Origin of the sequence: Rhizobium sp. WYCCWR 11146, from assembly GCF_013591995.1 — a bacterium.
Lineage (GTDB): Bacteria > Pseudomonadota > Alphaproteobacteria > Rhizobiales > Rhizobiaceae > Rhizobium > Rhizobium indicum.
In genome coordinates this window covers 277,828-333,357 of record NZ_JACCEY010000024.1, presented here as the reverse complement: position 1 = coordinate 333,357, position 55,530 = coordinate 277,828, and the positions used below count along the sequence as shown (strand labels likewise).

Here is a 55,530-nt window from a genome sequence, read left to right as displayed (position 1 = left end):
AACGGCGGCCGGCTTGAACGGCGCCGCCGTAGCCGGGGAGAACAGCCGCAGCCGTCGCCTGATCACGGCGCTCTGCGAGCATCTGATCGCACAGGAAAGCGAACTCAACCGGCTGGACGGCCGCGTCGGCGACGGCGATACCGGCTCGACGGTGGCGACGGGCGCCCGTAGCGTGCTGGCCCGTCTCGACACGCTGCCGCTCGACCGGCCGGCGGCAACGCTTGCCTCGCTCGGCGATATCCTCGGCACCAGCATGGGCGGATCGAGCGGCGTACTGCTGTCGATCTTCTTCACCGCCGCAGCAAAGGCGATGGCTGACAAGGCCGAAATCGCCGCCGCCCTTCTTGCCGGGCTCGACAGGATGACGTTCTATGGCGGAGCCGCAGTCGGCGACCGGACGATGGTCGATGCGCTGTCGCCTGCCCTGCAGGCGCTCGCATCCGGCGATGTCGTCGCAGCGGCAAAGGCAGCGGCAGCGGGTGCCGAGTCGACGAAGACGATGATGAAGGCGAGAGCCGGACGCGCCTCCTATGTCGGCGAAAGGGATCTGGCGGGCATTGCCGATCCCGGCGCCGTCGCGGTTGCCGGCGCGTTTAGCGTGGTGGCAAGCCTCGCCTGACCGGCGTGAAATTCAAAAGCCCGCGGGAGGCGCGGCGACAGGGAGGATGGCAGTGCAGGCGGAACCGGTGCTTGTGGCAGGATTGATCGAGGTGTGCCGCGCGACGATCGCGGCAAACACAGATCATCTCTGCGCGCTCGATCGCGCCATCGGCGATGGCGATCACGGAACCAACATGCGGCGCGGCTGCGAGGCGGTGAGCGCCGAGGGCGAGAGCCTGTCCAGCCTGCCCTTCCCCGACGCCGTGGAAAAGATCGGCCTGACGCTGGTGATGAATGTCGGGGGTGCGGCCGGCCCGCTCTACGGCACGCTGCTGATGGAGATCGGCCGCGAGCTTCGCAAAAGTAACGAAAGGGCCGATTTTCCACAGGTGCTGAAACAGGCGATCGATGCCGTCGCAAGACGCGGTCGGGCGCATGCCGGCGACAAGACCCTGCTCGACGTGCTCTATCCCGTGCATGCGGCACTCGCCAGCCGCTCGCCGCTCGGCGCAATCGCCCGCAGGGCCGAGCGTTCCGCCAACCGCACCGCTGACATGAAAGCGATGCGCGGACGCGCCGCCTATCTCGGCGATCGTTCAATCGGCCATGTCGATCCCGGCGCGTCGAGTTGCGCGCTGCTGACCACGGCGATCTGCCGCTATCTCGGGGAGCATCGTCCGCAATGAATGGAAAGACCGCAAATGTGGGTATCGTGATCGTCTCTCACTCGCCGCTGGTGGCAAGGGGAATCGCCGATATGGTGCGACAGATGGTGGGCGACTGCGTGCCGCTCGCCTGGTCGGGCGGCAACGTCCATGGCGAACTCGGCACCGATGCCGGCGGCATCCTGAAAGCGATCGAGGCCGCCTGGTCCGATGCCGGCGTCGCCGTCTTCGTCGATCTCGGCGGCGCCGAAACCAATAGCGAGATGGCGATCGAAATGCTGGGGCTTCCCCGCTCGGGCCTCGTCTCCATCTGCAACGCGCCGCTGGTCGAAGGTGCCGTCATCGCTGCCGCTGAAGCGTCGGGGGGCGCATCATTGGCCAAGGTCGTCGCCACAGCCGAGGAACTGTCCCCCTGATGACGAGCGGATTGCGTATTGAAAAACAGGAGCCCGATCCATTGCACGTGAATTGCCAGACGGAGGTGGAAGTCAAGCACGGCGTCGGGCTGCATGCCCGCCCCTCCGTCACCTTCACGCGGCTTGCCAAGTCCTTTCCCTGTTCAATCGAGGTCGCCGTCAACGGCAGCGATATCTGGCTGAACGGCAAGAGCATCATCAAGATCATGGGCGCGAGAATCCGCAAAGGATCGATCCTCCGGATCCGCGCCGACGGCATTCTCGCCGAAGAGGCGATCCGCGCGCTGAAGGAACTCATCGAGCGCAACTTCGATGAGGAAAAGAAACATGGCCGAACCGCTTAAGCTGAAAGCAAAGAGCGCATCCCCGGGCATCGCATCCGGCCCGGCCTTTCTCGCGGAGAAGCTGAAGGCTCCCTCCGCTGCCGAGCGGCCGGACGTCGCACCCGCGCCTCGAATCGCCGGCGGATTCGGCGCACTGGAAAAGGCGATCGACATCTCGATCAGTGAACTCGAGCACCTTGCCGAGGGCGCCGACGCCGAAAGCCGCGATATCATCGATTTCCAGATCGAGGTGTTGCGTGATCCGACGATCGCTGAGGCGACGGGCGCACGCATGCAGGCCGATGAGAACGTCGTCTTCGCCTGGGTCGCCACCCTGGACGCCTATATCGGCGAACTCGAAGCGGCCGACGAGGAGCAGATGCGGGCCCGCGCCGTCGATATTCTCGACATCAAGAACCGCGTGCTCGGGGCGCTCGCCGGCACCCCGATCGCCGATTTCCCGCCCGGTTCGGTCTTCATTGGCAAGGATATGGAGCCGAGCCGATTTCTCGCCCACGACTGGTCGAAAGGCGGCGGCATCGCGCTGTTCGCAGGCAGCACCGCCGGCCATGTCGCCCTGCTCGCCCGGGCGAAATCGGTACCGATGGTGGTCGGCACCGGTCGCTTTTCGGCAGCAGATGGAGATCCCGTTCGCGTGGATGGCGACACCGGTGCGGTCGTCCTGAAGGCCGGCGGCATGCTGATCCCGGCACCGGCACAAACACCTGCCCGCGACATGCATACCGAAAGCGGCGAGCTACGCACGGCGGACGGCGTGCCGATCCTGCTCTCCATCAACATCAACGATCCCGCCGATATCGACGCGCTCGATCCGGCAACGGCAGGCGTCGGCCTGATGCGCTCGGAATTTTCATTCACCTCGATCGCCGATGCCGCCAACGAGGAGCGCCAGCTGGCGATCTATCGCCGCGTGCTGGAGCAGGCGGGCGACAGGCCAGTGACGATCCGCATGCTCGATATCGGCGGCGACAAGCCTCTCGCCGGCCTTGAAGACCTGCCGGCTCTCTCCACTTCTGGCCTGCGCGGCATCCGGCTGCTGCTTGCCCGGCCCGAAATCGCCAGCGTGCAGGCGCGCGCCCTGTTGCGCGCTGCCGTCTTCGGCAGGCTGTCGGTGATGCTACCGATGGTGACCTTTCCCGACGAGATCGACAGGATGCGCGAAATATTCCGCGAGGAAGCCGAAAAGCTCGGCCGCCGTTCCCTGCTCCATCGTATGCCGCCGATCGGCATGATGGTGGAGGTACCATCAGCAGCATTGATGCTCGACACCTTCGGCTCGGCGGCGTTCTTCTCGTTCGGAACCAACGATCTCACACAATATCTTGCAGCATCCGCCCGTGACGATATTGACGCCGATGCCGGCAAGGCGGCGCCCGCCGTACTCCGGCTGATTGCCCAGGCGGTGAAGCTGATCGCCGGCAAGCCGGTCAGCATCTGCGGCGACATGGCCGGCAATCCCAGCTATCTGCCCGGGCTGCTCGCCGCCGGCCTCCGGCATTTTTCCGTGGCGCCGGCCCGGCGTCCCGCGATAAGATCGGCGATCATCGGCCTCAACGCCGATGGCACAAGGGCAGCCGGAGAGTAGAATGGCGCGCGAAGACACCGAAGACGCCATTATCGCCTACAAGTCCATTCTGGCGCAGATCATCGACAACAGGCCATCGGGCACACGCCAGCGCCTGGCGACGGCGCTTGGAAAACATCGCAGCTTCGTCACCCAGATCACCAGTCCGACCTATGCAACGCCGCTGCCGGCGCGCCATCTGGCGACGATCGTCCGCGTCTGCCATTTCAGTGCCGCCGAACAGGAACGCTTTCTCGAAGCCTATCAGGCCGCCCATCCCGGCAAGCTGCCGGACCTCGGCCATTCCGAGAAATTGCGGCACCTGTCGCTGATGGTGCCCGATTTCGGCGACGACAGGAAAAACCGCCTGCTGGAAGAGGCGATCTCCGATCTGGTGCAGAAGATCGTCGCGATTTCAGGGGCAAGTGAGTAGTGGTTAGTGAGAGTGAGCAGATTGACGTAACGTAATGCCCTTGGCCTTGGGAGGGGCTTGATGAAGAAGTTCATGAACACTGCGGAAACCATGGTCGCCGAAAGCGTCGAAGGCTTCGTGCGCGCCCATGAGGCCTTCGTGGTGTTCGGGCCCGAGCGCAAGTGCATCCGCCGCCGCCATCTTACCCCTGGCAAGGTGGCGCTAATCTCCGGCGGCGGCGCCGGTCATGAGCCGATGCATATCGGCTTCGTTGGCCACGGCATGCTGGATGCCGCCTGCGTCGGCCATATCTTCACCTCGCCGACGCCGAGCCAGATCATTGCCGCCATCGAAGAGACCGATACCGGCGCCGGCTGCCTGCTGGTGGTCAAGAATTACGACGGCGACCTGATGAATTTCGAAATGGCGATCGAGATGGCCGGCGACCGCCACAGCCTCGAGATGGTCGTCGTCAGCGACGATATCGAGACGTCGAGAACAGGCGAAGACCGTGGCCGGCGCGGTGTTGCCGGAACGCTGATCGTCGAAAAGCTCCTGGGTGCTGCGGCCGAACGCGGCATGTCGCTTGCCGAGTTGAAGCAGCTTGGCGAGGGATTGAACACACGCATCCGCTCGATGGGTGTGGCGCTGAACGGCGTGACGGTGCCGCAGACCGAGCGAACGACGTTTGCGCTCGGACCCGGCGAGGTGGAAATGGGCGTCGGCATCCATGGCGAGCCCGGCCATGCCAGGCAGGCTTTCGCCGCCTCCGACGCCATCATCGGCCATCTCTGCGAGACCATCGCCGGCGACATCGCGGCAGCGCCTGATACCAAGGCGTTGCTCTTCGTCAACGGCCTCGGCGGCACGCCGCCCGCCGAACTCTACCTCGCCTATAATGGCGCCCGCCGCTTCATCGAGGAAAGAGGCATCCCGATCGAGCGCTCACTGGTCGGAACCTACGTCACCTCGCTCGACATGCAGGGACTGTCGGTCACCCTTGCCTTGCTGACCGACGAGGAGATCGTGCTCTGGGACGAGCCGGTGGCGACGGCGGCTTTGCGTTGGCCGTGAGGGGCATCCCGAGGTGTCAGATGTAAAGCTGCGCCATCTTCCTCCAGGCGCCGGCGCGGTGGGCGCGTCCGTCCCAGACATGTAGCTGATGGCCGACATTCTTCTCGCCCAGCAGCCGGCTGAGATAGCGGTTGTTGTCGAGGAAAGGATCGGCATCGCCGATGGTGAGAACGATGTCGAGCTGACGTAACCTGTCGAGCCGCCAGTCGTCGCCAAGTCCGGGCAGGAAATGCGCCGGCGTGTGGAAGTAGATGCTGTCGTCGTAATAGCCGTCGAACAGGTCGCCGAAGGATTCCACCTTCATCGTCAGGTCGTATCGGCCGGAAAAGGCGACGAGCTTGCGGAAGAGATGCGGATGACGAAAGACGAGGCTCGCCGCCTGGAAGGCGCCGAGGCTGCATCCGTGCACGATGGTGCAGTCGTGCGAGTTCTTCGCTGCCATCAGCGGCAGCACCTCGTTGAGGATATACTCTTCGAGAGCCGCATGCCGGCGGATGCGTTCGGCCGGATGGCGGTGGAAGCCATAGAGGCTCTCGGCGGCCAGACCCTCGATGCAATAGAGTTGAAGTTGCCCGGCCTGCAGTTTGTCGGCAAGGCTTCCGACCAGGCCGAGCTGCTCATATTCGAAGAAGCGCCCTTCCCGCGTCGGGAAAACCAGCACCTTGGCGCCGGCATGGCCGAACACCAGCATCTCCATGTCTCGATGCAGCCGCTGACTGTACCAGCGCAGATATTCGCGGTTCATGGCACCCTGAAAAACTGTCCCACCTTGTCGCGGAGAACCGCCTCTTGCTCAGCGCTGCCAGGATAGTCGAAGTGCCCTGCATCCAGGATGAAGATTTCATTAAATTTTGGTATCGCATTCGCGACAGCAAACTGGCAGGGCGGAGCCACCGAAGGATCGAACAGCGCAACGGCAACCAGCATCGGCACCTTGATCCGCGAAGCGGCCGTTGCCGCATCGTAGAGCCGAAGCGTCTCGAGCACATCTGCGTGTTTCTTATGATACTCCTGCACCGATTGCGCGCTGCCGACTGTCGGCAAGGTCAGCCGCAGCGGCTGATCCCCGAAGCTCGGCAGCGCCAGATGACCGCGATCGATGCGCTGGTCGTAAGCGATCGCCATCGCCCCGACACCGCCGCCGAAGCTGATGCCGCTATAACCAATATGCTCCGAAAGCCAGGGATAGAGCGCAACAAGCGTCGAAACCGCGAGCCAGATATCCTCGACGCAGCCGCCGATGATATAGGATTTCGGCTTGTCGATATCGTGGAGCACATGCCAGGAGGGATTCTGCGAGATCGGCGGACGAGCGCTAAGCGACAGCCCGCGGCAGCAGGGAAAAAGCACTGCCGTTTCCTTGACCGGCAGATCGAATTCAGGCCGATCCCGCCCGCCATAACCATGCCCGACGACGAGGCCGCGCCGCACCTCCCCCTTGCGCGGCAGGATGAGCCAGCCGCCGATCCGGAACGAGCCGGTCGAGAGATAGACGAGGTCGAGCACGTGCCAGTCGGGGTGGGTGATCTTGCTCCGGCGCAGCACCGGCTGCGGATCGACCGCCAGCGCCTTGAGATAACGCGCCCTCCAGAAATCGTCGAAACCCGCAGCCGCCTCGGGCGGCTCGACCGCGAGAAGCTCCGCGAGATGCATGCCGTAGGTGGGGTCGAAATCGAAGGGATGTGTCTTGGGAATGCTCATCCAAGGCTTTTCTCGTGAAAAGGCCGGTGGCGCAAGACTCTGCCCGCGCCGACCCGCAAAACGGCGCGGCCGGATAGCCCTCTATTGCCGCGAACCGTCAAAGAGCCCGCAGCCGATGGCGCGCGCCGCCTTGAGATGAGCGGCCACATCGTCCGGCCCGGCTTCGAGCAGCAGCTCGGATGTCACTACGGGGGCGCCGCAATAGTTGAAGATGCCGTGATCGATCTGCGTCTTCATGGCGCCGAAATAGCCGTGCCGCGCATAGGTCCCGGCATCGGCGCCGCCAAGCCCGACCAGATGCACCGGCAGACGGCCGAGCAGCTTCGCCGCCCCGGTACCCGAGCGATCGTCATAAGCCCAGCCATTGGTGAACACCCGGTCGATCCATCCCTTGAGCAGCCCCGGCATCGACCACCAGTAGACAGGATAAACGAGCACCAGCGCATCGGCGCGGTCGATCCTCGCCTGCTCGGCGGCGACATCGGCCGGCACCGCCTCGTCCCTCAGATGCAGGCCGAGATCGGCAGCGCTGAACCGGGGATCGAAGCCCTCGGCCGCGAGATCGGCGATCTCCAGGGAATGGCCGGCATCGGCAAGCGCGACACCCTCGGCAAGGTGGGCGGCAACGCCGTGGGTGAGCGACCGGGGATCGGGATGCGCGACGACGATGAGCGCGTGCATGGCGAAAACTCCTGCTGAATGATTGCGGATGAAAGGCACAAGCTGTATACTTTTGGTAAGTTACTTTTGGTATATAGTCATGTCAAGCGCCGAAACAACCGGGCAGCCGACCGATCCGCAACCGCGCCGCCGCCTGTCGCGGCAGGATCGGCATCGCCAGTTGCTCGACGTCGCTTGGCAGATCGCCCGTGACGAGGGAACGGAAGCGCTGACCCTCGGCCGGCTTTCCGAGCGGGCGGGCGTAACGAAACCCGTTGTCTATGATCATTTCGAAACCCGCCCCGGCCTGCTCGCAGCGCTCTACCGCGAATTCGACGCCCGCCAGACGGCTGTGATGGACGCAGCCCTTGCAGCAAGCCAGCCGTCGCTCGCAGACCGGGCCACAGTCATCGCCACCTCCTATGTCGACTGCGTGCTTCTTCAGGGCCGCGAAATCCCCGGTGTGATCGCAGCACTTGCCGGCTCGCCGGAACTCGAAAGGATCAAGCGCGAATACGAAGCGGCCTTCATCGAGAAATGCCGCATCGCGCTTTCGCCCTTTACCGGTGCCGGCACGATCGCCGCAGCCGGCCTCTGGGCCATGCTCGGCGCCGCCGAAGCCCTCTCCTATGCCGCCGCGTCGGGCGACATCACCGCTGTCGAGGCAAAGAACGAACTCTTCGAAACCATCGTCGCGATGGTGGCGAGAAGTATGGGCGGCGGCACGCATCCCGCTCACCTGCGCGATACGGCCGGCCTCGCATCGAGATGATCCGGCGGGACTACCTGTATCGAATCCACCGCCCGCTTCGCCATGGAACTCGGTTATTTCGGGACGACCTGGTGAGCGACGCGACGGCCGCCTTCTCGCACCAAATGATGCATGCTGCGCACAAGCTGAACGGCCCGACCTACGCCCATGCTATTCTGACGACGGCCGAACTCATCGAAGTCTTGCCCAAGGCGTCGGCTTCAACGGAGACAATGCCATGACCATGCTCTTCAAAATGCTCACAAGTGCCGGCCCGGAATCCCTGAACCGCGACCGGCGCAGGTTCCTGACCACCGCGGCGATCGGGATCGCCGCCGCGGGTGCGACCAGCCTGTTTCCGTCCTATCCGGCATCGGCTGCCACGGGAGATGCCATACGCCCGTTTCGCGTCGACACTCCCGAGGCGGACCTCCTCGACCTTCGCCGGCGCGTGCTGGCAACACGCTGGCCCGAACGCGAGACGGTTGACGATCAGTCGCAGGGCATACAACTCGAAAAGATCAAGCCGCTCGTCGATTATTGGGGCACCAGCTACGACTGGCGAAAGGCGGAAGCGAAGCTGAACGCGCTGCCGCAATTCATCACCGAGATCGACGGCCTAGACATCCACTTCATTCACGTCCGCTCGAAACATCCGAATGCCCTGCCCGTCATCATCACCCATGGCTGGCCGGGATCGGTATTCGAGAACCTCAAGATCATCGGCCCGCTCACCGATCCGACCGCTCATGGCGGACGCGCCGAAGATGCGTTCGACGTGGTCATTCCTTCGATGCCGGGCTACGGCTTCTCCGGCAAGCCGACCGGCACCGGCTGGGGGCCGGACCGCATCGCGCGGGCCTGGGCGGAATTGATGAAGCGCCTCGCTTACAGCAGCTACGTCGCCCAGGGCGGCGACTGGGGCTCGCCGGTCTCCGGCGCGATGGCACGGCTCGCGCCACAAGGTCTGCTCGGCATCCACATCAACCTGCCGGCTGTCGTGCCGCCCGAAGTTGCCGCGGTGCTCGCCGCGGGCGGGCCGGCGCCGCAGCGACTCTCCACCGAGGAACGCGCGGCGTTCGATGCCCTCAGCGCCGCAGCCAAGATGGGGAACAGGTCCTATGCCACGATGATGGGCACGAGGCCGCAGACGATCGGCTATGCCATATCGGATTCCCCGGCCGGCCTTGCGGCATGGACGCTCGGTCATCCAGGCTTCACGCACTGGACCTACGACAGCAGCGATCCCGAAAAGTCTCCCGACGAGGTGCTCGACGACATCACGCTTTACTGGTTGACCAACAGCGCCGCTTCCTCGGCCCGGATCTACTGGGAATATGGCGGCGGGCGCAGTCCCGTCCTTGCGGCCGGGGAGAAGACCTCCAAGATCGCGCTTCCGGTCGCCATCACCGTCTTTCCTGGGGAGAGCTATCAGGCCCCGGAGACATGGGCCCGTCGCGCCTATCGCAACCTTAGCTATTTCCACAAGGCCGACAAGGGCGGCCACTTCGCCGCCTGGGAGCAGCCGGAACTCTTCTCCGCCGAGCTTCGAGCAGCGTTCAGGCCGCTGCGCCGACCGATATGAGAGGAGCGGCGGCCCCTCGCCGCTCAGGGATGCTGCCGCCTGGTATGATTGTCCATGATCGGCACCGGGGTCGCCTCCCTTGGCCCCAAGCTCACGGATTCCAGCCGCCGCTGCCATAAGCGCGCGTGATGATTTCAACCAGGTGGCCGTTCGGATCTTCGAAATAGACCCCGCGCCCGTTGTCGTGGTCATTGGTCTCGCTCGGCTTCCGCTGGCCGGGGTCAGCCCAGTAGCGCAGGTTCCGCTCGCGAATTCGATTGAATATCGCCTCGAATTCCCCGTCTCCGACCAGGAAGGCGTAGTGTTGGCGGACGATCTCGCCTTCCGTATCCATATAATCGAGATTGGCGTCGTTGTCGGTCGTGACCATGTAGAACGGCCCCCAGCGCCGCGGCGCCGGCAGCCCCAACATATCGGCCAGAAAATCTGCCGAGGTCTTGCTGTCGCGAGCCAAGAGGATGGTATGATTGAAGTGGATGGCCATAGCGGTCTCTCGCAAGCGAGGTGAACTGCAACTTCGATGGAGGCTTAGTTCGGTTAACACCCTCGGCCGCCTCTTGTTCCGAACCTCGGCCAAACTTGACGCGACCGTCGCGGCATCATGGCCCATCACCAAAGCAAGCCGGTGACCAGCCGGCGAACGGCCCTGCCGCTTCCCGGCCTCGGCATCAGTCCGTATTCTGTCCCGCCGCCTCGAGGATCAGCTTTGTGATCTCGTCCGGGTGGGAGATCAACGACAGATGGCTGGCCTGGATTTCAATGGTCTTCGCGCCCATGCGTTTGGCCATGAAGCGTTCGAGATCGGGATTTATCGTCCGATCCTCGGTCGAGACGGCATACCAGCTCGGCTTCGAACGCCAGGCGGCCTGTGTCGTCTTGCCGGTCAGCAGCGCCTTTTGGAATGGCTGCTGCACAGCATAGAGAACTTTCGCTTTCGCCTCCGGCAGGTCGCCGGCGAAATCACGCAGGAATGCTTCCTCGCTCAGCCGACCCTCGTCGCCGTCGAAGACGATGCCGGCCGAAGCCGGCGGCGTCGGGTAGGTCTTGGCGAGAGCGGTATAATCCTCGCCCGCATCCGGCGCCCGCGCCGCGACATAAACAAGCGCCGAAACATCAGGGTGCACGCCGGCCTCGGTGACCATCATGCCGGAAAACGAATGCCCGACCAGAACCGTCGGGCCGTCCTGCCGGTCGAGCACCCGCTTCACGGCAGCGACGGCCTCGGGCAATGTCGTCAGCGGGTTCTGCACCGCCGTGGCATTGAGCCCGGCCGCCTGCAGGCGCGCGATCACCTCGGTCCAGCACGAGCCGTCGGCAAACAACCCGTGCGCCAGCACGACGTTGCGCGCCTTAACCGGAGCGGATGTCGCGGCCATGCCGCGGGTGGCAAGCAGGGAAGCGGCGGCGCCGGCAACAAGGGCAGCCGAGAAAGTCCGTCTGTTCATCATCATGATCTGGTTCCTTGTGCGTCCAGGAATTGAAGGATCGAAAGCATGTGGCTCGGGACCGAGGAACCGAAGCCAAGTCAGAATTGGTCTGTGATGCCTTATCGGAACGGTTAGTTTGCCCGGCGCAAGGCGCTGGCCTTCGTCGCGTTTCGGCTCCCGTCGTATTCAAATTCGGTATTGAAGCGGCTTCGTGTATGCAGAAACCTGCTCGCTGGAGATTTATGTATTCCCATCCGACATAAAGTCAATTATTGAATACGTAACACCTTCGTGATGTCGTAAGTGTATACGCTAAGTGGCACTTCAATCGCATTTGCATACACAATCGATCGAGCTGTCGGTGTTGAAACAGATCGGAGATAACGGAATGGCGACGGGTTTCGAAACCGAGGATGACGGTGATGATCGCGGGTTGCTCTCCGACCGCATTCGCAACGCCCTGACGGACGAGATCGCCACCGGCACGCTGGCGGCGGGCGCAGCGTTGGACGAACAGCAGCTTGCCGATCGTTTCGGCGCCTCCCGGACGCCGGTTCGCGAAGCGCTGCGTCAGCTGGCGGCGGGCGGCCTCGTCGAGCTTCGCGCCCGGCGCGGCGGCGTCGTCGCCCGTATGACGCCGGAGCGCATCATGGAAATGTTCGAAACGGTGGCCGAAATCGAGGCCGTATGCGTCAGGCTCGCCACCTACCGCATGACACCGCTAGAGCGCAGCCATCTGATCGAACTGCACGACCTCTCCCAGCCGATTGTCGAAGCCGGAAATTTCGACGCCTATGACAGCTTCAACCGCCAATTCCATGAAGCCATCTATCACGCCACCCACAATAGCTTTCTTGCCGAACAGGCAATCGCCGTGCGCAACCGCCTGAACGCCTTCCGGCGCACGCAGCTGCGCCAGGGCGAACGGCTCCGCCGATCCCGGGACGAGCACGAGGCAATCATGCAGGCGATCGCCGAAGGCGACGGTGACATGGCATCGCGGCGCATGCGCGCCCACATGCTGAACGCCGCCACCTCACTCAGCCGTTTCATCGAAACCAACAAGCCGGGGGGAGTTTGACGTTCCTACGGCACGGGGCAGCGGTATTTATAGGCGATCAACGTCGTCATCAGCTCGTCGCCAGTGGCCTCGCGAATGCCGGGATTCTCTTCTAGGAATGTACACAGCGTATTGCCGATTGCTTCCGCGGTCGTTCCAACCGGCACACAGACGTTTACCCCAACGGAGTTGGCAAAATACGCCGAGTTCACCATTGCTTTCGGCGCAGGAACGACTTCGGTGAAAATACGGCGGGCCAAATACTCGTCCCGGTTCCACTTGTCCAACCAACCCGCGACATATCCGACGACAAACTGCCGTGAGCCGCCGCAATCAGAATAGAGGAGGTCACCACTGGAAAATCCGGCGGGAATCTTTGCTGAAACCGTTGCCAACAGCGTGGCGATAAGAATGCCCGACATCACATCTCCAAAGCTCGCGATGGCGGAGCTTTGATCGGGAAAGTGTCGGAAATTAGCTTCAAACGTGTCATCTTTTTTGCTGCAACTAAAAACAAAATGGCCGCTAATCTCACCTCAGCCTCAATCGAACCGACTGACCTCAAGCCCGCTGCCGACCGGCAGCAGCACGCTTGATATCCCGGGCTTGGCACGGACAGCCTCGCCGTAGCGTTTGAGATCATCGCCTCCTGGGCGCAGCATGTTGTCGGCGACAATGATCGCGCCCGGATTGAGCTTAGGGTAGAAGGCTTCGAGGCAGGGAACGTAGAGATCCTTCCAGAGATCCACCAGCACCAAATCGATGCCCTGGGAAAGCTCGCCGATCATCTGGACCGCATCCCCAACCTTGAATTCCACATACTCCGCGAGCCCCGCCTTGACGGCCATGTCGCGTGCGTAGGCCGATTTGTAGTCGTGCATTTCCATGGTGATCAGCCGCCCGCCGGAAGCGCGTGCTGCTTCCGCCAGCCATATCCCGGAATAACCGAAGGAGGTGCCAAGTTCGAGAATGGTCGGGCTCTTGAGGCTCTTGGCGAGGACATTGATGAACTGTCCAGTCGCAGGTCCGACCGCGCGCAGCCGCTGATCCTGTCCTCCGTCGCGGCCGCCGGGGGGCAGCTCGCGCGGGCTGTTATGCTCCGTCTCGATCATCGCGTGATAAATGTCGAGCACGTCCTGGATTCTGCTGTCCATTGTCTTCTCCATCGCCGCCTGCACGAAATTCCTGCTGCTGATTGGCCAATCTTTGCCCGACCGGAACGGCACCAGAAAGTTAAACTTTGGCAATCATCGCCCTTGTTGGCCACCTTGCCGTTGCAGATGCCGCCGCCGTCGGCTACATCATGCCGTCAATGGTCGGGTCACCCGGCCACGTAAGCGTTAACGTCACTCAACGCGTATGATCGAACGGCTTTGCGGCTTCGATCTGCGCGACTGTGTCCTGCGGATCGAGCTTCAGAAGCCCCGGAAGGACACATGGATAACAATCAATTCAAAGATCAAGCTTCATCGACCCCTGGCATTGAGCGGATTCGCCACGACACGCGGCGGCGCTTACTGACAGTCGAAAGCGTCGTGGATATCACTCCGAGCATGCGTCGGGTCATATTGGCAGGTGACGATCTCGCCGATTTCATCAGTCTCGGTGCTGACGATCACATCAAGATCTTCACTCCCACTGCCGATGGTGGAGAAGAGCGTCGTGACTACACGCCGCGCCGCTACGACAATGCCGAGCGGAAATTGACCATCGACTTCGCCCTGCACGAGGCAGGCCCGGTGACCCAATGGGCGATCAATTCGCGCCCCGGCGACAGGCTCGAGATCGGTGGACTAAGGGGCTCCGCCATCGTTTCCGCGACGGTCAAACGGTGGCTGCTGATCGGCGACGAAACCGCGCTGCCGGCGATCGGCCGCCGGATCGAGGAGAGCGGCGCCGGAACCGTCATCACCACAATCGCAGCCGTCACCGGCCCATTGGAAGAGCAGACCTTCGAGACATCGGCCGAACTGCACCTCCACTGGGCGCACCGGCCTCTTTCTCAGGCAACCGATGCCGCAGCGCTGCTGAAACTCTTGAGCACGGTCGATATCCAGCCGGAAACCTTCATCTGGGTCGCGGCGGAAGCCTTGGTGACACGCGATATCCGCGCCTACCTGCTGGAACGAGGTTGCCCGCTCGGCTGGATCAAGGCGTCCGGCTACTGGGTATTCGGCAAGGCCGATACGACTGAGAAGTTCGGCTAGGCGGCTAGGCGTCGACGGGCCGCCGCTCCTGAAGCTGGGGGCGACGGCCGGACAAGCTGGTCGAAAAGAGTCACCAGTTGCGATTTAATCGGATACGATGTATATGTAGCTCCTAACATTCAGAGCCTGGATAGGATGAAACCATATGCCCGTATCTAAGACCGCAAGACAGCCTGGCACGCCTGCGCCCGCCTCCCCGTCAGCGGGCAAGGACGGCCGGAAACTTTCCAACTTTCTGTGCTTCGCGGTCTATTCTGCAAATCTCGCCTTCGGCCGCGCCTACAAGCCGATCCTGGACGAACTTGGCCTGACCTATACCCAATACATCGCCATGGTGGCCCTCTCCGAAGAGGACGACCAGACCGTTGGAGTGTTGGGGGAAAAGATGTTCCTCGAATCCAACACGCTGACGCCCATCCTCAAGAAGCTGGAGTCGAATGGCTATATCACCCGTCACCGCGATCCCGCCGACGAACGGCAGGTGCGGCTCAGCCTGACGCCGGCAGGGCGCCAACTCGTTGAAACCGATCCCGGCAACGCGCTGCTTGGGGCCACCGGCCTTGGCGACGACTTTCCTGTCGTGCAGAAATCGGTGACGACACTGCGCGACAATCTCCTGCGGTCAACGCAGGGCGAACCGGGGAAATCGTGATCGCGGCATTTGCGATCGCGGCATGCGGAAAATCAAAGACCTAAAGCGTGGCAAGAGAATCTGAAAGATCGCGACACGCTTTAAGGTCTACTGCCGCAGCGGCCGGAACGCAGTCCTGAGCTCGGCAGTGAAAGCCATCGGCTGTTCCCAGGCGGCGAAGTGACCGCCCTTCGGCAACCGGTTGTAATGGATGAGCTTCGGATAGGCCTTCTCCGCCCAGCTCTGCGGCGCCTGGTAGATCTCGTCGGGAAAAGCACTGACCGCCACCGGGATCTTGATGCCCCTGGGATCGAAGAACCCGCCCGACGGATGGTGCGCGTTGTCCCAATAGAGGCGTGCCGAGGAGATTGCTGTGTTCGTCAGCCAGTAGAGCGTGACGTTGTCGAGGATATCGTCCTTGGTCAGCCCCTCGGGCTCTCCGTCGAAAACGCGGGCGATCATCCGGTAACTGCGGATGTCGTGATCGAGCATCCACGACGCAAGCCCAACCGGCGAGTCGACGATCCCGTAGAGCGTCTGCGGCCGGTTGTTCATCTCGATGGCATAGCCCAGCCCATTCTTGTAGAAATCGTCGAGCTGATCGAAGGCGCGCCTTTCGTCCGGCGACAGGTCGGCTGGCGGCATGCCGCCGGCGGCAAGAGCCTTGGCGATGTCAGCAGGAACCGTGGCCGCCATGTTCGTGTGAATGCCGAGCAATCCCGCCGGCTCCTGCACCGCCATCAATTCGGTGACCGCATTGCCCCAGTCGCCACCCTGCGCCACGAACTTGGTGTAGCCGAGACGTTGCATCAGCGTCGCCCAGGCATGCGCGATGCGGGGCGGGTTCCAGTTCCCCGACCCCGTCGGTTTCCCGGAAAAGCCGTAGCCCGGCAAAGACGGGATCACCACGTCAAATGCGTCCTCTTCGCTCCCGCCATGCGCTGTCGGATCGGTGAGCGGTTCGATGATCTTCAACTGCTCGATGATCGAGCCAGGCCATCCATGTGTGACGATCAGCGGCAGCGCATTTTTATGCTTGGAGCGCACGTGAATAAAGTGGATATCCAGCCCGTCGACCTCGGTGATGAATTGCGGCAAAGCATTGAGCCGTGCCTCCATCTTGCGCCAGTCGTAATCCGTCGCCCAATGTTTCGCGAGTTTCTGGATTGTCGCGAGCTGCACGCCCTGCGTATCGTCCGCGACGGTCTCCTTATCAGGCCAACGGGTGGCCGCGACGCGCCGGCGCAGATCGTCAAGTTGATCCTCGGGGAAATTGACGCTGAACGGGCTAAGCCCGTCGCCGTTCGCCTCAGCGCTGCGCGTCCCGGCAAGCATGCCGATGGCCCCGGCTGCGGCCGCGGCGGCAAGCAGCTCGCGCCGCGTGGGCGTTGATAGGGATGTGGGTGGCATGACGCTCTCCTCTCCGTTTGATCTGTTCGGAAACGGACGAAGATCGACTGACCGACCTCGTTCGCATCAGCAGGTCATTCGCGTCTGTCCGGGGACTATGCTCCCGGGCAACGTCGGGGGTCAACCTACCCGGTCAGGCTATGCCTCGACTGTCTCGACAGACGACTGGTCATTGCAAAAAACCGTGGCTGCGGGCAGCATCGGCGCGAGATCGATGAGGAAAGGAAAATGCATGCCCGACATCGCGATGGGCGTCTTGAGCCAGAACGGAACCGTTCTTCTGGCCAGGCGCAGTTCCGAGCGCAAGGTGCACCCGGATCGCTGGAGCCTCCCGGGCGGCCATGTCGAAGAGGGCGAAGACGCCGAGACGGCGATGTGCCGGGAATTGATCGAAGAAATAGGCGTGACACCCGAGCTCTGGCAGTTTTTAGGACGGTTCGTATCGGAAGACCCGCCCGAGGCATCCGCCACATTCCATGTCTATCACGTCGATAAATGGCAGGGCCAGCCGCGACTTATCGGTAATGAGCACACCGAGCTCAGATGGTTCACCGCCGCCGAGATGGAAAAAGAAGCTGAATTGGCGTTGCATCAGCTCACTGAAATGCTGGCAAACCCGGCCATACGTGAAACAGGCACTCCCGCTTATGTTTGTTGGCGGTCACCACGTCTCGCCGGTTGAACGGGTCCTCAGCGCGCATGATGCTGGACGTCGGCAAGCGCACCGGCCTCCATCATCTCGGCGGCCCTTGCATAACCGCCGCCCATTCCGTCGAGGAAATGCAGGTGCGAATCCGGGCTGCCTGATGGCACGAGGCAGGTCATCAGCGCATGCGATTGGCGATGCAGTCCGAAGTTGATCTCGCCGCGCGCCCTTGCCAGAAGAAGCATGGTTTCGACCCTGTCGATCTGTTCGGGCGTGCAGTCCAGCGTCAGGCGCAAACCGTCATCGAATTTGCGGAAATCCGAATGGGAGGCGACCTCCGACCAGCGTTTCGCATCGACACGCTTCCCGCTGCCTTTGGGCATGGCAATATCCCTGGCGATAGCCATATACACGGGAACCGGATGAGACCGGTGCGACGGCGCATCGAAGACGGCAAGCACGCGCTTCGCCAGCGCCGCAAAGACCTGCGGGCTCGCATGGTCATCCGGCTCGACCAGCAGCGACAGGATCTCGCCCCGCTGGCTCGGGAATGGGGTCCAGTCGCAACTCAGTCCGGTGAGGTCGGGCTTCGTCGCGTAGCGTCCCGGCTTGACCAGATACCGGCCGCTCTTGATCTGCTGCTCCGCCCATTTGAGCCCGCCCCCTGTAAACATCGCATAGGTCGCGTTCTCGGAGGCGGCATAACGGGCAATTCTGACGTCGCGCCCACTGGTGCGGATTTCGCGTACGGTGAGCAGCCCGATACGAAGGGTTAGATCGAGATCGGCTCTTGCAAAGTCCGCGACCTGCCGCAATGCCGATGTCGCCGCCATCATGCCCTGTGGCGGCAAGGCGAATGCTGCCCCGTCTCCGCGAAACACGAATGGAAAATCGAACGATCCCCAGGCATTGCCGAGGGCGGCGATGATCGATGCGCCCGCATAGTTGACGTCTTCGTAGCGCCCCGCCCGGATCGCCGTGGTCGAGTTGACGACATCAGTGATGCCGATCAGCCAGTCATCGGGCAACGGCTCATAGACATCAGGGTCGAGCACAAGTGAAAACTCGTCATAGGCCTGGTGCGACTGGCCGTGGCTATTGATCATCGCTTGCTCTCCAGATCGGCAAGGTTTCCCGTGTCTGCTACTTCAGAAAGAGGTCTGCCGGCCGACCGGCAGGCCCTCCGCATCAAATCCTCCGGCGAGGAGGTCTGCCCTCGCCCGCTCAGACAAGCTTGGTCTCGACGTCGATATTGCCGTGTGTCGCCTTGGAATAAGGGCAGATGCCATGGGCTGCCTCGATCAGCTCCTGCGCGATGTCGCGATCGATGCCGGACAGGCTGACATTGAGGCGCGCCCTCAGGAAGAAGGAGCCGTTGTCGGCGTTGAGAGTAATCTCCGCGTCGACCTCGGGACCGGCCGGCAGCGTGATCTTTCTCTGGGCAGCGGCAAGTTCGATGGCGCCGATGTAGCAGGCCGACCAGGCGATGCCGAACAGGTTTTCAGCGGCCGGATGCGGCTGCGGCAGCTTGATGTCGATCGTACCGTCGCTGCTGCGTGCGGAGCCGTCGCGGCCGCCGGAGATGTGGGTTTTGCCGGTAAAGAGAAGCTTCTCGGTCATGGTGATATCCTTTCGGTTCAAGTTTTATTCGCATCCGATTAAATCGGATGCGCTGTAATACGCCCAGCCAAAACCGATGTCAACACCATTCCGATTTAATCGGATGCGATTTATTTCCAAAGGTGGAAACGCGCCATATTTGGGCAACCCTCAGCCGCAGCTATGCGAACAAGCTGGCCCGTTGCGCAAGGTCACGTCTTTTCCGGGAATAGGGCCATCTATAAGCTCTGCCGACGAACCAGAGGTGGGGCGCACCCTGTGAAGAAACCCGGAGAGATGCCATGTCCTCCATAACGGCAGACAATGCGGGACAGTATAGCGACAGCCGGAAGCTCGCTGCGCGGGCTCGACTGCATAGCCAATACACCATCGCCGAGACAGCCTGGTTTCCATGGGTTGCCGCGCAATTGTCCCTGAAGCCGGGCGATCGTGTCCTCGATGTCGGCTGCGGGCCGGCTTGGTTCTGGGCGGCAACGGCAGGTCTGCTGCCAACGGACTTCGACCTGACGCTCGCCGACCTTTCACCCGGCATGGTCGACGAGGCAGTGGCGCGTTGCAGCGCGCTGCCGTTCGGCTCCGTTCGGGGCTGCCAAGCTGATGCCGTCGCGCTCCCCTTCGAAGATGACGCCTTCGATGCCGTGATCGCGATGCATATGCTCTATCACCTGCCCGACCCGGCCGCGGGCATCGCGGACATGTCGAGAGTGCTGAAGCCGGGCGGCTTTCTCGCGGTCACCACCAACGGCGCAGACAATATGCGGGAGATTTACGAGCTGACGACCATATTTGGCAGTGCCCCATCCGATCCGGCTGCCGAAGCCTTCGGATATGACGCTGCCGAACGATCGATGCGGTCGCAGTTTGAAAACGTGAGCATGTCGCAGCATCCGGCAAGCCTGCGGATCACCGAGCCCGAGGATGTATTTCTGGCGCTCACCTCGTATCCGCCCGGCGATGGCGCCGGCGAAACTCAACTCGTCAGGTTCCGTCAAGCCATTGCCGATGCGTTCAGCCAACGCAGCGGCGTGCTTGAGGTCCGCAAAGAGGTTGCGCTGTTCCTCAGCAGAAAGACGGGCTGATCGGTGCCGTGGGGCGTTCAGACCTTCTCTTTCTTCCTGATTTTTTCCTTCGGTTCGACCGGTGCATCGGGCGTCGGCGCCAACAGCTTGCGCAGTGACGAGATCTTGTCCTTCACCAGCGGCCGGAAGCGCGTCGCGCGATAGGGCATGTCGGCCGCCCCATAACCTTCCGGCCCGTCGTCATTGCCGCGATTGATTTCCGCGAGTTTCACCCCGATGAACGTGCCGTCGATATAATGGGTATATTCGCCCACCCAGCGGATCGTATAGATCTCGCCCTTACGGATCAGCTGGTCGATGCTGACATGCTTGAAGGTGTCGTTGATGCAGACGACCTTCTGGCCGACATGGAAATCATAGCTCATGGATCAAACTCTCGAAACGCAATCGGCTCGCCGATCTATAGCGTGCCCTGCAGCAGGGATGAACCGTTTTTTGGCAGCCAAGCCCGATGCTCCGACATCAGCCGCACCCGCGCCGCATGGCTTAGGCGATATGCATCAGTCGCAATAGGCCTTGCCGCTCTTGCGGGAGCGAAGATCGAAGTGGAAGTGGTTCCAGTGCTCCGGGTTGCTGCCGGGGCCGAGCACGGTGTTGAAATAGCGGCAGCTGTCGCTGCGCACCGCCTTCAGCAGCCGCCCTTCGCGTAGCGAGAACAGGCCCTTCTTGCGCACGTCGATCTCGTGGCCGTTCTTCAGCACGAACTTGCCGACGTCGATGGCGTTGCCGCGGGCGTGTTCCGACATCGGATTGTATTTCTGCCGGCTGTTGTTCATGCGCCGGCAGGAATAGCCGCCGAGCGGCTGGATCGTCTTGATGCCGGACCAGTAACGATAGCGGGCGGACGGCGCCAGTTCGTTCTTCACCCATTTGGCGAAGGCAAGCGTCACTTGGCAGTTCAGCGTTACAGCCGGGCGGACGCCGATATTGCCGGAAAGCCCCTTCAACGACACCGGATAAGGCACCTGGCAGGCCGGGCCGTTCGAAATCGGCGGCTTGTTGTCGAAGAGTACGCCCATGCGCTTCAGCTCGCGCCGGCAGGCAAGCTCGGAGGACGGCATGACGCTGGGATCGACGGGCGCCGCCGGCTCGCTCATCATCGGATTGTTCGGCCGCAGCATCGCGACCTCTTCGCTCTCGTCCTCTTCGGGAACACGGGTCGGCGCCACCACAGGGCTGCCGTCGTTCCAGGCGGGCGCCCGGCTCATCTGTGCCTCGGCCGCCGGCTGCGGCATTGGCTGCTGCGGGGGCTGACGCATGGGCTGGTTGAGCTGCGTTGGATTATCGGTGCCGATGCCGTCGACAACCGGCTCGGTGGCGTTGCCCTCGGCGATCTGTTGCTGTTGTTCCTGCGCCAGCCCGACGACCGGCTCCGCCCCGAGATCGTCATCCATGTTGACGCCGCCGGACGGGATCGCAAGATCTTGCGTGCCGCCCCAGTTCTGGTTCTGCTGCGCCAGCGCCTCGTCGCTGTCGATCATCGGCAGCTTACGTCCCGGTGCGGTTTGCGGCGGAGCGGCTCGTGCCGCGTGGCCGGTGCCGGCGAGGTTTGGCGTATCGAGATAATCGACGGAGCCCTGGCTATTGCCGACGGGCGCGCTGGAAACCGGATAGGAGGCCTGGCTCTCCACCGGCGCCATGCGCACTGCAGGCGCCATGCGCGCTGCCCCCCGCGACGGCGAGATCGAACTAACCCTGGTGCCGTTGTCGACATTGGCCGGCGGCACCAGCCCGTCGCTGATCGAACAGGTCGTCAGCGCCGCCGAAAGCAGCAAGGGCAAAAGGGATCGCCGAGGAAAGGAAACAAACGCCATACTCTTATCGCTTCCGCAGGCTGGCTGGGCAGTGACCGAAAAAACTCACTCCAATTTTAATTAAAAACGGTGAATGAAAACTTACCGGCACAATCTGAACGCGACGGAAATGAAAAAGGCCGGTTTCCCGGCCTTTGATCTCTACGTTTTCTCACGCTGCCCGTGTGTATCGGGCCACTGGCGGCGGCTCCCCGCGCAGGCGGAAATTCGAAAGCAGCGTCTTCAACTGGGTGCTTTCGTCGGCGAGCGTGCGGCTTGCCGCCGTCGTCTCCTCGACCATCGCGGCATTCTGCTGCGTCATCTGGTCCATGTGATTGACGGAGCCGTTGATCTCGTTCAGCCCGGTCGACTGCTCGCGCGCCGCCGTCGCGATTGATGCGACGTGATCGTTGACCTGGTTGACCAGCGCCTCGATCTCCAGCAGTGCCTCACCCGTCGAGCGCACCAGCGCCACCCCACCCTCGACCTCCGTTGCCGACCGGCTGATCAGTTCCTTGATCTCCTTGGCCGCATTGGCGGAACGCTGGGCGAGTTCGCGCACTTCCTGGGCGACGACGGCAAAGCCGCGGCCCGCCTCGCCCGCCCGCGCAGCCTCGACGCCAGCATTCAGTGCCAGAAGGTTCGTCTGGAAGGCGATTTCGTCGATGACCGAGATGATCTGACCGATGCGGTTGGACGAATCCTCGATCCGGCCCATCGCGGTGACCGCATTGCGGACGATCTCGCCGGATTTTCCGGCACTCGCCTTGGTCTCGGCCACCATCTCGCGTGCCTCGTTCGCCCGTTCGGATGCGGTCTTGACCGTCGCGGTGATCTCGTCGAGCGCTGCCGCCGTTTCTTCGAGTGCGGCTGCCTGCTGCTCCGTACGCTTCGACAGATTGCCGGTCGCCTCGCTGATGTCGGAAGCGCTCTCGTTGACGACACGGCTCGATTCGGCGATCGCATGGATCACGCCGTTCAGCGCGTCGACGGCGGCGTTGAAATCGCCCCTCAGCTTGGCGTAGTCCTCGCCGATATCGCCGATCGCAACCGTCAAGTCACCGCTCGCCAACTTTTCCAGGCCGACGCCGAGCGCCAGCATCGCTTGGTTCTGCCGTTCGGAGGCGGAACGCAGGCTTGCCTCGTTGCCGCGGCGCTCTTCCTCGATCTGCTGCTGTCTTTCGTCTTCCCGCCCGCGCAGAGCGCTGCGCTCGTCGACGGAATCGCGCAGCACCAGCAGCACCTTGGCCATCTGGCCGATCTCGTCGCGACGGTCGCTGCCGGCAATCTCCACCGATGCTTCTTCGGCCGCAATCGCGTTCATCGCCGCTTTCAGACGGGCGATCGGCACTGTCACGCTGCGCACGATGGCATAGGCGATGGCAATCGTGGCGGCGCCGCCAAACAGGCAGAGCAGTGCGGCCCACATCGCGTTCTGGCGATAGAGCGCGGCAAGGTCATCCGCATAGACACCCGTGCCGACGATCCAGCCCCAGGGCTCGAAGCCGGCGACATAGGAATATTTCAGCACCGGCTCATCGGCACCCGGCTTCGGCCAGTAATAATCGACGAAACCCTTGCCGTCCTTCTTCACCTTGTTGACGAACTCGACGAACAGGAACTTGCCGTTCGGATCCTTCATCTGCGAGATATCGGTGCCATTCAGCTGCGGCTTGATCGGGTGCATCACCATGGCGGGATGCATGTCGTTGATCCAGAAATAACCGTCGGCGCCGTAACGCATCGCGCCGATCACGTCCTTGGCGGCCGCCTGCGCCTGTTCGCGGGTCATAGTGCCCGCCTGCTCCATTTTGTAATATTTGTCGAAGATGCCGAGCGCCGTCGCATCCATCTGCGCCAGCCCCGCCTTCCGCTCCGCTTCCAGCTCGGAATAGGAATAATTCAGAAAGAAGACCATCGTCGCCGCGAGCACGGCAAGTGTGAATCCGACGAGGCAGTAAAGACGGGTGGAAATCTTGACGTTGCGCATGAGGTTCCCGGTGATTCTTGTAGGTGAGATCGATCACACTCTGAACCACCGGAATTACTGGAGCGTAAAACTTTATTAGAAGACAATCAAATAACGCTAGGTGAGGCAACGGTTGTAAATTCAACCAATTGAAAATTGAATGGAATTTAAATCGGTGCGGCGCGCCATATTTTTGCCACAGCCGGTCGGCCGTAGGCGATTTCAGCAGCCTTCAGGCGCCAAACACCGTCCGCAGCAGGACCACCCATGCGCCGCCGAGCCCGAAGCCGCGACCCCAAATAGCTGTTCAACGGCAAACGACCGTTCCAGGCGCACGGAGATAAAAGAGGGTGCACGCGACTGCGCACCCGTAAAGAAATATGACGCCAGCTATGTCCGAATACACTCTTTGCTCCGCTACATCGCCTCGACGGCGCGAAATCTCGCCTGACATTTTTCGAAAGTCAAAGGCTATCCCACGCCGCTCATGCTTTGGCATGGCGTTTGAGCTGGATCGGGCTGGAGCGCGAACCAGACTGCCGCTGAAAGCGAAACGAGTTTGCCGGTTGAATTTTCCGGCCTAGCACCTTGGAAAGGAAAACGCGACTGGGAAGAACAAGCAAATCGCTACCCCCCAATGCGATACGTAAGGAATGGGCCGCTTGCCATCAGGTTTTGGCCTCTGTCCAGGCTTGGGAAGAGGTCCGTATGGGCCTTCCCCTCTGGAGGAGTAATATAGATATCCTGTTGCCATATGAAGCAACAGCGAAATTCCTGAAATAATGAGCCAAATCAGCGCTATACCGAATGCGCCAGCATCACAGTTTTGATTTCTATCGGCTATGTTTATTCCCGTAAATTTCCAATATATATATGCTACTATTACACCGGAAATCGCAACCAATACCATTGAATACAAGGCCATTAATTTATAAATTGCCGAGCTCAATATAAATCCTCGTTTATTACATGCAATGAAACTATGCTATAGGCCCGTAGACGGAGATATTCTTTCTCAAGAAGAAAAACTGAGACGCGGCAACAGTGCAACTCATTATGTACGCACCTTTTGAGTCGACGGCAACTCACCCAAACAAGTGCACCCGCCACCGGCCCGCCGCGCCCTGCCTTCCTGGCTTTTACACGCGTTTGACCTTGCACTAGGGTGCTCTCCAGTGAATCACCCGCCACCGCACCAAATGGAGAGCCCTTCATGACCGACACCGCCAAGCCGAGAGGCGAACTGACGCTGCGCACACTTGCGATGCCCGGTGATGCCAATCCGGCTGGCGATATCTTTGGCGGCTGGGTCATGGCGCAGATGGACCTTGCCTCCGGCATCCGCGCCACTGAGCGCGCCAGAGGCCGTGTCGTCACTGCCGCCGTCAAGGAAATGGCTTTCGAGCTGCCGGTCAAGATCGGCGATACGCTGTCGGTCTATACCGATATCGAGCGCGTCGGCCGCACCTCGATCACGCTCTGCGTCGAAGCCTGGGCGAACCGCGCCCGTTATGCCAAAATGGAAAAAGTGACGGCCGGCACCTTCATCATGGTGGCGCTCGACGAAGAGGGCAAACCGAAGCAAGTCCCCGAGGAGTGACAGGGCAGGATCGACAGTATGGAAACGGTCAGCTCGCCGGAGGTCTTCCTTCACATCAAGGTGGTGATGGGCATGGTCATCAGCCTTTCGCTCGCGAGAGTGCTGACCGGCCTTGCCGGCATCGTCCAGCATCCCGGTAAGGCCAAGGTCTATCCCATCCATCTCGGCTGGGCACTGTCGATGTTCCTGTTCATCATCCATATCTGGTGGTGGGAATATCGTCTGCAGGCCGTGCCGGCGATCGGCTTCGGCATCTATCTCTTCCTCGTCTGCTTCTGCAGCCTGTTTTTCCTGCTCTGCGCCCTGCTCTTTCCTGCCTCGCTCGACGAATATGGCGGCTACGAGGAATATTTCATTTCCCGGCGCAAATGGTTCTTCGGCATCCTCGGCCTCACCTACGCCATCGATATCCTTGACACGGCGATCAAAGGCCATGAGCGCATCCTCTCGCTCGGCTGGGAATATCCCGCGCGCAACATCGTCTACATCATCCTCTGCGCCATCGCCGCCTGGACCCCCAACCGCCGCTTCCACACGGTCCTCATCATCGCCAATCTGGTCTACCAGGTGAGTTTCATCTTCCGGCTTTATGATGTTTTGGGGTGAGTTGCGGTCGGCGAAGCCGAGCAATCGATCCAGTGAATCGATTGCAGCAACGAACGCCCTGAGCCATGCGAAGGGCCGGGGTGAGGCCCGGTCCCGCAATGCGGGAGCGATCGATCCAGTGAATCGATCGCAGGGACGAACGCCCAGAGCCCAAGCGAAGGGCCGGGCAGCCGCAAACTCCATATCCCCACAGCCGTCACAAACATCACTCGCCTACATCCGTCACCCGCCACACCCCACCCGCCCATCGCAGCCATCCTGCCGCATAATGCGCAACGCACGCGCACGCCCACAAAATCGCGATGTGATGCAGGAAGAACCCGATCGTGGACTCCTGGAAGTCCCAGAAATCGATCGATGGCCGGGCAATGAGCCGGTCTCCGATTCCCATGACGAACAGGCTGTGGATGCCCCACGCCGCTATTATGCCTGCCGTTGCGCGAAGGGATGCAGTCCTGATCGCGTTCGGGCCACCGACCCGCAAAAGCCTGCCGATGACAGCCATGATCATCGACCAGTGAAGGCCGAGATGGACGGCTGCGAGGATGAACGCCCAATAGGCCGCAAGAATATGTATTTCGCGCGCCGTCGGCCCGCCGTTCACGGGAAGGAAAGCAAATACCGAGCGGGAAATCAGCACGCTGCTCACCAGCAAAGCTGATATCGCCTGGGCGATCGAGATATTCGACGTGATTGTCAGAAAGCTCGGCCTGCCGCGTGTCGTCTTCGGAAGCCTCGCCCACCACCGTCTGTTGAAGACGTTGTGCGATAGGAGAAGGATGAACATGCCGGTGCCGATCAGCTCATGCGAGGTGTTGTCGAGCCACCAGTAGGCGAGCGCGGCCAGAAGCAGCCCGGCGGCAGTGAAGTCGAGCAGGAGGCGGATCACGAAAAAAGGGCTCACGATGCGACGCCCTCGCCGGAGATTCGATCCGACCTAGTCAATGACGGCTCCGTTAAATTCCTTGAGGGCATCGAGGGTATAGAGGAAGTCTTCGTCGGCTCTGGAGGAATGGCAAGACTGGCACCGCGCCGTGTTCTCGGCCATGTTGACGCTGCCGTCCGGCTTGAACCATTGGAACTGCCAGTCGCCGGTGCGGCGGTCTTCGCCATAGTCGCCGCCCCAGCCGGAACCCTTTTCCATGACGAAGGTGCGATAGATTTCCCCGTCGCGGTAATCGACCAGCACGAAGTGCGTGCCCGCAGGAACAGGCTGCCCGTTCTTCACGGCCTCGATAGCTTCGTTCGTCGTCATGATGTGCTCGGTCACGTTGCCGCGCCTGATGGTCGTATAGTGAACGAGGCCTGCCAATTCCGGCAGCGTCGTCCGGTTCGGTTCGGCGTCGACGTTCCAGCCGACCAGAACCACGGCGCCGGCCATGGCAAAGAGAATGGAAATGCGCTTGATGAGATGACGCATGAATGTCTTTTCCTGGTTTTGTGCGGAAGATGTTTGAGCGACCGGCTCCGGCAAAAGCGGAAGCCCGCTCGCCTCATTCACGTCCGAAGACGTCTTTCGCGACGGCGACGGCCGAGACCGCATTCGGCCAGCCGGCGTAGAAGGCAAGGTGGGTGATCGTCTCGATCAGCTCGTCCTCGGTCACGCCGTTCTGGCGGGCATGGCAAGATGGGATCTGAGCTGGTCGGGCCGGTTCATGGCGATCAGCGCGGCCACAGTCACCAGGCTGCGATCCCGTTTCGACAGCTGCGGGCGCTCCCATATGTCGCCATAGAGGACGTCGTCGGTCAGTTCAGTCAGCTTCGGCGCGGTGGCGCCCATCAACTGCTGGGCGCGCGAGCGGCTGGACTTGTCATCCCCTTCGGCCGGTGTCTGAGCACTGACGGCGCCCGGCAGAACGGCCAGCACCATGCTGGCCGATAGCATCAGGTTTCCCAACAATTGTTTCATGGACGTCACCTCATGGTTTCCAGGATCAGGCGGATGCTGCGCGAAGAATCTTCCAGCTTCGCGGCAGCACGATCAGTCGAGCTTCTTCTCGCGGAGGAAGGTCGAAACCAGGTCGGCGATCTCTACGTTGTTCAGGTCGGAGAACGGGAAGTGGGTGTTGCCGCGGATGCCGATCTCGGGAAGGTGCACGACAGTGACATCGCCGCCATGCTTGTTCACCGCATCCCGCCACAGGCGGGCCATTGCCAGGCGCACGCGCCAGCTGTCCTGCGCCGGCATCGTCGTCGGCTGGTCGGGGATGTTGTCGCCGTAATAGATGACGATCGGGATCTTCGTCAGCTTGACAAAGTCGTCCATCGGCACCGGCACGCCCTTCAGCGTGTCGAAGGCGCTCGGCATATCGGCGGGGACCTCGCCTGCCGGGAACACGAAACTGCTGCCGGGTTCGAAGGCAACGATCGCTTTGACCTTGTCGCTCTTGATGGCCGTCAGCCAGCCGGGTCCGCCGCCCTGCGAGTGGGTGAAGAGGATGCCGGGACCGATCTTTTCAAACAGCTTTGCCACTGCATTCGACACAACGTCCATATCGAACGGCCCGGTGTTCGGCGTCATCGCGCGGAAGTACTGGTTCAGTGCTTCCGGATCACGGGAGAATTGCACGCCGTCGAAATAGTTCGGCCAGATGCCGACGCGAAACTGGTTAAACCAGAGCTGCTCGTCCGCTGTCGGCTTCACTGTTGTCTCGGCCATGCTCCGCCCGGCCCCGCCCCGGCGCGGCTGGTCGACGAGATAGGTGGAGAAGCCACGACGCAGGAAGATGTTCTGGAAGCCTTCGCGGCCGTCGGGTGTCGTCTCCCAGGTCTTGGAGAATTGCCCGGCACCGTGCCACATCACGATCGGGTACTGACGCGGGTTTGCCGGCACCTGATAGAAGGCAAAAGCATGATCGCCGTGATAGGTCTGGCCTGCGGAATCGAGAGGTTTCAGCGGATCGAAGGTTCCAGGCGCTGCCGTGCTGGTTCCCCCGACGGCAAAACTGCCCTGCTCCTGGATGACCAATGGCTCGGGCTTTACCGCATCGGCAGCCGTCGCCAATGGCGCGGCAAGCTGCGCAGAGGCAAGCAGCAATGCCGCCAAGGTGTTGGACAATCCATATCGCATGTCGGCTTCTCGCTTCGTTTCAGATGGCGAGAAGGTAACGGCTTCGGACGGAAAGGATTAGCCGGCCTGGACAGCTAGGGTCTATTAGGCTGACTAATTAATCACAAGCTGTTGATAAGCCGTGATGGAATAAAATCGGCACTACTTTCCTCTATAGCGGAGCGCATCGACAAACAGGGTGAAGGCGGGAGATGCGTGCCGCCTGTTCGGATAGTAGAGATGATATCCTGGGAAAGGCTGGCACCAGTCCTTGAGAACCTGGATGAGCCGCCCGTCTTCGATGTAAGGCTGAACCTGATCCTCGGGCATATAGGCCAGTCCCAACCCGTCCAGCACGGCGCCGATCCGCATGGCGATGTTATTGAACACGGTTTGGCCCTCGACGCGGACGCGCAATTCACGTCCATCCTTCTCGAATTCCCACGGATATATCGTCCCGTGCGTCGGCAGCCGCATATTGATGCAGTTGTGCGCCGTCAGATCCTGCGGGATATCAGGGCGCGGATGCTGCTCGAAGTAGGAGGGCGCTCCGACGACCGCCATGCATATCTCGGGGCCGATCCGGACAGCGATCATGTCCTTTGCCAGATGCTCGCCGAGCCGGATGCCGGCGTCGTAACGCTCGGCGACGATGTCGGTCAGGCCGTAGTCGACGATCACCTCGACATTGATATCCGGATGATCAGGGAGAAACCGCGCCAATGCCGGGGCGAGAACGGAAATCGCCGGATGCTCGCCTGCCGTGATGCGAATGGTGCCGGCCGGACGCTCGCGCATTTCGCTCAAGGCGGCGATCTCGAACTGGATTTCTTCAAATCTGGGTCCGACCCGCTCCAGCAGGCGTTCTCCTGCTTGCGTCGGCGATACACTTCTGGTCGTGCGGGTCAAAAGGCGCAGCCCGAGCTTTTCTTCGAGACCGCGGACCGTCTGGCTCAACGCCGATTGCGACACACCAAGCTTGGCGGCCGCCCTAGTGAAACTCCGCTCCCTGGCGACGGTCAGAAAAGCCACGAGTTCGTTGAAATTGTTGTCCTGGGGCATTCATTAGTCCGCCTTATGGGTGCATGCGCATTACAGCATCTAATCGAAAGCTGGCAAGAGGACTAAGTTCACGTCAACTCGACCGAGAGCCCGGCTGCTCCCGCACCGCGGAACGGACTTTTCCGAGCCCAAGCAAAACCACGAACGGATACGACCATGAAAACACGCAATCTCGGCGACCTCCAAGTCTCCGCACTCGGTCTCGGCTGCATGAGCATGAGCTCAGCTTACGGCCCGCCCGCCGACGAAAGCGAGATGATCAGGTTGATGCGCACCGCCCATCAGCAGGGCGTGACCTTGTTCGACACGGCCGAAGCCTATGGCCCTTTCGTCAATGAAGAGCTTATTGGCAAGGCGCTCGCGCCGATCCGCGACCAGGTGGTCATCGCCACCAAATTCGGCTTCGATATCGACCTGCAAACCGGCGAACGCCGCGGCGGCACCAACAGCCGCCCCGAGCACGTCAAGGCGGTCGCCGATGCCTGTCTGCGCCGCCTGAAGACGGATCGCATCGACCTGTTTTACCAGCACCGCGTCGATCCCGACGTGCCGATCGAAGATGTGGCCGGCGCCGTCAAGGACTTGATCGCAGCCGGCAAGGTCAAACATTTCGGGCTTTCCGAAGCCGGCGTTCAGACGATCCGCCGCGCCCATGCCGTCCAGAAGGTGACCGCCGTTCAGAGCGAATATTCGCTCTTCTGGCGCGGCCCCGAGGCGGAATTGCTGCCCGCCCTTGAGCAACTCGGCATCGGCTTCGTGCCCTTCAGCCCACTCGGCGCAGGCTTTTTGACCGGCAAGATCGACGAGAACACCAAGTTCGATCCAAGCGATTTCCGCAACAGCGTGCCGCGTTTTTCACCCGAGGCGCGCAAGGCCAATTTTGCGCTCGTCGACCTGATCAGGCGGATCGGCGACCGCAAGGGCGCAACACCCGCGCAAATCGCCCTCTCCTGGCTGCTCGCCCAAAAGCCATGGATCGTCCCGATCCCGGGAACAACGAAGCAGCACCGGTTGGAAGAGAATCTCGGGGCGGTAGACGTCGACCTGCTCGCCGACGACCTCGCCGAAATCGACGCCGCCCTCGCCGGCATCGAGGTTCAGGGTGAGCGGCTGCCAGAGGCAGCACTGAAGATGACCGGCCGGTAAGGCCTCTCCCCAACCTCGGCAAATGCGGATGCCGCTGAAGCCACCCGCCTGGCGGACTCTTTAGCTGACCGCCGCACCCTCTCTCCAGCCTGATCCTGAGGTGCCCCGCAGGGGCCTCGAAGGACGAGGCTGGCCACCCATTTCGCTGAATGCGGATGCCGGCGTGGCGCTCAGCCACCCGCCCCCGTGGTTCGAGACGGCCCTTTGGGCCTCCTCACCATGAGGGCTGGTCGGTGTGCCGCTCCTCCCCGCCCACCCTCACACCTTCAAAAACTGCGACCCCTTATCAAACCCCAGCCCCGGGAAGATCTTCCCCGTCAAATCATCGGCAGACACATCGAACTGCCGGTAGAGCATCGCCGCGGCCAGTTCGCGCACGTCGGCGGTCGGCATCAGATCGCGGTCGTCGAGCAGCTGGCCGTCGCCGATGCCCGGCCAGCGGCCGAGGATGCGGCCACCGTTGATGGCGCCGCCTGATAGCAGCGCGCAGCCGCCGGTGCCGTGGTCGGTACCGGCTGAGCCGTTCTGGCGGACGGTGCGGCCGAACTCGGTCATGGCAAGCACCACCGTCTTTGCCCAGATCTCGGGCCCGAGCGTGGTCTTCAACGTATTGATTGCCTGCGAAAGGTCCTGCACCGGCCGCTTGAACTGGCCGGCCTGGCCGATATGGGTGTCCCAGCCTGATATCGAGAAGCTGGCGATGCGGTAATCGCCCTTCAGCATGTTGGCGGCGAGCGCCGCCACATCGGCGATCTTTGCGCCGTGCTGGCCCTCCGGCTCGACCATCATCGACGCGCTGTTGGCCCGCGTCGCCTCGGCAAGCGCCTCGGCGAACGGCGGATCGCCGGCATAGAGCCGCGCCAGGAACTGCATCTCGTCGCGCGCCGGCGCCAGATTGGAATCCGATGCCCAGACATCGACATTGTTCGGCCCGGAGAGGATCAGCTCTGTCGAGGTGTTGATGTCGATTGCCTTGCGCGCATCCGAGCGCGGAATGACAGCGAGCGCCCGGTTCAGCCAGCCGGTCTTTTCCTCGGCGACGTGTTCGCCGCCGGATTCCAGCATGTCCTGCCCGTCGAAATGGCTGCGCTGGTCGCGGTAGGGCGTCGACACCGCATGCACGAAGGCAAGCTCGCGGCTCTTCCAGAGAGGCATCAGCTCGGCGGCCGCAGGATTGAGGCCGAAATGCCCATCGAGATCGAGAAGCCCGGTCTCGGGCGTCAGCGCCAGTGTCGGCCTGAGCGCCGCAAAGCGGGCATCGCCATAGGGCTGCACCAGATCCAGCCCGTCCATCGCGCCGCGCAGCACGATGGTGACGAAGCGGTTATCACCCGGCATCGCCGCGAAGGTGACGGGCGTGAAAATGGGAGCGGCGGCGAGACAGCAGGCCGACGTCAGAAAGCCGCGGCGCGACAGCGAAATCTGGTTCATGGGCAGCGTCACGGGCGGAGCCTCCTAAGCAGGTTCCGGAAAGTGTCCAACGGTTTTCCGGCCAGAACCTGCGACAAAACAAAGGAGCTAAGCAGACGAAGCGTTGGCTTGCCAACGAAAGTCTGCTTAGCGGCGATTGAATTCGGGCGATGCCAATACCAGCGTCAACCCGCTGATCTTGTTCGGCGCCTGCGACACCACGCGGATCGTCTCGTCACGGGCGGCATCGGCAAGCGTCGATTTCAGGAATTCGCGCGGATCCTCGTCCCGGCCGAACTGTGCTGCGGCCCGCCTTGCCCAGGCCAGCCGCTCGGCGAGCTGGCTGCCGGTGATCCAGGCGGAGAAGCCTTCCTCGAAACCGGCCGGACTCGGCGGCAACCAGGTCGGCTGGCCCATGCGCCTGAGCGCGCCCTGCCCCAGCGCCCGCGCCGTCCGGAACGCCTTGAGGCGCTTGTCCCTCGCCTCGCCGGCAGGATCCGTCGGCACCGGCGATCCTGCCATGCCGGGCGTGTTCGCCGCCATGTCGCCCTCGTCCGTGCCTTGCTGGTTAGCCGCGAGGAAGCTGCCGACAACGCCGTTGACCGGCCCCGCATTCAGCGCCCTCAGGCCGGCGACGATATAATCGAAGGGCTGGCGCGCCTTGGCGCCCTCGTCGCGCCAGGCGGCGGGATGATCTAGCATGGCGGTGTAGACGGCAGTCAGATCGCCATCCGTCTTCTTCCAGGCCTCGGCCATATCGGACACCATGCCCTCGTCGGGCTGGTCGGCGATGAAATGCACCGCGAGCTTGCGGCTGATATGCGCCGCCGTCTTCGGATGGAGCGCGAGATCATCGAGCATGTCGAGATAATCGTCGCGCGAACGCCTGCGCCCGCCATAGCTGACGCCGAGCACCTCATGTACGCCGGGCTCCGAAATGTTCGGCCGGAAGGCGATGTCCATCTCCTTGCGGTCGATGGTGAGCCCCGTCAGCACCATGGCTGCCGCCGTGACATCCGCCTGGCTGTAACCGCTGCCGGCGCCGAGCGTGTGCAGCTCCAGCAGTTCGCGGCCGAGATTTTCGTTCAGCCCTTTGTTGCGCTTGATGCCACCGGCCGAATCCGGCCCGAGCGAATCCGCCTGGTCGAGATAGATCAGCATGGCCGGATGGGCGGTGGCATTGCGCAAGAGATCGCCGAACTTGCCTGATATGAACGGCCGGATCGCCTCGGCCTCGTAGAGCGGCACGATGAGACGCATCGGCAGGCTCTTGTTGGCGCTGGTGGAGAAATGATCAGTCCAGAAGGTCGCCAGCCGCTCGTAGAAGCCGTACGGCGACAGCACCGCCTGCATCAACCGGAGGTTCGCATCATGCTGGAACTGCTGCTGCGCTTGCCGCTGCACCCCTTTGCGCATCTCGCGCTGCGTCGTATCGTCGGTCACCGTCTTGGCGTCTTGCCGGATCTGTTGCAGCTGCGCCTGCAGGCTGAGAATCGCCTGGTGGCGCATGTCGGGGCCGCCGAGGGGAAAATCCGGCGTTGCCGCCCCCCCCACGCGCAGCTGGCCGATGAGATCGTCCTTGCTGCTGGGCGGAGTTTCGCCCGGCCGAAAACCATAGCCGAACCGGATCGCCGCCATCGTAGGGAAAGAGAGGCTCATGGCCGTTCACCTCCTGATCACCGCTAAAGCAATTCCAGCAAAAGTGCGTCGCGGTTTTGCGTCCGGAATTGCGTGAAACAAACGTCAGAGCATTTCCGTGACACGGAAATGCTTGAGGTGACAGGGTCTCAACGAATTGCGACGCCAATCTGTAGGAAATGTGGCGTTTTCCCGACATGGACAATTTGTAATCTATTGAAAAGGCTAAAGTTTATGCACGGAAGATGAAGGATGCTCCGATTGCGATCAGGGCAAAGCCGATCGCATGGTTCCAGGTCAGGTTCTCGCCGAGCCAGAAGATCGAAAAGCCCGCAAAGACGATCAGCGTGATCACCTCCTGCATCGTCTTCAGCTGCGCCGTCGTATAAACCGCCGAACCGATACGGTTGGCCGGCACCGCCAGGCAGTATTCGAAAAAGGCGATGCCCCAGCTGACAATGATGGCGAGGAAGATGGCGCTGCTCTTGTGCTTGAGATGCCCATACCAGGCAAAGGTCATGAAAATATTGGAGGCAAACAGCATGACGACGGGCCAGATGGCGGCGGGAGAAAATGGCATAGGAAAACTCGGGAGCTGTGAAGGGAAAAACCGATCCGGCAGGGAGATACCGGCAGCCCTTAACTAGCATGCTGCCATTGGACGGCAAGCCCCGGGAATGGCTGCGACCTTACGCCACCGAGACGATGCGGATATCAGGCAGGTCGCGCTGCGGTTCGCCTTCCCACCGCAGAAATTGCACCAGAACCGGATTCGCAAGAGCACGATGCTTCTGTGACAAATGCCGCGCATTTCCACTTAATGTTGAAACGACTCAACGCGCTGGACTAGGCTGCGCGAATACATAGGGGGCGACATGGACACGACACAGGAGATGCCGCAATCCATCGCTTTGCCTTCCCGCTACTTTTGGCGACGCCTCGCAGCCCTTGCCGTCGACATTGTCATCTTTCAAGCTGCCATCCTCATAGCAGTTCATTACATTTCAACGGCCTTCCCTGCGGGCTACCACTTCCCCGGATGGCCCTCCATGGAATGCACAGAGGGAGTGCCTGATCAGCTTGCAAAGCGAATTGACGCCGGCTGGCCGTTGAAGACGAACGAATTTCGCACCAACAAGATCTGCGAAGTGCGTCAATTTGGTTTTGGAAAGCAGAGATATCTGCAGACAATTGTTCTGATCGAACCATGGGACTACGTGACGTCAGCTCAAGAGCTGACCGTCCCTCTGGACGCCGACGACAATCCGGTGATCAAGACCATACCTGCGTATCCCGGCTTGATATCAGGCACAGCCAACACCATGCTGATCGTGCTGGCTTTCGCCAGCTTTTCCGCGAATGGCCGCCGCACATTCGGAAAGGCGGTTTTCTTCCTGAGAGTCCAATCCAACGATGGAGAAAATCCCGACTTCGGCACCGCGTTTAAACGGGAAATCCTCAAATTCAGCCCGTGTCTGCTTTTTAGCGCCGGGGTTTTCGCAATGTCGCTGCTTCCGGTCTACCCGGCGCAGGATTTCGACACATTGCTTGCCGCGTTCAGCAAAGGATTTGTACCTTCGTACGATGGCACGCCCGGATTCTACGTCGTCTGGACAATGGCGGCCGTGACCGGGTGGCTCTTGCCGCTCATCCGGCGAGGAAAGGCATTTTACGATCGCATCTGCGCCTGCAAGGTGGTGAGCGCCTGAAAGGCATCTGTGATCGGGCGGCAGGGCGCAAGGAAAGGCCGGCAGCTGTCGCCGCCGGCCTTCATAACCGCAGGCAGCGCTAGATTCGCATCGCGCCATGCGGTTCCTCGGCCTCCTCCGTGCCGAAGCGGACATCCTTCTTCTCGTAGCCGAAGCCGGCAAGGGCCGCGACGATGAGCGCCACGACTGCCGCGACGATCAGGAGCGCATAGGCATAGTCGCCGTCCCAGCGGACAGCTAACCCCGCCTGCAGCGTCGCATTGCCTGACGCCAGCAGGTTGCCGAGCTGATAGGCAAAGCCGGGGAATGTGCCGCGCACCTCGTCCGGGGACAGCTCGTTCAGATGCACCGGCACGATGCCCCAGGCGCCCTGGACGAAGAACTGCATCAGGAAGGCGCCGATGGCAAGCAGCACCGGCCCGGGCGCATAGGCCCAGAGCGGCGCGACGGGCACAGCGATCAACGTGGCGATGACGATCGCCTTCTTCCGGCCGATCCGCTGCGACAGCGCCCCGAAGAACAGCCCGCCGCAGATCGCCCCGATATTGTAGACGATGGCGATCGCGCCGACCGTATAGCTCGAATAGTTGCGCTGCGTCTCCAGGAAAGTCGGGTAGATATCCTGCGTGCCATGGCTGAAAAAGTTGAACGCCGTCATCAAAAGCACCGCCCAGATGAACAGCGGAATGTTTTCGCGCAAGACCGTCAGGAATGGCCGGCGCCCCTCGGCCTGCCGCTTCAGGAAGGCCGGGCTTTCCTCGACGTTGCGGCGGATATAGAGCACCAGCAGCGCTGGCACCGCGCCGACAAAGAACATGCCGCGCCAGCCGATGACAGGAAAAAGCAGAAAGAACACAATCGAGGCGATCAGATAGCCGGAGGGATAGCCGGCCTGCAGGATGCCCGAGACGATGCCGCGGCTTTCCTCCGGCACCGTCTCCATAACCAGCGAGGCGCCGACGCCCCATTCCCCACCCATGGCGATGCCGTAGAGCGCCCTGAGCACAAGGAACATGGTGAGCCCGGTGGAGAAGCCGGTCAGAAATTCGAACAGCGAATAGAGCAGCACGTCGGCCATCAGCGTGATGCGCCGCCCGTAACGGTCGGCCGCCAGCCCGAAGACCAGCGCGCCGAGTGCCCGCATGGCAAGCGTCAGGAAAATCGCCACCGAGACGGCGGGAACGTCGGTGTGGAATTCTTCGGCGATATATTTGAGAACGAAGACGAGAATGAAGAAATCGAAAGCGTCGAGTGTCCAGCCGAGATAGCTGGCGATGACGGTGTTGCGCTGCTGCGGCGTCAGCCGGCGCAGGCTTTCTAAAGCGGACATCTGATATTCCTCCGTCCGAAAGCGGCGGCGAGGCGGGCAATTCCGGATGCCGTCGGAAGGGGTGCCCGAAACGGGCGGGTGATGCTGTTGCAGCTGCGTTTGCAGTCGGAGACAGCGGGCAATAACGTCAGCAATCCTGCCGCTGTTCCATCACGATTGGCGTGATCGGGTGGCGTCCCACGCGGCTCCTTGTCGCAGGCATACGACCGTCCAGGGCCCGCCCGCCGGCCCGGCATCCTCCAGCCCCCTCATCCATAGCGAAAACGCTATGCCTAGCTCTTTCCCGGCACCCTGCCCCGGCACGCCCACGCCACCGACGCGAACGACCGCGGTCCATCCGGATCGCCCGCCTCGTATGCAGCTCTGACGGCTGTATCGACCGCTTTTCGCTTCGCCGGGTCCAGCCCCGCGACATATTTGCCGAGCGGTCCCTCACCGGCGGCGATCGGGTCCCAGTAGTCCGCGAAGGAGAGGTATTCCATCCGGATGAGCAGCGAGGTTTCCTCGACATCGGCAAGACCCTGCGCGATGAAACTTTCCTTCATTTCCCCCGGCCGCATCATCGGCTGGAAACAATATTTGCGGCGCAGGGGCAGCGCGCCCTCATCAAGCATCGCCACCGTATCCCACATCATCCGCATGCCGGACATGCCGCCATAATGGTCCCAGACGGCGGCCGCGACCACGCCGCCCGGGCGCACGACACGGGCCATCTCGGATACCGCCTTTCCCGCCTCCGGCACGAAATGCAGCACGAGCAGCGACATCGCCCTGTCGAAGCGGTCATCCTCGAAGGGAAGCGCGCAGGCATCGGCCTGCCGGATCGATACGCGCGGATCGGTGTTGCGCCGCGTTGCCGCCTCGACGAAGACCGGCGAATAGTCGACGGCGACGATCTCCTGCAGGCCCGGCGTTTCCGCCAGCGTGAACGCCAGACTGCCGGTGCCGCAGCCGACATCGAGCACGCGATCCCCATCCGCGAGACCGGCGAAATCGATGAGCATCGGCGCGAGCTTCCTGCTCCAGCGCCCCATCAGCCGTTCATAACCATCCGCACTTCCGACATTGAAACTCGACGGCATTGAAGTCTCCCCCTCAAGGACGCTGGTCTGCCGTCGAACAATAGGGTTACGCGGCAGCCGTCGCAAGCGGACAGCCATTATCAACCCGGCTTCGCGTCCGACCAGTAGCGCTTCGGCGCGCGCCCGAAGACACGCTTGAACGCGTTTCCGAAGGCGCTTTCGGAGGAGTATCCGAGTGCGGCGGCAAGGCCGGCGACCGAGACATCCTCCCGGCGCAGGGCTTCGCGGGCGCGATGCATGCGCCAGCGTGTGACATAGTCGAGCGGCGCGACGCCGACCAGTTCCTTGAAGCGCTGCGCAAAGGCCGAGCGCGACATGCCGATCCGGGTCGCCAGTTCGTTGACCGTCCAGCGATGGCCCGGCCTGTTGTGGATCAGGCTGATCGCCGCGCCGATCTGCGGATTTGTGAGCGCGCCGATCCATCCCGTTTCGGTGGCGCCCTTCCGGCCGACATAGGCCCGCAGCGCCTGCACGAGCAGGATATCGCCCATGCGCCGCGTCATCAGCGTCGAGCCCATCTGCCCGGCCCCAAGTTCGTCGTCGAGGGTCGCGAGCGTGGCGCTGAGGATCGTCGCCGCGCGGTCGCTGGCCGGGATATGAATAAACGGCGGCAGCGCATCGAGCAGCAACCGGGCATTGCCGCCCTCGATGACGAAGCTGCCGCCGATCAACGCGGTCTCGTCGCCACCGTGGCGAGCGATGTTGGAATGCTCCCAGTCGAAGAAGGCGATCCCGTCCTCCGGCTCGCGGTCGAGATCGTTGGCGATCACATAGGCGGGCGCATTGGCCAGCAGGAAGGTGTCGCCCGCAACAAGCGCAAACGGCGGCTCGTCAGGCAGAACGATCGAGCAGGCGCCACGGAGAACGGCGACGAACTTGAGCGCGGGCTTGGCCGGAAAACGAAACGCCCATTGCCCGCCGACCTCGAAACGTGTGCAGCGCGCGCTCTCGATATCGAGCAGTGAAAACACATCGGACAAGGGATCGATCATGGGGCCTGGACGATCTCGACGAAATCACGGAGCTCACAGCATAGATTCTCCAGTCCGCGTCTGCAATCCTCAGCCGCACAAAGGAGAACGAACATGTCTGCTATCAAGGATAAGGTTGTTGCCATCACCGGCGCAAGCAGCGGCATCGGCGAAGCCACTGCACTGATCCTGGCGGAGCGCGGCGCAAGGATCGTGCTCGGCGCCCGCCGCGCCGATCGGCTGCAAGCGCTGGCGCAACGCATCACCGACAAGGGCGGCGAAGCCGTCTGCCTCGCAATGGACGTCAAGAAGCGCGAGGATCTCACCGCCCTCGTCGCGCTTGCCTGCGACACCTATGGCAGGATCGACGTGATGATCAACAATGCCGGCATCGGGCCGATCTCGCCTCTCGACGAGTTGCGAGTCGAGGATTGGGAGGAGATGATCGACATCAACATCAAGGGTCCGCTCTATGGCATTGCCGCTGCTCTGCCGGTGTTCCGCCGCCAGGGCTTCGGCCACTTCGTCAACACGCTCTCGACAGCCGGCCTCATCATCAAGCCGACTATGGCCGTCTATGCCGGCACGAAAAATGCCATGCGTACCATCGCCGAAGGCCTGCGGCTGGAGGCCGGTCAACATCTGCGCGTCACCAACATTTCCCCGGGATTCATCAGAACTAATTTCGCCGACTCCATGACAAACCAAGGGATCAAGGCCGATATGGCAAAACGCATGGACGAGATGGCAATTTCACCCGATGCCATTGCCCGCGCCATCGCCTTCGCCATCGAGCAACCCGCCGATGTGGATATCAGCGACATCGTGGTGCGGCCGACCGCGCAGGCGTGACGATGGCGGGTGGCAGCTGTTGAAAAAGTCGGACGCATCTCCAGTGTGTTCCGCGGGCGGCCATCGGCCACCCGCATCTCGATTTGCCCCCACAGACGTCAGAGCCGAGCCTCCAGCACCATGTTGAATGGAGTCTCAGTTGCGCGCCGCACCTTCGAGAAGCCGCCCGCCTTGAGCACCTCGGTTAGCTTCGCCTGGCCGGCCTGCGCGCCGAGGGCGGCCCCCACCTCCTGGCCGAGCGAGGCCGGAACGCAGGTGTTCGCCGAGGCGGCATAGAAGACGCGGCCAACGGGATTGAGGTTGTCGGCCAGGCTGTCGCCCGCCATCGGCTCGACCAGCATCAGCGTGCCCTCCGGCTTCAGAGCCTTGGCGATATGTCTGACGGCACCGACCGGGTCGCCCATGTCGTGCAGCGCATCGAAAATGGTGACGAGGTCGAAGCCCGCCCCCTCGAAATCCTGCGCCCGCGCCGTCTCGAACCGGACATTGCTCATTCCCTTTGCGTGCCCGCTCGCATGCTCGATCGACGCGGCATGGAAATCGATGCCGGTGAATTCCGACTTCGGGAAGGCCTTGGCCATCAGCAGGGTCGACGAGCCGAAGCCGCAGCCAATATCGGCAACCCACGCGCCGCGCTCGAGCTTCTCGACGACACTTTCCAGCGACGGAAGCCAGCTCTCGACGAGATTGGCCTTGTAGCCCGGCCGGAAGAACCGGTCGGTGCCGCAGAACATGCAGTTGCACCGGTCCGTCCACGACACGCCGCCGCCATGGCGGAAGGCATGGGTGAGTTTGGCGCGATCGGCATAGATGGCGTCGAGGGCGACAAAGCCGCCGATCATGTTGACCGGGCTGTCCTCGACTGCAAAGACCGCCGCCTGTTCAGGCGAAAGCGTGAACCTGCCGGTCGCCGCGTCATAGTCGACAAATCCCGACGCGGCCTGGGCGGCGAGCCATTCCCTGACGTAGCGCTCTTTTGTGTCGGTCGCTTCGGCGAGCTCGATCGATGAGATCGCTCCCCTCTCCGCCATCTTGCGATAAAGACCCAGCTCCTCGCCGATGATGACGAGGGCGGAGTTCTGCGCTGCCCCGAGCTCAGTCACCATGACGCCGAGCAGCGTCTGCAATTTCTCGATATTCAGTTCCATTGATGCGATACCCTCTCCATCAGGCAGCGGCATGCCGCCCGTTTCGAAGCGTCTTTTACGTGTTGCCAATGGTTCGCAGCAGAGGCAGGATGGCCGCTATGAAGCCGATAGAGCCACATTCCCAGAACGCCGGGCGCCCGTTGCGGGTCAGCATCGTCGCATTTCCGGAATGCGACCCCTCGATCATGTACGGTATCTTCGACACGCTGTGGATCGCCGGCGCCAACTGGAAGAGCAGCTCGAACGAGCCGACGAGCGAGGTGATGTTCGCGCCGCGCCTGGTCGCCGCAGAGCCTGGCCCGCTGAGGCTGATAACAGGCGTGACGATCATGCCGCAGGAAACGATCGATGACATCGAAGAGACTGACTATGTCCTCGTTCCGAACGTGCTTGTCGACACGCCAGAAACCATCAGGGCGCTCGACCGCAGGCTCTTGAACTGGATTGTCGAGATGCACCGGCGCGGCGCCCGCCTGCTGGCCGCCTGCGGCGGCTCAATCGTGCTTGCCGAGGCGGGGCTGCTGGAAGGGCAGTCGGCAACGACGCACTGGATGTATGCGCCGCTGTTTCGCAGTCAGTTTCCGAATGTGGAGCTTAAGGAAGAGCGCATCCTGGTCCAGGCCGGCGCTGGTCATTCGATCGTCTGCGCCGGCGGCGCATCATCCTGGCAGGACCTGACGCTCTTTCTCATCGCCCGGCATGCCGGAACGGCCGAAGCCATCCGCATATCGAAGATCTTCCTCTATCAATGGCATCGCGATGGCCAGCTGCCCTACGCCTCGATGATCGCTAATGCCGATCACGGCGACGCCGCGGTGAAGAAATGCCAGGAATATGCCCCCCTGCACTACCAGTCGGCGGATATTGTCGCCGAGCTACTCAGGCTTTCCGGGCTGCCGAAGCGGTCCTTTGACCGCCGCTTCAGGAAGGCGACGGGTTATTCGCCGCTCGAATATGTCCAGTGGCTCCGCGTCGAGGAAGCCAAGCAGATGCTCGAGATGGAGGATGGGCCGATCGAGGAGATTGCGCTCGAAGTCGGCTATTCCGACCTCGCCTCCTTTCGCCGCCTGTTCCGCAAGCTGGCAGGCCTGACGCCCGGCGAATACCGCCGCCGCTTCCGGCTGCCCGCCAATGTCGAGGCGGCGCTACAGGCAGTGGCGCCGGCAGCGCGGCCCTGAGCACGATGTCTCGCTCGACGAGATCGGGAAGCGGACTCGACCAGCCCGCCTCCATCAGGATGTCACCACTCGATGACGTCGCTGCGACTAACCGGCCGTCTTGTCGAGCACACTCCAGTTGAAGCCCTTCGCCCAGTCGGCATAGCTGTGCCAGCCGACCTCAGGGAAATCCCGGCGCAAGGCGGCGATATCGGCGTCGTAGCCGGTGCGGTCGAACCATTCGAACATCAGCGCCGTATCCTCGCTCTGCTGCCGTATCGCCGCGATCAGCAATTCCCGGTAAGTGATTGGGCGGCCGAGCGCCTCGGTGAGGATCTTCGCCTGCTGCTCGCCCGACAATTCGTCGCCGGCAATATCGAAACGCTTGCCGAACACCTGCTCACGCCGCTCGGCCAGTGCCGCGACGAAAGCGCCGATGTCATCGATGGTGATCTGCTGCAGCACGCGAGCGGGCGGCAGGGCGGCGGCATAGACGCCCTGGTGAAGCCCGTCGATCGCCCAGGGCGCCACGGTGTTCTCCATGAAGGCGACGGGTGCGCTGATCGTGTAAGGGATGCCGAGGCCTGCAATGTGCTTCTCGACGAGATACTTGCTGTCGAAATGCGGAATGCCGGTCTTCTTGTCGGCATCGGCGACGGAGGAATAGATCAGGTGGCCGATGCCGGCGGCCTTTGCCGCATCGGCGGCGGCAATGCCCTGACGGGTTTCCGCGTCCGTTCCGGCCTCGTAGCTGTTGCCCATCAGGAACATCGCGTCGACGCCCTCTGCCGCCGCCGCCACCGATGCCGCGTCGTCAAGATCGCCGGCGGCGACCTGGACTCCTGCCGCGGTCAGCCGCTTTGCGCCGTCGCTCTCGGGCCGGCGGGTGATCGCCTTGACGCGGTGTCCCCGCGTCATCAACGCGCGTACAACCGCGCCGCCTTGCTGGCCCGTGGCGCCTGTGACCAGTACGCTTCGTGTGTTGCTCATCTGCCTGCTCCTTGTTGTGACTGATGAAGCAAAGTTAGGGCCTGTCGCATTGAACCATAATGGCATATAATTGGAAAACATCGTGCCATCCTAGGATACAATGCTCGATCTCAACGATATCATGATCTTCGCCCGAGTCGTCGAAGCGGGCAGCTTTACCGCCGCCGCGCGCTTGCTCGGCATGCCGAAAACGACGGTAAGCCGCCGTATCGCCGAGCTGGAACGCGAACTTGGCGTGCGGCTGCTGCAGCGCACGACCCGCAGCCTCAACCTGACGGCTTCAGGACGTCTCTATTACGAAGAAATCAGCCAAGCGCTGCGCACCATCGAAGGCGCCAACCAGCGGCTTGCCGAAGCGCGTGCGGAGCCTGCCGGCACGATCCGCATATCGGCGCCGGTCGGCTTCGGCGGTCACTTCCTCCAGGATGCGATCTTCGAATTTCTTTCGACCTACCCGAAAACGAGCGTCGAGCTGCGCCTGACCGACGACAGGCTGAACCTCGTCGAAAACGGTATAGACCTCGCCTTCCGCACCGGCATCCTCGAAGATTCTACCTTGGTCGCCCGCAAACTCGGCTCGATGCACCGCCTTCTCTGCGCAAGCCCGGATTATCTCTCCCGCTGCGGCCCGCCCGCTGCGCCTGAAGATCTCGTCCGCCACGACTGCGTCATCGCCGGCCAGGCCGCCCATGCGCAATGGCTGCTTGAAGGCCCGCACGGCCAGGAAACGGTCGCGGTTTCGGGCCGCTTCGCCGCCAACGAGATGCAGGCGGTGATGGCCGCCGCGATCGCCGGCCATGGCATTGCGCAATTGCCGCACCGATTCGCCGAAGCCTGCATCAAGGACGGGCGGCTGCGCCGCGTTCTCGACGGCTATACGACCCCGGCCGGCGGCTTGCATGTCGTCTATCCCAGCAGCCGGCACCTGCCGCCTTTGGTCAAGGCATTCATCGAACTGGCCGTCAGACGGCTGAACGCCACGGGAACCGGCGGGGGCGATGATTTCGCGATCGTCTCGCGGTAGAGCAACCCAGTTACGGCGTCGGCACGCCTAAACGCGACTTGCCTCTTTACGCGAATGCAAGATGCTGTCTGAATGAAGGGCAGTGAGAGGGAGCAGGTAATGGCGAAGGGCGAAATGGACCGTAGCATCGGCGATCTGTTCGTCACCTTGCGCCAGGTTGCGGAACCTTTTTTGAAGCAGCTCGGCCTGTCGGTCGAACAGATTGAAGCATAGGATCTGCCGGAACTCGAGCTGAGTCTTGCAACCCTGCGAAGCGCGATTCAAAAGCCGGATGCCTTCGGAACGGTGAATCTGACGGTGACGGCCAATGCATCGTTCGCGTTGGTCACGGCCGATTCCGCCCGCCACATCGAAGTGACCATCCTGCCAATCCTGCTGGAGCGCGAGCAACTAGTCATGCGGCGCATGAAGGCGCTCGAGGAAGCCCATCGGCTGCATGAACTGGAAAACATCGTCGATCTGGTGAAGGATAGCTCCGTGCGCGCCGGCATGGCCGAGAAGCTGAAGCTCCTGCGCGAAAAGGCGGCACTCTATGAAAAAGAGATGGAGATGAAGCGCCCGAACGTATTCGTCGGATCATCCGCTGAGGGACTGCCGATCGCCGAGGCGATCCAGCTGAATCTCGACCACTCCTGCGAGACCACACTGTGGTCTCAAGGCGTATTCGGCCTGAGCGAGGGAACGCTGGAGGCGCTGGTGCGATCGGCGGCCAGCTTCGATTTCGCGGTGCTGGTGCTGACGCCTGACGATCTCGTCTCCAAGCGGAACAAACCGGGCCAACAGCCGCGCGACAATGTTCTCTTCGAGCTCGGTCTCTTCATGGGCATGCTGGGGCGTGATCGAACCTTCATCGTGCATGAACGAAAAACACCCCTCGATCTGCCGACCGACCTCGCCGGAATAACCCCGGCCACATTTGCCCGTCGAGCAGACAATAACATGCACGCGGCACTGGGTCCTGTCTGCACCCAGCTGAAGACCGCAATGACGGCGGCCAAGCCGAAGTAGACCGCCCTGCCCGCTCTCGCGCCGTCACACCTCTTTCAGCACCACCTTGCTGTCGAGGCTTCCGATCAAGGTTGCGCTCGCCTGGTTGAGGCCTGCGACCTCCACGGCAATGCCGTGCGCTCCGAACCGATGCACGACCTTGTCGAGTGCGGCAACGGCGGTGATGTCCCAGAAATGCGCTTCGGACACGTCGATCAGCACGGACTTGCCCACCGCGTCCTGAACGTCGAAGGCTTCGACGAAGACGTCGGCGGAGGCAAAGAACACCTGGCCGGACACGCGATAAGTCAGCCGCCCGGCGGCTTGGTCGGGAGCCACGTCGACGCGCAGCAGGCGGGCAACCTTGAAGGTGAAAAACACGCCGCTGAGCAGCACGCCGACCGTCACCCCGAGCGCCAGATTGGCGGTGAAGACGGTGACGAGGACGGTCGCCACCATGACGGCGCTCGACATCCGGGGATGGACGATAACCGCTCTCAGCGACGACCAGTCGAACGTGTCGATCGATACCATGACCATGATCGCCACCAGCGCGGCGACTGGAACCTCGGAGACCCACGGCTTCAGCAGCACCATCAGGATCAGCAACAACGCGCCGGCAAACAGCGTCGAGAGCCGTCCGCGCCCGCCATATTTCACGTTGCTCACCGTCTGGCCGATCATGCCGCAGCCGGCGATGCCGCCGAAAAGGCTGGCGGCGGCGTTGGCGAGGCCGAGACCGGTGCATTCGCGGTTCTTCGAGCTCGGCGTATCCGTGAGATCGTCGACGACGCTCGCCGTCATCATCGATTCCAGCAGCCCGACCATCGCAATGGCAAGCGCAGGGGCTGCAATGATCCGAAGCGTTTCGAGCGTCAGCGGCACCGCCGGCCAGCCGAACACCGGTAGCGAATCCGGCAGCTTGCCGAGATCGGCGACAGTGAGAACCGGAAGCCCGAGCGCTATCGAGGCGACGGTCAGGATCAGGATGCAGATCAGCGGCGACGGGATCGCGGTGGTGACCCGCGGCGTGAGATAGATGATGACGAGCCCGGCGATCAGCACGGCATATTCCATCCAGCCGACGCCAATGATGTGTGGCATCTGCGCGGCAAAGATCAGGATGGCCAGTGCATTGACAAAGCCGGTGCGGACGGATTTCGACACGAAACGCATCAACACACCAAGCCGCAGCAGGCCGAAAGTGATCTGCATCAACCCCGCCAGCAGCCCGGCCGCAAAGAGATAGGGCAAACCGTGGGCGTGCACCAGTGGTGCCGCGACGAGTGCCACCGACCCGGCGGCGGCCGAGATCATCGCCGGACGTCCGCCGGTAAATGCAATGACGATACCGATCACGAAAGAGGCGAACAGCCCGACCTCTGGGTCCACTCCTGCCACGAAGGAGAAGGCGATCACCTCGGGGATCAGCGCGAAGGTCGCCACCGCTCCGGCAAGCATTTCGCGCATGGGATTGGCGGACCAATCACGGCGGATGGAGGAAAGCAGCATAGGATGGATTCTCGCAAAGCATGGCCGGCCCTACTCTGTCGAGCGGTCGCGTAATGGCATGCAGGTTTTGCGTTGTCTGGCGGATCGGCGGCCAGAAGAGCCACCCGGGGTCTCACCGGGTCCGTGGTGAATGCCTGCGGTATAGACGAGATCTCTACTGCGGCGCAACATTCAATTGCGAAGGACGAAAGCGAAAACGCACGAGCCGAACGCCTCTCGCCGGACGGCACTCTGCTCACCCCTTCGCTTGGGCGCTGAGGAACCGGAAGTCCTCACTGCCAGAGGAAGTCCGGCCCGGTGCTCTGGGAGGTAAGCTTCAGCGTCCCGTCCGGCTGGACGACATAGGTCTCGAACACACGGTAACCGAAATCGCCAAGAAAGGTATTCTTGACCACCGTTCCCGGACGATAGGGCGAACGGAGAACCTTTCCTCCATAGGTGAGGCTGCCGGGAAGAGGCTGCGGATCCCCTGCGCTGGCGCAGGCCGAGAGAGCGAAGAGAACGGCAATGAGCGCGTGTTTCATCCGGACTTCTCCTCGGGCAGGCGCAGCGGCCTGGGCGACGTCGATTTCCTTATAACACGCAGCGCTGCTGCTGTTCAGAACGCAGCTTTGCTGCTGTCGAAGTCTTTGCGTCGGGCCTCCGCCCGCGAGAGCGCACTGGCGATCCTCTCATCGGTAAAGGGCTTGGAGATCACCTCGAGCGCCCCTTCGATACCGTGACCGACATTCTCGGGACTGCCGGTTACGAAGATGACGTCAACCCCATGGCGGTCGATCAGCCGACGCGCCAGCTGGGCGCCACTCAGCCCATCGGAGAGACTGAGATCGACGAGCGCGACATCGCTTCTTTGAGCGTAGGCGAGAGCCTGCTCAACCGTCGAAACCGGCCCGATGGTCTGGTGTCCGGCCTCTTGCGCAATGCGTTCGAGCTCCAGAGCGATAAAATTCTCATCTTCGACGATGATGACCTTCATGGATAAGCCTCCTCCTAGACGGGATGTCAGTCGCACTGCCGGTAGCGGGTAAAACGCAACCGTCCCCGGAATGTTTCCACCTTGAGAAGAATATGTTGGCAACCGGCAAAGTATTAATTTGACTTCGGGATGTCAGGTGCTCCCTGGCCCTTCGGCCATGCGGACAGCCACTTTGCATACTCTTCGACGGACAAGGCCATCGTCCCCAAAGCGAAGGACCGCCTTTCGAAATCACCCGCGTGGAATGGTTGAGGTTCAAGGGCCATCGTGACCAGACATTACTCCGCCCGCGCAAACAACTCCCGGTCCCGGGCGCGGATGGGGTCGGTCCAGTCGCGCTCGAACCAGGGCGTGCCGCCAGGCTGAGGCGGGCGTTTGAGCTCCAGCGGACGGGCCGGGCCGTCGCTTGCTTCGGAGGCGACGCGGAAGATGTAGTGGTCGTACATCCTGAGCGCCTCGATCATGTAGCTGGTCGCAACCGTCCGGTCGCGCACGACGACGAGGTTCTCGCCGTTCTCGTCATCGGCGGGGTTCGAGAAATTATAGGAGCCGAGATAGACGCGCGCCGTCGGCTTGTCGAAATCGAGCACGACGAATTTATGGTGCATGCGCGTGCCGCGCTGGTTGCCGTCGACGCCGGCAAGGCCCGAGGGTTCCGTCAGGAAGGGCGGCGGCACGTTGCCCGTCAAGGCGGCCGCCCGCACCACCCTGCGGCGATTGTCCGGCGTCAGCACGTTGAGGCCGAGATTGCCGGCGCGCACCTCGGCATCGGCGATGCCCATGACATGCACCTCGGGGCGTTCGAGCGCGCGGCCGAGCGCCGGACCGATCGCTCCCCTGGTCATCTGGCCGAGGAAAGCGAGCGAGAACAGCACGCTGGACTGGGCGGTATCGATATCGGCGCCAATCTCGTCCAGCCGGCCATTGGCATCGCTGTGCGGCGAGAAAGCAACCTTGGCGTCGACGCCGTCGAGGCCGAGGTCGATCCAGCCGGCGGAACTTGGCGAGTCGCGGAAGTCTTCGGCGCGTTTGGCGGTGAAATAGCTCTCGAAGGCGGTGAAATAATCGTCGATCGCCTTTTCGCTGTGGACGGCAAGGCTGTTGTTCGACTGCACATAGAGCCCGCGCCAGCTGAGATTGGTCGAACCGTAGAGCACTGTCGAAATGCCGCCGCCGCGGACCGCGATCGACTTCTGATGCTGCAGGTTGGCCATGTGCTGGCGCTTGACGTTGGCAACACCCGCCGAGGTGATCAGCCGCTCCGCCGCCCTCGTCTCCGGCGAATTCGGGCGGCCGTGGCCCTTGGTGCGGTCGCTGTCGTCGATGATGATCTTGAGCCTCGGCCCCAGTGCCTCCAGCCGGGTGACCACCTCGGGCAGGTTGAGATCATAGGCGATGACGCGCACCTCAGCGCCGGCGTCGCGCGCTTTGTCGAGCAGATCGAGCGTTTCGGCCCGCGCCTCGAAACCCATCCAGGCAAGCGCCCGCTCGGCATCGGCATGGGTCGGCACGAAGTCCAGCCCCTCATCGCCGACAGGCGGCACCAGCGTGATGATCGTCGGCGCGTCGGCGGCAAAATTGCGCACGAAGGCCTGCGACGAGACGAAGCCGCGGGTGAAGGCGACGTTCAGCTTGCCGGGAATGGTCTCGCGCATCAGCGCCAGTTCCGCCTCCTGCGCCTCGCCCGATGTCAGCGCGCCCGCGGCATCCATGAACTTGGGCGTGACGCGATAGAGAAACTTGCCGGGCAGATCGGCGTTGAAAGGAAAATGCACCCAGCGGAACTTCTGGATCGGCGCCTCGGTGGTACGGATGCCGTCGTCTGGAACCGGTTGGCCCGGAAAGCCGATGCGGTTGCGCACCGTCTTTAAGAAGTCCGTACCCGGCTCACGATACTGGATGGCGAAACCGACGAAATCGATCGGCGGTCGGCCATTCTTCCAATCCATGCCGAGCAGCACCATGCCGTCGCCGCGATGGATGGTCAGCGCAAAAAGCGCTGCCGCATTCCTGCCGGTCACACGAAAATCCGTATCCATGCCCGCCTCCCCTGGAAATCGGGCGAAATCTAGCATGGTTCCGTGACAGTAAGGAGATATGTCGGTGAAATTTTGCGCGCAGAAGGTGCAGGGAGGCGACGGTACCGAGCAAGCGCCAGCGCCGCCACGACCTGCCCAGCTGATGCGTCGTCATGAAAGGAGATTTGCGGTTGAGCAGACTTTCAGACGGACCGCCGTACCCTCCTGCCGGGACGGAGGATACGGCCGGACCGACCTACGGTTTCTCGTTTGCACTCTCGGCCCGAAACGCCGCCTCCCCCGCATCTGACACCTCGACCCATTTCTTGTCGGGCTCGGCGTCCGGCACATAGCTGTCGTGCCAGTTCCACCACTTGTAGGTCGGGGTCTGGGGATAGCCCTCGGGCGAATTCTCCCAAACTTCCTGGCGGCCGAGCGGCGTGATGTCGAGATAGTTCCAGGTACCGCCCATCTGCTCGTCGCCGCGGTTGTTGATGAAATAGGTGCGGAAGATGCGCTCGCCGTCGCGGTAGAACACGTTGGTGCCGTGCCACTCGTCAACGCCGAAGTCCTTGTCGAAGCTGTCGGTGATCGCGACCCACGGCATCGTCCAGCCCATCCGCGCCTTCAGCCGTGCAATGTCGGCCTGCGGCGCACGCGAGGCAAAGACCAGCGTTGTGTCGCGCGCGTTGAGATGCGCGACATGGGCAACCTGATCGGCAACCATCGAGCAGCCTCGGCAGGCATGTTCGGGCCAGCCGAACACGCCGGGCTCGTAGAAGGCGCGGTAGAGGATGAGCTGGTGTCTGTTTTCGAACAGGTCGAGCATGCTGACTTTGCCCTGAGGACCTTCGAACGCATAGGCCTTCTCGACAGCCATCCACGGCATGCGCCGGCGCTCGGCGGCCAGTGCGTCGCGTGCGCGGGTCTCAGCCTTTTCCTTCACGAGCAACTGCTCGCGGGCCGCCTCCCAGGCCTGCGGCGACACGACCGGTGGCTTGTGCATGGCTTGTCCGCTTTTTCCATTCTCGGCTGAAGCAGTCATGGCTTTCCATCTCCTCATTGGGGCGATTTCTGGGGCTTGGAAGCCCGGTTCATCGCGCATTGGTCTGAGATAGTTTCGCATCGGAAATCGAACAGGGGGAGTAACAAGTGTGACCGTATTCCATGAAACCGCCGGTCGCAGCCGTAGCGCGCGAGTGGTGTTGGCCGGGAGCGCGTCCATTAGCGCAATCTTGTTTACGAGTTGCACACGTGCTAAAACGCGACAAAACGGCGCATACGAACCCTGATCAAACCGAGATCGTGCCCGTGAATATTTTTATCGCGACTGTTGTTACGCTTGTCATTGGCGTCCTGCCGGCATGGGCAGGTCCTTTGCATCAGGCCGCCAAGGACGGCGATATCGCCCGCGTCACACAGTTGCTGGACCAGCGCTCCGATCTGTCGGAGCTCGATGAGGCGGGCGAGCCGGCGCTGATTATCGCGTCATTGGCGGGCCATGCCGATGTCGTCGTTCTTTTGCTGGATCGCGGCGCCGACATCGAAATTCGCAACAAGGGTGGGCTGACGGCGCTGCATGCAGCAGCCTATGGAGGAAATCTGGAGGTGGTGAAACGGCTTGTCGCCGAGGGAGCTGATGTCAACGACAGGAAGAATTTCTATCAAATGTCGCCGCTGCACGGCGCCGCCGAAGAGGGCCGCACCGACGTGGTCGCTTTTCTGCTGACGAAGAGCGCGGATGTCGAAGCGACGGAAAGAAACGGGTACACGCCTCTCACTCAAGCCGGGTGGCGGGCGCATTGGGACACGGCCAAATTACTCATGGAAGCCGGTGCTGTTTGCCAGAAAGCCGAGCTTGTGGGCGAACCGCTCTACAAGGAATGCACCAAACGGCAATAGCATTTCGCTTGAAGTAACAGACCGCGTCCGGGAACGGAGCTTGTTATGTCTTATCATGTGCAAAAATGCGGCCATGCGCGAAAATCCGGAAAGAGAATGGGCGTGGCTGTTGGCGCTGCGGTCATGCTGCTTTCCTTCCTTCAGCCTGCGGGGGCCGAGGAACTCGTCAATACCGGCTATTTCGGCGATATCGCGATCAAGGGCTACGACCCGGTCGCCTATTTCACTGAAAACCAGGCCGTCGAAGGATCCGAGACATATTCCCACCACTGGCTTGGCGCGACTTGGTATTTCGCCAGCGCTAAAAATCGCGACCTCTTCAAGGGCGATCCATCCAAATATGCGCCGCAATATGGCGGCTATTGCGCTGACGGCGTGTCTTTCGGGACAGTAACCACCAATATCGATCCGAAAGCTTGGCGGATCATCGATGGCAAACTGTACCTGAGCTATGACCCCGGCGCGGCCGAAGGCATGGAGAAAAATCCGACCAAGGTGACCGACTCGAAGAAGCATTGGTCCGAAGTGCAGCAGACGCTGATTTCGGAGAAGATGCACACCGTCTGGCAGCAACCGGATACGAAATGAAGCCGCAACGCCCGGCCCGTCAGGGTGTGGGTGAAAAGAACGTCAAGGCGCGCGGCGTGACATGGACGTATGGCCTGTCGCGCTGCTCGCCTGAGGTGTTGCGGTAAACATATCCGCACACCATCCGGTCTAGGAAATAGCCGTCGAATTTTTCGCAGAGACTGTCGCCCCGCACCTCGACGATACCGGTGATGTTGGTATTCGCGCTGCGATAGGCTGTGTTTCCAGCCTTGTCGAAATACTGAGTGAAATCCGTGCCGTTCTTGTGCTTGCCTGTCCAGCTCTTGCCATCGACAAGATTGCGCAGATCTGCCTCGCCGAGCCTGTCGGCTTGACTGCCTGTAAAACCGAAGGGCCATTCGGGAATGCCGGCCTTTCGCAATCCGGCCAGATGGCGCTGCAGATCGCCGTCCCGCCAGTAATCATAGAGATAGCCATAATAGGTGAGATTGCTTTCCGGGAAGAGCTCCAGCAGCTTTGCCGTCTCCGCTGCAGCCCTCGTTTCATTGCCCTGGTCGGCATAGGCCGCCGCCAGATATTCGCGTGCCGGCTCGACCTTCGGCAGGCTGTCGAGCGTCGGCTCTATCAGCGAGATCGCGCGCTGATCGTCACCCGCAGTATAAAAGACGATCCCCGCCAGCAGTTGAAAACTCGACGCCGGCGAAGGGTCGAGCCGCAAAGCCTTTTCCATCTCCGTGATCGCCTGCCCGCTGCTTCCGGTGTGGACCAGGATGAGAGCGAGGTTGGCGGCGGCCTCCGCATCGTTCGGCTCCATGGCAACCGCCATGTTGGCGGAATTTTTGGCCTCCGTTTCGCGTCCATCCACCCATTGCAGCAGGGCAAGCACCGTGTGCGCCCTGGCATTGTTGGGATCGAGCTTGAGGGCTTGCCCGGCGGCGTCATAGGCGATCTTGCGGGCGACGGCAGCCGACCAGAGGTAATTATAGTCGTTGCGCCAGACATCGACGGCCACCCGCGCGATTCCCGCATGGGCATTGGCAAAGCCCGGATCGAGATCGATCGCTTTCTGGTAGAAGGACAGCGTCCGACGATAGGTATCGACATCCCTCAAGATGAAGCCTTCCTGCTCGGCCCGCATGTAAAAATCGTAGGCTTCGAGATTTTCGGTCGGGATCCGGGCCAGTTGGTCGCGCTCGCGGGCGCTGAGCTTGACCGACAGGGCCGAGATGATCTTGCCGATCACATCGTCCTGAACGGCAAAGAGGTCGGCATATTGGCGATCGTAGCGCTCAGCCCAGAGCGACAGGCCGCTGACCGCGTCAATCAGTTTGACATTGATCCGCAGCCGCGGCCCGGCGCGCTGCAAGGTTCCTTCGAGCACATATTTCACGCCGAGTTCGGCGGCCACGTCCTGGATCTTGCCGACGGAGTCCCGGATGGCGAAGACCGAGTGGCGGGCGATGACGAAAAGACCCGATACTTTGGACAATTCGGTGATCAGATCGTCCGTCAACCCCGCTGCAAGATGGTCGTGCTCGCTGTCGCCGCTGACATTGATGAAGGGCAGAACCGCGACTGAGGGCCTGTCCGGCAACGGATAGGCAAAACGTTCGCCAGGCCCCGGCGGCTTTGCCGGCATCCATGGCTGCCACCAGAGTGCTGCGCCCGCAAGCGCGAGGACAATGGCCGCTGCTATGCCGGCAACAAGACGGCGTCTCGGCAGCCGCCTGCGGGTCTTGATAGTCTTGCCGGCAGCAGTCGGGTCAAGCAGGATGCGATAGACCCGGATCGGTTCGGTGATGCTCTTCAACCGCTGTTCGCCGAGCGAAGCGAAACCGACCGGGATTTTCGATTTCACCTGGTCGTATGTCGTGCCCGATATGGCGATACCCCCCGGTTCGGCCAGCGCCTGAATTCGATCGGCGATATTGACTCCGTCGCCCTGGATGTCTTCGCCCTCGACGATGATATCGCCGAGATTGATGCCGATCCGGAACTCGATCCGATGCTCCGGCGCCGACGCGGCACGCTGCGTGGCTTTCAGTTGCTGAACCTCCACCGCGCAGCGCAAGGCATCGACGACACTCTGAAATTCGACCAGCAGACCATCGCCCATGGTTTTGACCAGCCGGCCATGGTGAAGCTGGATTGCCGGCTCGAAGATGTCGTTCTGGTCCGCCTGAAAGCGCGCGCGGGTGCCCTCTTCGTCGATCTGGCTCAATCGACTGTAACCGACGACATCAGCGATCAGGATTGCTGCAAGACGGCGCTCCATCCCCGGTCTTTCCTGGAGAGCGAATGTATTATTAACAATATCCTACAGTATGTCCTGCCGCGATGCTATCGTCGGACCGCGCGATATTCAACTTAGCGATGCTATCGGATGACAAAACAGACGTCTGCCGCCTACCGATTACGGGCTTGGCGGTGTGATCGATACTGGCGAATTCATCCGCCTTTCCCGATCCCGGTTGGTTTCGGGCCTGAGCGGCCACAGAATTATTGCACGCCGAGGCTGTTCAATTCACCCTTCGCGCCGTCATATTCGATGTATGTCGTGGGGCAGGAGGACAAGGCAGCCTCGAAACGTTGGCGCGCCTCCTGGGTGTTGCCACCCAACAGATACCATTCGCCATTGTAAAATGTGGCTTCGCAACGCTGGTTGCTATCGGCCGCTTTCGCCATCAGTTCATCCGGTTTCAACTCGCCGAGAAAGAGACTGAAAACGGGATAGGGCCATGTTCCCTCGTCCGTTTTACTGGCCGCGATTTTGAGATCGGCGATTGCCTTTGCATCATTGCCCCGGCTTTGAGCCATAAAACGCCAGAGATGATAATAGGGAGCCGTCGGGGGATTCTCGGTTGTCCTAATGGCGAACCCTGTCGCGGCCTGCTCGTACTTTCCTGCGAAATAGTTCGCCATGGGGTCATTGACGATGAATTGACGTGTGTTGCTGATCGGCCAAAGCGACGCCGCCGCTATAATAACGAACAGAGTGCTGAAGGCTGTCGCCGCCGCGCCGAAACGAGGCGTCGGGCGTTCTCTCGGCCAGAAAGCCAACAGCAGCGACGATAGCGCGGCCCCGATCAAGGCGCCGCCGAAATGTCCGGCATAATCGATGTTCTCACCGCCTCTTGCTGCCGAAAGGAATGGCAGCAGGGAGGGAATGAGAATTTGAGCTGCCCCGATCCGCAGGGT

At 62.0% G+C, this 55,530-nt stretch carries 55 protein-coding genes, 3 pseudogenes and 1 other annotated feature (1 of these 59 only partly in view); of the genes and pseudogenes, 25 read left to right on the top strand and 33 right to left on the bottom strand.

Going from position 1 to position 55,530, the window contains the following annotated elements; genetic code table 11:
* The 7 genes in view from HX899_RS21460 to HX899_RS21430 are tightly spaced (at most 60 nt apart) and all read left to right on the top strand, a layout consistent with a single transcriptional unit that may run on beyond the window.
* Positions 1-619 carry the 3' portion of a dihydroxyacetone kinase subunit DhaK gene (locus HX899_RS21460; protein ID WP_181293348.1) on the top strand. It extends 1,022 nt beyond the left edge of the window, so the window shows 619 of its 1,641 coding nt (coding positions 1,023-1,641); its start codon lies off the left edge, out of view; the stop codon is at positions 617-619.
* A 46-nt stretch (positions 620-665) separates the two neighbouring features.
* Complete coding sequence (dhaL, locus tag HX899_RS21455; protein ID WP_138329086.1) at positions 666-1,286, top strand: dihydroxyacetone kinase subunit DhaL; 621 nt, start codon at positions 666-668, stop codon at positions 1,284-1,286.
* Positions 1,283-1,681 (top strand): dihydroxyacetone kinase phosphoryl donor subunit DhaM, encoded by a 399-nt coding sequence (gene dhaM, locus HX899_RS21450; RefSeq protein ID WP_138329085.1) that lies wholly within the window; start codon positions 1,283-1,285, stop codon positions 1,679-1,681. The genes dhaL and dhaM overlap by 4 nt, the downstream gene beginning before the upstream one ends.
* Positions 1,681-2,025, top strand: coding sequence for an HPr family phosphocarrier protein (locus HX899_RS21445; protein WP_097619127.1), 345 nt, complete (start codon positions 1,681-1,683; stop codon positions 2,023-2,025). Before dhaM ends, HX899_RS21445 begins: the two co-directional genes overlap by 1 nt.
* Positions 2,009-3,610, top strand: coding sequence for a putative PEP-binding protein (locus HX899_RS21440; protein ID WP_181293347.1), 1,602 nt, complete (start codon positions 2,009-2,011; stop codon positions 3,608-3,610). The genes HX899_RS21445 and HX899_RS21440 overlap by 17 nt, the downstream gene beginning before the upstream one ends.
* A 1-nt stretch (position 3,611) precedes the next feature.
* Complete coding sequence (locus tag HX899_RS21435) at positions 3,612-4,022, top strand: hypothetical protein (protein ID WP_062943731.1); 411 nt, start codon at positions 3,612-3,614, stop codon at positions 4,020-4,022.
* Between the two features lie 60 nt (positions 4,023-4,082).
* Entirely contained in the window at positions 4,083-5,075 is a 993-nt protein-coding gene (locus HX899_RS21430) for a dihydroxyacetone kinase subunit DhaK (protein ID WP_181293346.1), read from the top strand.
* A 16-nt stretch (positions 5,076-5,091) separates the two neighbouring features.
* Here the strand turns inward: HX899_RS21430 and HX899_RS21425 are convergent, their stop codons facing one another.
* From HX899_RS21425 to HX899_RS21415, 3 genes are all read right to left on the bottom strand, one after another.
* Complete coding sequence (locus HX899_RS21425; protein WP_181293345.1) at positions 5,092-5,820, bottom strand: esterase family protein; 729 nt, start codon at positions 5,818-5,820, stop codon at positions 5,092-5,094.
* Complete coding sequence (locus HX899_RS21420) at positions 5,817-6,776, bottom strand: acetylxylan esterase (protein WP_138329080.1); 960 nt, start codon at positions 6,774-6,776, stop codon at positions 5,817-5,819. Before HX899_RS21420 ends, HX899_RS21425 begins: the two co-directional genes overlap by 4 nt.
* An 81-nt stretch (positions 6,777-6,857) precedes the next feature.
* On the bottom strand, positions 6,858-7,457 hold the full coding sequence (locus tag HX899_RS21415) for an NAD(P)H-dependent oxidoreductase (protein WP_181293344.1): 600 nt from the start codon (positions 7,455-7,457) through the stop codon (positions 6,858-6,860).
* Between the two features lie 79 nt (positions 7,458-7,536).
* Between HX899_RS21415 and HX899_RS21410 the strand changes: the two genes are divergently transcribed.
* The 3 genes and pseudogenes from HX899_RS21410 (at position 7,537) to HX899_RS21400 (ending at position 9,772) form a co-directional block, all read left to right on the top strand.
* On the top strand, positions 7,537-8,208 hold the full coding sequence (locus tag HX899_RS21410; RefSeq protein WP_181293343.1) for a TetR/AcrR family transcriptional regulator: 672 nt from the start codon (positions 7,537-7,539) through the stop codon (positions 8,206-8,208).
* Positions 8,209-8,220: 12 nt separating this feature from the next.
* A pseudogene (locus HX899_RS21405) lies at positions 8,221-8,429 on the top strand (isochorismatase family protein); the annotation flags it as partial.
* Positions 8,426-9,772, top strand: coding sequence for an epoxide hydrolase family protein (locus HX899_RS21400; protein ID WP_181293341.1), 1,347 nt, complete (start codon positions 8,426-8,428; stop codon positions 9,770-9,772). The pseudogene HX899_RS21405 and the gene HX899_RS21400, both read left to right, overlap by 4 nt.
* A gap of 91 nt (positions 9,773-9,863) precedes the next feature.
* On the opposite strand, the gene HX899_RS21395 is transcribed toward HX899_RS21400, so the two are convergent.
* Both HX899_RS21395 and HX899_RS21390 read right to left on the bottom strand, forming a co-directional pair.
* Positions 9,864-10,256, bottom strand: a complete 393-nt coding sequence (locus HX899_RS21395; RefSeq protein WP_168311636.1) for a VOC family protein — start codon at positions 10,254-10,256, stop codon at positions 9,864-9,866.
* 184 nt (positions 10,257-10,440) lie between these two features.
* Positions 10,441-11,223, bottom strand: a complete 783-nt coding sequence (locus tag HX899_RS21390) for an alpha/beta fold hydrolase (RefSeq protein WP_181293340.1) — start codon at positions 11,221-11,223, stop codon at positions 10,441-10,443.
* 364 nt (positions 11,224-11,587) lie between these two features.
* Between HX899_RS21390 and HX899_RS21385 the strand changes: the two genes are divergently transcribed.
* Positions 11,588-12,280: a GntR family transcriptional regulator gene (locus tag HX899_RS21385; RefSeq protein ID WP_181293339.1), complete on the top strand. Its 693-nt coding sequence runs from the start codon at positions 11,588-11,590 to the stop codon at positions 12,278-12,280.
* A gap of 5 nt (positions 12,281-12,285) precedes the next feature.
* On the opposite strand, the gene HX899_RS21380 is transcribed toward HX899_RS21385, so the two are convergent.
* Both HX899_RS21380 and HX899_RS21375 read right to left on the bottom strand, forming a co-directional pair.
* Entirely contained in the window at positions 12,286-12,681 is a 396-nt protein-coding gene (locus HX899_RS21380; RefSeq protein ID WP_003540671.1) for a hypothetical protein, read from the bottom strand.
* Positions 12,682-12,801: 120 nt separating this feature from the next.
* Positions 12,802-13,413: an O-methyltransferase gene (locus HX899_RS21375; RefSeq protein WP_181293338.1), complete on the bottom strand. Its 612-nt coding sequence runs from the start codon at positions 13,411-13,413 to the stop codon at positions 12,802-12,804.
* A 282-nt stretch (positions 13,414-13,695) separates the two neighbouring features.
* On the opposite strand from HX899_RS21375, the gene HX899_RS21370 reads away from it, so the two are divergent.
* The gene (locus HX899_RS21370) at positions 13,696-14,466 is read left to right on the top strand and encodes a siderophore-interacting protein (protein ID WP_181293337.1); all 771 of its coding nucleotides are present in this window, start codon (positions 13,696-13,698) and stop codon (positions 14,464-14,466) included.
* 145 nt (positions 14,467-14,611) lie between these two features.
* Positions 14,612-15,118 carry a MarR family winged helix-turn-helix transcriptional regulator gene (locus HX899_RS21365; RefSeq protein WP_181293336.1) on the top strand — a complete coding sequence of 169 codons (507 nt, stop codon included), beginning with the start codon at positions 14,612-14,614 and terminating at the stop codon, positions 15,116-15,118.
* Between the two features lie 87 nt (positions 15,119-15,205).
* On the opposite strand, the gene HX899_RS21360 is transcribed toward HX899_RS21365, so the two are convergent.
* Positions 15,206-16,507 (bottom strand): epoxide hydrolase family protein, encoded by a 1,302-nt coding sequence (locus HX899_RS21360; protein ID WP_180193963.1) that lies wholly within the window; start codon positions 16,505-16,507, stop codon positions 15,206-15,208.
* Between the two features lie 232 nt (positions 16,508-16,739).
* On the opposite strand from HX899_RS21360, the gene HX899_RS21355 reads away from it, so the two are divergent.
* A complete protein-coding gene (locus tag HX899_RS21355; protein ID WP_181293335.1) occupies positions 16,740-17,189 on the top strand; it encodes an NUDIX domain-containing protein in 450 nt (149 codons plus the stop codon).
* Between the two features lie 8 nt (positions 17,190-17,197).
* Here the strand turns inward: HX899_RS21355 and HX899_RS21350 are convergent, their stop codons facing one another.
* Both HX899_RS21350 and HX899_RS21345 read right to left on the bottom strand, forming a co-directional pair.
* On the bottom strand, positions 17,198-18,259 hold the full coding sequence (locus tag HX899_RS21350; protein WP_181293334.1) for a DUF3095 family protein: 1,062 nt from the start codon (positions 18,257-18,259) through the stop codon (positions 17,198-17,200).
* Positions 18,260-18,377: 118 nt separating this feature from the next.
* Positions 18,378-18,773 (bottom strand): Ohr family peroxiredoxin, encoded by a 396-nt coding sequence (locus HX899_RS21345; RefSeq protein ID WP_171602853.1) that lies wholly within the window; start codon positions 18,771-18,773, stop codon positions 18,378-18,380.
* A gap of 281 nt (positions 18,774-19,054) precedes the next feature.
* On the opposite strand from HX899_RS21345, the gene HX899_RS21340 reads away from it, so the two are divergent.
* A complete protein-coding gene (locus HX899_RS21340) occupies positions 19,055-19,852 on the top strand; it encodes a class I SAM-dependent methyltransferase (RefSeq protein WP_181293333.1) in 798 nt (265 codons plus the stop codon).
* A gap of 17 nt (positions 19,853-19,869) precedes the next feature.
* On the opposite strand, the gene HX899_RS21335 is transcribed toward HX899_RS21340, so the two are convergent.
* From HX899_RS21335 to HX899_RS21325, 3 genes are all read right to left on the bottom strand, one after another.
* Positions 19,870-20,217 carry a hypothetical protein gene (locus HX899_RS21335; RefSeq protein ID WP_012757920.1) on the bottom strand — a complete coding sequence of 116 codons (348 nt, stop codon included), beginning with the start codon at positions 20,215-20,217 and terminating at the stop codon, positions 19,870-19,872.
* A gap of 135 nt (positions 20,218-20,352) precedes the next feature.
* Positions 20,353-21,666, bottom strand: a complete 1,314-nt coding sequence (locus HX899_RS21330; protein ID WP_181293332.1) for an extensin family protein — start codon at positions 21,664-21,666, stop codon at positions 20,353-20,355.
* 151 nt (positions 21,667-21,817) lie between these two features.
* Entirely contained in the window at positions 21,818-23,635 is a 1,818-nt protein-coding gene (locus tag HX899_RS21325; protein WP_181293331.1) for a methyl-accepting chemotaxis protein, read from the bottom strand.
* A 1,192-nt stretch (positions 23,636-24,827) separates the two neighbouring features.
* On the opposite strand from HX899_RS21325, the gene HX899_RS21320 reads away from it, so the two are divergent.
* Positions 24,828-25,214, top strand: coding sequence for an acyl-CoA thioesterase (locus HX899_RS21320; protein ID WP_181293330.1), 387 nt, complete (start codon positions 24,828-24,830; stop codon positions 25,212-25,214).
* A gap of 18 nt (positions 25,215-25,232) precedes the next feature.
* Positions 25,233-25,820, top strand: a complete 588-nt coding sequence (locus HX899_RS21315; protein ID WP_181293329.1) for a hypothetical protein — start codon at positions 25,233-25,235, stop codon at positions 25,818-25,820.
* A 205-nt stretch (positions 25,821-26,025) separates the two neighbouring features.
* On the opposite strand, the gene HX899_RS21310 is transcribed toward HX899_RS21315, so the two are convergent.
* From HX899_RS21310 to HX899_RS21290, 5 genes and pseudogenes are all read right to left on the bottom strand, one after another.
* Complete coding sequence (locus HX899_RS21310) at positions 26,026-26,724, bottom strand: DUF4405 domain-containing protein (RefSeq protein ID WP_181293328.1); 699 nt, start codon at positions 26,722-26,724, stop codon at positions 26,026-26,028.
* 33 nt (positions 26,725-26,757) lie between these two features.
* Positions 26,758-27,240 (bottom strand): cytochrome P460 family protein, encoded by a 483-nt coding sequence (locus HX899_RS21305; protein ID WP_181293327.1) that lies wholly within the window; start codon positions 27,238-27,240, stop codon positions 26,758-26,760.
* Between the two features lie 73 nt (positions 27,241-27,313).
* A pseudogene (locus HX899_RS21300) lies at positions 27,314-27,729 on the bottom strand (carboxymuconolactone decarboxylase family protein).
* Between the two features lie 72 nt (positions 27,730-27,801).
* Positions 27,802-28,890, bottom strand: coding sequence for an alpha/beta fold hydrolase (locus HX899_RS21295; RefSeq protein WP_210273805.1), 1,089 nt, complete (start codon positions 28,888-28,890; stop codon positions 27,802-27,804).
* A gap of 141 nt (positions 28,891-29,031) precedes the next feature.
* The gene (locus tag HX899_RS21290; RefSeq protein ID WP_181293326.1) at positions 29,032-29,931 is read right to left on the bottom strand and encodes a LysR family transcriptional regulator; all 900 of its coding nucleotides are present in this window, start codon (positions 29,929-29,931) and stop codon (positions 29,032-29,034) included.
* Positions 29,932-30,087: 156 nt separating this feature from the next.
* Between HX899_RS21290 and HX899_RS21285 the strand changes: the two genes are divergently transcribed.
* Positions 30,088-31,077: an aldo/keto reductase gene (locus HX899_RS21285; RefSeq protein WP_181293325.1), complete on the top strand. Its 990-nt coding sequence runs from the start codon at positions 30,088-30,090 to the stop codon at positions 31,075-31,077.
* 258 nt (positions 31,078-31,335) lie between these two features.
* Here HX899_RS21285 and HX899_RS21280 read toward each other — a convergent pair whose 3' ends face one another.
* The 3 genes from HX899_RS21280 to HX899_RS21270 all read right to left on the bottom strand — a co-directional run bounded on the left by HX899_RS21280 (position 31,336) and on the right by HX899_RS21270 (position 34,705).
* Positions 31,336-32,520: a DUF1501 domain-containing protein gene (locus HX899_RS21280; RefSeq protein WP_181293324.1), complete on the bottom strand. Its 1,185-nt coding sequence runs from the start codon at positions 32,518-32,520 to the stop codon at positions 31,336-31,338.
* Positions 32,521-32,634: 114 nt separating this feature from the next.
* A complete protein-coding gene (locus HX899_RS21275; RefSeq protein ID WP_181293323.1) occupies positions 32,635-34,146 on the bottom strand; it encodes a DUF1800 family protein in 1,512 nt (503 codons plus the stop codon).
* 211 nt (positions 34,147-34,357) lie between these two features.
* Complete coding sequence (locus HX899_RS21270) at positions 34,358-34,705, bottom strand: DMT family protein (protein WP_168311652.1); 348 nt, start codon at positions 34,703-34,705, stop codon at positions 34,358-34,360.
* Positions 34,706-35,000: 295 nt separating this feature from the next.
* Between HX899_RS21270 and HX899_RS21265 the strand changes: the two genes are divergently transcribed.
* Positions 35,001-35,834, top strand: coding sequence for an RDD family protein (locus HX899_RS21265; RefSeq protein ID WP_181293322.1), 834 nt, complete (start codon positions 35,001-35,003; stop codon positions 35,832-35,834).
* Between the two features lie 79 nt (positions 35,835-35,913).
* Here HX899_RS21265 and HX899_RS21260 read toward each other — a convergent pair whose 3' ends face one another.
* The 3 genes from HX899_RS21260 to HX899_RS21250 all read right to left on the bottom strand — a co-directional run bounded on the left by HX899_RS21260 (position 35,914) and on the right by HX899_RS21250 (position 39,238).
* Entirely contained in the window at positions 35,914-37,164 is a 1,251-nt protein-coding gene (locus HX899_RS21260) for an MFS transporter (protein ID WP_181293321.1), read from the bottom strand.
* A 272-nt stretch (positions 37,165-37,436) separates the two neighbouring features.
* Positions 37,437-38,246: a class I SAM-dependent methyltransferase gene (locus HX899_RS21255; RefSeq protein ID WP_181293320.1), complete on the bottom strand. Its 810-nt coding sequence runs from the start codon at positions 38,244-38,246 to the stop codon at positions 37,437-37,439.
* Between the two features lie 80 nt (positions 38,247-38,326).
* Positions 38,327-39,238 (bottom strand): AraC family transcriptional regulator, encoded by a 912-nt coding sequence (locus tag HX899_RS21250; protein WP_138329052.1) that lies wholly within the window; start codon positions 39,236-39,238, stop codon positions 38,327-38,329.
* 93 nt (positions 39,239-39,331) lie between these two features.
* Between HX899_RS21250 and HX899_RS21245 the strand changes: the two genes are divergently transcribed.
* The gene (locus HX899_RS21245) at positions 39,332-40,069 is read left to right on the top strand and encodes an SDR family oxidoreductase (protein ID WP_138329051.1); all 738 of its coding nucleotides are present in this window, start codon (positions 39,332-39,334) and stop codon (positions 40,067-40,069) included.
* Between the two features lie 98 nt (positions 40,070-40,167).
* Here HX899_RS21245 and HX899_RS21240 read toward each other — a convergent pair whose 3' ends face one another.
* Positions 40,168-41,217 carry a trans-aconitate 2-methyltransferase gene (locus tag HX899_RS21240; protein WP_138329050.1) on the bottom strand — a complete coding sequence of 350 codons (1,050 nt, stop codon included), beginning with the start codon at positions 41,215-41,217 and terminating at the stop codon, positions 40,168-40,170.
* A 98-nt stretch (positions 41,218-41,315) separates the two neighbouring features.
* Between HX899_RS21240 and HX899_RS21235 the strand changes: the two genes are divergently transcribed.
* Positions 41,316-42,395: a GlxA family transcriptional regulator gene (locus HX899_RS21235; RefSeq protein ID WP_138329049.1), complete on the top strand. Its 1,080-nt coding sequence runs from the start codon at positions 41,316-41,318 to the stop codon at positions 42,393-42,395.
* Positions 42,396-42,482: 87 nt separating this feature from the next.
* On the opposite strand, the gene HX899_RS21230 is transcribed toward HX899_RS21235, so the two are convergent.
* Positions 42,483-43,364: an NmrA/HSCARG family protein gene (locus HX899_RS21230; protein ID WP_138329048.1), complete on the bottom strand. Its 882-nt coding sequence runs from the start codon at positions 43,362-43,364 to the stop codon at positions 42,483-42,485.
* Between the two features lie 100 nt (positions 43,365-43,464).
* Between HX899_RS21230 and HX899_RS21225 the strand changes: the two genes are divergently transcribed.
* Together HX899_RS21225 and HX899_RS35590 are read left to right on the top strand one after the other, a co-directional pair.
* Positions 43,465-44,388 (top strand): LysR family transcriptional regulator, encoded by a 924-nt coding sequence (locus HX899_RS21225; RefSeq protein WP_138329047.1) that lies wholly within the window; start codon positions 43,465-43,467, stop codon positions 44,386-44,388.
* A gap of 297 nt (positions 44,389-44,685) precedes the next feature.
* Positions 44,686-45,396 (top strand): nucleotide-binding protein, encoded by a 711-nt coding sequence (locus tag HX899_RS35590; protein ID WP_210273804.1) that lies wholly within the window; start codon positions 44,686-44,688, stop codon positions 45,394-45,396.
* A 24-nt stretch (positions 45,397-45,420) separates the two neighbouring features.
* Here the strand turns inward: HX899_RS35590 and HX899_RS21215 are convergent, their stop codons facing one another.
* From HX899_RS21215 to HX899_RS21195, 5 genes are all read right to left on the bottom strand, one after another.
* Entirely contained in the window at positions 45,421-46,887 is a 1,467-nt protein-coding gene (locus tag HX899_RS21215) for a SulP family inorganic anion transporter (RefSeq protein WP_138329045.1), read from the bottom strand.
* 70 nt (positions 46,888-46,957) lie between these two features.
* Positions 46,958-47,013, bottom strand: a sequence feature (sul1 is cis-regulatory element that is thought to sense ions involved in sulfur or methionine metabolism; They are found in Alphaproteobacteria).
* A 146-nt stretch (positions 47,014-47,159) separates the two neighbouring features.
* The gene (locus HX899_RS21210; protein ID WP_131663617.1) at positions 47,160-47,411 is read right to left on the bottom strand and encodes a hypothetical protein; all 252 of its coding nucleotides are present in this window, start codon (positions 47,409-47,411) and stop codon (positions 47,160-47,162) included.
* Positions 47,412-47,485: 74 nt separating this feature from the next.
* Positions 47,486-47,863 carry a response regulator gene (locus HX899_RS21205; RefSeq protein WP_138329044.1) on the bottom strand — a complete coding sequence of 126 codons (378 nt, stop codon included), beginning with the start codon at positions 47,861-47,863 and terminating at the stop codon, positions 47,486-47,488.
* Positions 47,864-48,141: 278 nt separating this feature from the next.
* Positions 48,142-49,902 (bottom strand): phospholipase D-like domain-containing protein, encoded by a 1,761-nt coding sequence (locus HX899_RS21200; RefSeq protein WP_138329043.1) that lies wholly within the window; start codon positions 49,900-49,902, stop codon positions 48,142-48,144.
* 235 nt (positions 49,903-50,137) lie between these two features.
* Positions 50,138-50,926, bottom strand: a complete 789-nt coding sequence (locus HX899_RS21195) for a thioredoxin family protein (protein ID WP_138329042.1) — start codon at positions 50,924-50,926, stop codon at positions 50,138-50,140.
* A gap of 209 nt (positions 50,927-51,135) precedes the next feature.
* On the opposite strand from HX899_RS21195, the gene HX899_RS21190 reads away from it, so the two are divergent.
* A complete protein-coding gene (locus HX899_RS21190) occupies positions 51,136-51,783 on the top strand; it encodes an ankyrin repeat domain-containing protein (RefSeq protein WP_138329041.1) in 648 nt (215 codons plus the stop codon).
* A 96-nt stretch (positions 51,784-51,879) separates the two neighbouring features.
* Positions 51,880-52,371, top strand: coding sequence for a YHS domain-containing (seleno)protein (locus HX899_RS21185; RefSeq protein ID WP_138329040.1), 492 nt, complete (start codon positions 51,880-51,882; stop codon positions 52,369-52,371).
* A 19-nt stretch (positions 52,372-52,390) separates the two neighbouring features.
* Here HX899_RS21185 and HX899_RS21180 read toward each other — a convergent pair whose 3' ends face one another.
* Together HX899_RS21180 and HX899_RS35170 are read right to left on the bottom strand one after the other, a co-directional pair.
* Entirely contained in the window at positions 52,391-54,607 is a 2,217-nt protein-coding gene (locus HX899_RS21180; protein WP_181293318.1) for an adenylate/guanylate cyclase domain-containing protein, read from the bottom strand.
* A 224-nt stretch (positions 54,608-54,831) separates the two neighbouring features.
* Positions 54,832-55,530 (bottom strand): annotated as a pseudogene (locus HX899_RS35170) (rhomboid family intramembrane serine protease); the annotation flags it as partial.

Excerpts from the sequence above, each read along its gene's own strand:
- HX899_RS21330 (WP_181293332.1), bottom strand. The coding sequence starts at position 21,666 with ATGGCGTTTGTTTCCTTTCCTCGGCGATCCCTTTTGCCCTTGCTGCTT.
- HX899_RS21335 (WP_012757920.1), bottom strand. The coding sequence starts at position 20,217 with ATGAGCTATGATTTCCATGTCGGCCAGAAGGTCGTCTGCATCAACGAC.
- HX899_RS21375 (WP_181293338.1), bottom strand. The coding sequence starts at position 13,413 with ATGGACAGCAGAATCCAGGACGTGCTCGACATTTATCACGCGATGATC.
- HX899_RS21350 (WP_181293334.1), bottom strand. The coding sequence starts at position 18,259 with ATGATCAATAGCCACGGCCAGTCGCACCAGGCCTATGACGAGTTTTCA.
- HX899_RS21395 (WP_168311636.1), bottom strand. The coding sequence starts at position 10,256 with ATGGCCATCCACTTCAATCATACCATCCTCTTGGCTCGCGACAGCAAG.
- HX899_RS21235 (WP_138329049.1), top strand. The coding sequence starts at position 41,316 with ATGAAGCCGATAGAGCCACATTCCCAGAACGCCGGGCGCCCGTTGCGG.
- HX899_RS21440 (WP_181293347.1), top strand. The coding sequence starts at position 2,009 with ATGGCCGAACCGCTTAAGCTGAAAGCAAAGAGCGCATCCCCGGGCATC.
- HX899_RS21285 (WP_181293325.1), top strand. The coding sequence starts at position 30,088 with ATGAAAACACGCAATCTCGGCGACCTCCAAGTCTCCGCACTCGGTCTC.
- HX899_RS21295 (WP_210273805.1), bottom strand. The coding sequence starts at position 28,890 with ATGCGATATGGATTGTCCAACACCTTGGCGGCATTGCTGCTTGCCTCT.
- HX899_RS21365 (WP_181293336.1), top strand. The coding sequence starts at position 14,612 with ATGCCCGTATCTAAGACCGCAAGACAGCCTGGCACGCCTGCGCCCGCC.
- HX899_RS21425 (WP_181293345.1), bottom strand. The coding sequence starts at position 5,820 with ATGAACCGCGAATATCTGCGCTGGTACAGTCAGCGGCTGCATCGAGAC.
- HX899_RS21255 (WP_181293320.1), bottom strand. The coding sequence starts at position 38,246 with ATGCCGTCGAGTTTCAATGTCGGAAGTGCGGATGGTTATGAACGGCTG.
- HX899_RS21225 (WP_138329047.1), top strand. The coding sequence starts at position 43,465 with ATGCTCGATCTCAACGATATCATGATCTTCGCCCGAGTCGTCGAAGCG.
- HX899_RS21380 (WP_003540671.1), bottom strand. The coding sequence starts at position 12,681 with ATGTCGGGCATTCTTATCGCCACGCTGTTGGCAACGGTTTCAGCAAAG.
- HX899_RS21245 (WP_138329051.1), top strand. The coding sequence starts at position 39,332 with ATGTCTGCTATCAAGGATAAGGTTGTTGCCATCACCGGCGCAAGCAGC.
- HX899_RS21250 (WP_138329052.1), bottom strand. The coding sequence starts at position 39,238 with ATGATCGATCCCTTGTCCGATGTGTTTTCACTGCTCGATATCGAGAGC.
- HX899_RS21370 (WP_181293337.1), top strand. The coding sequence starts at position 13,696 with ATGGATAACAATCAATTCAAAGATCAAGCTTCATCGACCCCTGGCATT.
- HX899_RS21265 (WP_181293322.1), top strand. The coding sequence starts at position 35,001 with ATGGACACGACACAGGAGATGCCGCAATCCATCGCTTTGCCTTCCCGC.
- HX899_RS21435 (WP_062943731.1), top strand. The coding sequence starts at position 3,612 with ATGGCGCGCGAAGACACCGAAGACGCCATTATCGCCTACAAGTCCATT.
- HX899_RS21180 (WP_181293318.1), bottom strand. The coding sequence starts at position 54,607 with ATGGAGCGCCGTCTTGCAGCAATCCTGATCGCTGATGTCGTCGGTTAC.
- dhaL (WP_138329086.1), top strand. The coding sequence starts at position 666 with ATGGCAGTGCAGGCGGAACCGGTGCTTGTGGCAGGATTGATCGAGGTG.
- HX899_RS21315 (WP_181293329.1), top strand. The coding sequence starts at position 25,233 with ATGGAAACGGTCAGCTCGCCGGAGGTCTTCCTTCACATCAAGGTGGTG.
- HX899_RS21215 (WP_138329045.1), bottom strand. The coding sequence starts at position 46,887 with ATGCTGCTTTCCTCCATCCGCCGTGATTGGTCCGCCAATCCCATGCGC.
- HX899_RS21320 (WP_181293330.1), top strand. The coding sequence starts at position 24,828 with ATGACCGACACCGCCAAGCCGAGAGGCGAACTGACGCTGCGCACACTT.
- HX899_RS21210 (WP_131663617.1), bottom strand. The coding sequence starts at position 47,411 with ATGAAACACGCGCTCATTGCCGTTCTCTTCGCTCTCTCGGCCTGCGCC.
- HX899_RS21195 (WP_138329042.1), bottom strand. The coding sequence starts at position 50,926 with ATGACTGCTTCAGCCGAGAATGGAAAAAGCGGACAAGCCATGCACAAG.
- HX899_RS21230 (WP_138329048.1), bottom strand. The coding sequence starts at position 43,364 with ATGAGCAACACACGAAGCGTACTGGTCACAGGCGCCACGGGCCAGCAA.
- HX899_RS21290 (WP_181293326.1), bottom strand. The coding sequence starts at position 29,931 with ATGCCCCAGGACAACAATTTCAACGAACTCGTGGCTTTTCTGACCGTC.
- HX899_RS21445 (WP_097619127.1), top strand. The coding sequence starts at position 1,681 with ATGACGAGCGGATTGCGTATTGAAAAACAGGAGCCCGATCCATTGCAC.
- HX899_RS21390 (WP_181293340.1), bottom strand. The coding sequence starts at position 11,223 with ATGATGATGAACAGACGGACTTTCTCGGCTGCCCTTGTTGCCGGCGCC.
- HX899_RS21340 (WP_181293333.1), top strand. The coding sequence starts at position 19,055 with ATGTCCTCCATAACGGCAGACAATGCGGGACAGTATAGCGACAGCCGG.
- HX899_RS21430 (WP_181293346.1), top strand. The coding sequence starts at position 4,083 with ATGAAGAAGTTCATGAACACTGCGGAAACCATGGTCGCCGAAAGCGTC.
- HX899_RS21355 (WP_181293335.1), top strand. The coding sequence starts at position 16,740 with ATGCCCGACATCGCGATGGGCGTCTTGAGCCAGAACGGAACCGTTCTT.
- HX899_RS21400 (WP_181293341.1), top strand. The coding sequence starts at position 8,426 with ATGACCATGCTCTTCAAAATGCTCACAAGTGCCGGCCCGGAATCCCTG.
- HX899_RS21260 (WP_181293321.1), bottom strand. The coding sequence starts at position 37,164 with ATGTCCGCTTTAGAAAGCCTGCGCCGGCTGACGCCGCAGCAGCGCAAC.
- HX899_RS21205 (WP_138329044.1), bottom strand. The coding sequence starts at position 47,863 with ATGAAGGTCATCATCGTCGAAGATGAGAATTTTATCGCTCTGGAGCTC.
- HX899_RS21275 (WP_181293323.1), bottom strand. The coding sequence starts at position 34,146 with ATGAGCCTCTCTTTCCCTACGATGGCGGCGATCCGGTTCGGCTATGGT.
- HX899_RS21270 (WP_168311652.1), bottom strand. The coding sequence starts at position 34,705 with ATGCCATTTTCTCCCGCCGCCATCTGGCCCGTCGTCATGCTGTTTGCC.
- HX899_RS21345 (WP_171602853.1), bottom strand. The coding sequence starts at position 18,773 with ATGACCGAGAAGCTTCTCTTTACCGGCAAAACCCACATCTCCGGCGGC.
- HX899_RS21305 (WP_181293327.1), bottom strand. The coding sequence starts at position 27,240 with ATGCGTCATCTCATCAAGCGCATTTCCATTCTCTTTGCCATGGCCGGC.
- HX899_RS21200 (WP_138329043.1), bottom strand. The coding sequence starts at position 49,902 with ATGGATACGGATTTTCGTGTGACCGGCAGGAATGCGGCAGCGCTTTTT.
- HX899_RS21385 (WP_181293339.1), top strand. The coding sequence starts at position 11,588 with ATGGCGACGGGTTTCGAAACCGAGGATGACGGTGATGATCGCGGGTTG.
- HX899_RS21185 (WP_138329040.1), top strand. The coding sequence starts at position 51,880 with ATGGGCGTGGCTGTTGGCGCTGCGGTCATGCTGCTTTCCTTCCTTCAG.
- HX899_RS21360 (WP_180193963.1), bottom strand. The coding sequence starts at position 16,507 with ATGCCACCCACATCCCTATCAACGCCCACGCGGCGCGAGCTGCTTGCC.
- HX899_RS21415 (WP_181293344.1), bottom strand. The coding sequence starts at position 7,457 with ATGCACGCGCTCATCGTCGTCGCGCATCCCGATCCCCGGTCGCTCACC.
- HX899_RS21410 (WP_181293343.1), top strand. The coding sequence starts at position 7,537 with ATGTCAAGCGCCGAAACAACCGGGCAGCCGACCGATCCGCAACCGCGC.
- HX899_RS21420 (WP_138329080.1), bottom strand. The coding sequence starts at position 6,776 with ATGAGCATTCCCAAGACACATCCCTTCGATTTCGACCCCACCTACGGC.
- HX899_RS21325 (WP_181293331.1), bottom strand. The coding sequence starts at position 23,635 with ATGCGCAACGTCAAGATTTCCACCCGTCTTTACTGCCTCGTCGGATTC.
- dhaM (WP_138329085.1), top strand. The coding sequence starts at position 1,283 with ATGAATGGAAAGACCGCAAATGTGGGTATCGTGATCGTCTCTCACTCG.
- HX899_RS21240 (WP_138329050.1), bottom strand. The coding sequence starts at position 41,217 with ATGGAACTGAATATCGAGAAATTGCAGACGCTGCTCGGCGTCATGGTG.